The organism is Exiguobacterium sp. s7, assembly GCF_018618195.1.
Taxonomy (GTDB): domain Bacteria; phylum Bacillota; class Bacilli; order Exiguobacteriales; family Exiguobacteriaceae; genus Exiguobacterium; species Exiguobacterium mexicanum_A.
Genome location: NZ_JACSLO010000002.1, coordinates 399582 through 457252 on the forward strand (window position 1 = coordinate 399582; position 57671 = coordinate 457252).

The following is a 57671-nucleotide window of genomic DNA, read 5'->3' on the forward strand; positions in this document are numbered from 1 at the left end:
GTATCGTCCGTCCGGCCAACTATCCGGAAGGCACACCTGGTGTCGGCATGATGGTGTTGAAACAAGGTGGGAAGAAGCTCGCCGTCATCAATGCGATGGGGACGGTGTTCCTGCCATCGCTCGACTGTCCGTTCCGCACGGTCGATGCCCTCGTCGAAGAAATCCGTGGTGAGGTCGATGCCATCTTCGTCGATATGCACGCTGAAGCGACGAGTGAGAAGATTGCGATGGGCTATCATCTCGATGGACGCGTTCAAGCCGTCGTCGGGACCCATACGCACGTCCAGACCGCTGACAACCGCGTATTGAACAACGGCACGGCATACATCACCGACGTCGGGATGACGGGACCGCTCGATGGGGTGCTCGGCATGGATGCCGAGGTCGTCTTGAGAAAATTCATGACACAACTCCCGGTCCGGTTTGAAGTTGCCGAGGGACGGGAACAACTTAATGGAGTTTTAATCACTATCGATGACCAATCGAAACGAGCCACAAAAATCGAACGCATACACCTAGATGATCAGACCGTTTGGTTTGATTGAACAACCTACCCGAGGGGGAAACAAGAATGGACGTACTCAAAGTTTCGGCAAAATCGAATCCTAACTCCGTGGCGGGTGCACTCGCTGGCGTACTTCGTGAAAAAGGAACGTGTGAGATTCAAGCAATCGGCGCCGGGGCGCTCAATCAATCCATTAAAGCGGTCGCGATCGCGCGTGGTTTCGTCGCGCCGAGCGGATTGGATTTGATTTGCATCCCTGCGTTCACCGATATTATGATTGACGGAGAAGAACGAACGGCAATCAAGCTCATCATCGAACCACGATGAGCTTGCGGTCGGGACATAGGTCCTATTCTTGTAAGAGAAGCCATCGGCGCGGATGGCTTCTCTTTTTTGTCTGAAAATATGACGTTCTATCTTCTCAGGTTCGTCATTTTATGACAAGATGAAAGGGAACGTGAAGTTCGATCAAGAGATGAAGAGGGGGACGTTTTCAATGGAACAGCTCGTGTCTATGACAGAGAAGGAAGCAACGACACCTGTGATGAAAGCGATTCAAAAACATACGGCCGGATTCGGGGCGAAGTTGGTCGAAGTGCCAATCCCGACACCAGGAGCCGGGCAAGTGTTGATCAAAGTGAAGGCGACATCGATTTGCGGGACCGATGTCCACATCTATGAGTGGGACGACTGGGCGAAGAGCCGAGTCAAACCGCCATACGTGTTCGGTCACGAGTTCGCGGGGGAAGTCGTGGCGCTCGGGGAAGGTACGAAACGCATCCAAATCGGACAGACCGTATCGGCCGAGACGCATATCGTTTGTCATCAATGCAAACAATGTTTGCGCGGGCAATATCACATCTGTAAGAACACGAAAATCATCGGTGTCGACACGCAAGGCTGTTTCGCCGAGTACGTCGTCATGCCGGAAGAGAACTTGTGGGTCAATCCCGAGTCGATGCCGTCGAAGCTCGCCTCGATTCAAGAACCGCTCGGTAACGCTGTCCATACGGTGCTCGCCAGTGACGTGTCGGCCAAGTCGGTCGCCATCGTCGGTTGTGGACCGATCGGGCTCATGGCCGTCGGTGTCGCCAAAGCAGCGGGCGCGAGCCGGGTCTATGCAATCGATGTCAACCCGTATCGGTTGAAGCTCGCCGAAGACATGGGGGCGGACGTCGTCATCAATAGCCTTGAGCAAAATCCGCTCGAGCTGATCATGGATCAGACGGAGGGGGACGGCATCGATGTCGTCTGTGAGATGAGCGGGCATCCGGTCGCCATCGACCAGGCGTTCAAGATGGTCACGGCCGGCGGCGATGTCAACGTGTTGTCACTCCCGGCAAAACCGGTCGCGATCGACCTGACGCGTGACGTCGTCTTTAAAGGGGTACGTGTCCAAGGCATCACCGGACGCAAGATGTATGAGACGTGGGGCCAAGTGTCGACGCTTCTCGCGACGGGTCAGCTGAACGTCGAACCGATTATCACGCACGTGTTCAAGCTCGAGGAGTTCGAGCAAGGTTTCGAGCTCATGCGGGCCGGGAAATGTGGAAAGGTCGTCTTATTACCATAAACAGGGGGAATCAATATGGCATTTGAACATATTACAGAAGCAGTCAATGAAATGAAACAAGCGGGCACGTTCCGTTCGCTCGTGCCGCTCGAATCAGCACAAGGGAACGAGGTCACGATCGGTGGCAAGTCGCTCGTCCAGCTATCGTCGAACAACTATCTCGGTCTCGCCAACCATCCGCGCTTGAAGCAAGCGGCAATCGAAGCGGTCGAACAGTTCGGTGCCGGCACTGGGTCGGTGCGGACGATCGCCGGGACGTTCGAGATGCATGAGGCGTTCGAACGCGAGCTCGCCGAGTTCAAGCATACGGAAGCGGCGCTCGTGTTCCAGTCGGGCTTCGCGACGAACCTCGGCGTCTTGTCGGCGCTACTCGGCCCAGAGGACGTCGTCATCAGCGACGCGCTCAACCACGCCTCGATCATCGACGGCATCCGGTTGACGAAAGCGGCCCGCCGCATCTATAAACACGTCGATCTCGAGGACTTAGAAGCGGCCTTGAAAGAGACGCAAGATTACCGGACACGTCTCATCGTCACGGACGGCGTCTTCTCGATGGACGGCAATATCGCGCCGCTCCCGGAAATCGTCGAGCTCGCCGAGAAGTATGACGCGGCGGTCATGGTCGACGACGCCCACGCTTCGGGCGTGCTCGGGAAGAATGGTCGCGGTACGGTCAACCACTTCGGTCTCGACGGACGGGTCGCGCTCCAAGTCGGGACGCTATCAAAAGCGATCGGCGTCCTCGGCGGGTACGTCGCCTGCTCGAACGACGTGCGCGACTTCTTGATTCAAAAAGGACGTCCGTTCTTGTTCTCGACGTCACACCCGCCAGCGGTCGTTGCGGCGAACCGTGAAGCGATTCGTGTCATGAAGGAAGAAGAGGAACTGTTCGATAAGTTATGGGCGAACACCGAGTTCTTTAAGACAGGACTTCGCGATCTCGGCTTCGATATCGGGCATGCGACGACACCGATCACGCCGGTCATGCTCGGTGAAGAGACACTCGCACACACGTTCTCGGACAAGCTGAAAGACCACGGCGTGTTCGCACAGAGCATCGCCTTCCCGACGGTCGAGAAAGGCAAGGCCCGGATTCGGACGATCGTGACGGCGGAACATACCCGTGACGACCTCGAACGTGCGCTCGCTGCCTTCAAGGCGGTCGCAGAAGAATTGAACGTCACGCTCCACGCGTAAGGTTGAACTGCAGACGAACCGTCTGCAGTTTTTTTTGGTGGGGTGATGTGGACGTGAGATAAACCATCATGCCCATCCGTTCATTCATTTGAAATTTTTGGTAGGCATATAGGAGGTAGGCTTTAAAATTTGAACAGTTAAGACATGATGAATGGTTATCGTTTATTTCAAACACCGTATTTTGATCAAAAAATCTTAAGAAAGATATTCGGAGTAGGCTAACCTTCTTTTGATTGTCTGAACATATTTTTTTCTTGGCTGGGGTCCGTGTGCATCTGGGGAACAAATATTGTTTCAAGATTTAGAGGAGCCAACGCTGATGGGTGATATAGTTCCCAGTCATTTTCTTTTGGCTATCCACATCAAAAAGCAAGGCCCGTGGCCCTGCTCAAAGAATCAACATCCCGCGGAATCCACGGGCCGCATAATACGAATCGGCACCATTATGATAGAGGAAGATATGGTCGTAGCGGCGGTCGCAGAATAAGGCGCCGCCTTTTTGACGAATCGTTTCTGGAGTGACAATCCAGCTCGATGTTTTCAAATCGAACGAACCGAGCGTCTGTAGATGACGATACGTTGCTTCGTCGAGTAGCTCGATTCCCATCTCCTCAGCCAATGCGACGGCGCTCCCATCCGGTTTGTTCTTCTTCCGTGCCGCCAACGCCGAAGCGTCATAGCATAGGCTGCGTCGACCACTCGGACTTTCTGGAGAGCAGTCGCAAAAAGCTAAGGCGCCATTCGGAAGTCGAATCACATCAGGTTCGCCGCCGGTTCGTTCCATCTCGGCAAGCACGACGAGTTTCTGGTCGTCCTCTTGAAGGCGAGTCAAGACGTCGGGCCAAGTGAGATCAGGATGTCGTTCGGGATGGGCGTTAAATCGTACATGTAGAGTTTGCAATATCTCGTCCTTTTCCTGGTTTGATAACGTGTTCATATTTAGATTCCTCCTAACTAGTATTTTCTTTTAGTATACGTGATGCGGAATGAATCTGTTGTAACCAAAGGAATTGTAAATCATATAAGGGGGCGCCTTTTTGTTATGAAGATTGGACCACATCTCCCATCTGGTCGATTTGTCGACCGACCCAGACGAGCGGAACGGTCAACGCTGCGCCAATCAAATAGACGATGGCAATCGGCAATCCGTCCGCGAGTAGTCCGAACGTCAGGCTGCCGATGCTGAAGGCGAGGGTGTAGGCCGTCTGTTGGACGCTATACACGTACGGAAGTTGCGAGGCAGGTGTCATTTCTTGGAGCACCGTGTTCGTCTGGATGATGCGGAGCTGGGTGGCGTATCCTTGAACCGCGAGCGCGATGAGCGCGAACGCGATATGAGATGTCATGCCGAACAATAGGGCCGCTAAGACAGACAAGATGGAGCTGACGGCGAGCGAGCTGTTGCGCTTTGCGCGATACAGGTAAGCGCTGGCCAGAATCATGCTAATCAAGAAGCTCGCGTTCATCGTTCCCCACCAGCCCGTATCGATGTGGAGGTGGCGTTCCAAATAGACGAGCAAGAGCGCCGAGATCCAGAGTGTGCTGACGAACGACTCGAACGTGACGAACACCGTGATTAACCTGGCGAAAGGAGCAGTGCGCACGAAGGCGAGGCTGTCCTTAAGCGATATGTCTGATTCGCCATCTTCTACCGTCACGTCGCGGTCGAGTGAACGGACGAAGCGAAGCGTGACGAGCGTCGAGAGCATGAACAACATCAACGCGATCATCAGAGCGAGCTCGCTTGAGAAGGAAGCGACGACCATCGTGCCGAGAGGCCACATCGCCAGCTGAATGAACTGGTTCGACCCTTGGACGAGACTGTTCGCTTGTTGGCGATTCGTCGTCAGCCTGGGGATGAACGACGCCTGGACCGGACGGGCGAACCCATCCAAGAAGGCGATGAGCACGACGAGGCCGAGGACGAGAATCGACTCCGACCAAATGACGGCCCCGAGCAAGACTGTCTTCAACAGTTGTGTGACGAGCAACATCTGACCGAAGGTGAACCGAGATAAGATGCGGGCAAAGAACAGACCGCTCACGGTCATGCCGAGCGTGACGGCAATCGGGAAACTGGCCGCAGCCAGGGCGGAACCGGTCTGTTGATATAACAAAGCGATTAAGGCGACGATATAAAGCACGTCACCAATATTGGCCAGCCATTGACTGACCAGCATCAGGTAAAACGACTTCATCATGACTCTCCTCCGGAACTATTCAATTTTGGGTGGATGACATGAGGTCGAATTACATACTTTCACCGCTTTCAAATTATTTACAAATAGTTTACGATGAAATGATGAAGAACACAATAATTGGTAACTTAACGGGGGAAATGACATGTTACGCTATGACATCAATGATCAGCTTCAACTACGAATGTTCACCATTGACGACGCGGAGGCGTTGTTCCAATTGACGATGGCATCGAAGCCATACCTTCGCGAGTGGCTCGGGTGGCTCGATTACACCGAGACGGTCGAAGATTCGCGGCAAAACATCGAAGGACGAATCAAAGGATTGATGGAGACGGGCGGCTATCCGAAATCGTTCGCGATTGTGTATCAGGACGAGCTCGCCGGGACGATCGGCTTCAATGACATCGACCGGGGCATCAAATGCGGGACGGTCGGCTATTGGCTCGGCCAAGACTTTCAAGGCAAGGGCATCATGAGTCAAGCGCTCGAGACGGTCATCGATTATGGGTTCCGTGATTTGAAACTCGATAAAATCGAGATTCGGGTCGCAACTGGGAACGTGAAGAGCCGGGCGCTGCCCGAGCGATTCGGTTTCCTCGAAGAAGGGGTGCTTCGCAATGCGGAGTGGCTCTATGACCGCTACGTCGACCACGTCGTGTACGGGCTGTTGCGAGATGAATGGGCCCATTAACATACAAAACCCCGTCCTGTTACAAGGCGGGGTTTTCGTTTGGGATTTGTTCGCCGTAGAGTTCGCTACCGAACTCCGCGTACGCCTGTTCGTAGCGCCGGAGTGATGACTCTTTATGCATACATGTCACATTCATCCGCTCGAGTGACGTCATGTCGGTCGCGTACGTCTTCAAGACGTGGGCGTTCCGGAGCATCGATGGTGTGACCGAGCGGGTGAGACCGCTCCGTTCGTTCAATTGGCGCATCATCTTCGTGATCATGACGATCGTCAACTGTTTCGGCTGGTTCTTCGCATACACCCAGCGGAATGTCATTCGGGCGAAGTCGAACGAGACGAAGACGGGGTCGTCCGAGTACCAGCGCGGACGGACGGGCGTCGGGATGTCGGCCAAGTAGTTCATGAGGAGCGTTTGGTCTTCTTGACTGAGTTTCAACGTGAACCGGTTGCCGAGCCGGTCATAGACGTCGAACTCATGGCTCGCGAGATGCAGGTCGTTCATCCGGAGACGAATGATATGGTGGACCCGGAGACCGTATTTATAGAACAGCGTGACAATCAACTCGTTTCGGTTGACGAGATATGGGTGCGCCTGGAGCTGATTCTCGCTCAGACCGCTTGTTGAGCGGATCGTCCGGACGAGCTTGTTGAACTCGGCAGGCAAGGCGATCTGGTCGACGGTGAGCGTGTGGGCCGGTTGCGCATACGTCAGCATCTTCTTACGGAGCGGGTTCAAGAAGACGGTCAGGCTATTGATGACGGTGACAATCCGGGCGACCGTCGCCTGTTGATATTGCTTCTCCTCGATGAGGAAGTCGTTGACGAACGTCTTCCACGATTCGAGCGGGACGGCGAGCCACGCCTCCGGGGCATCGAGCTCGACGTTATGGTCATGAAAGTATTTGTGCACATCGATCAAATCGTACCGATAGCGTTTCAGCGTCGACGGTTGACGGCCGCTCGCGCCGAGATGGAACAAGTACGCCTCGATATATTCAGGCAATGGATACTCTTTTCTACGTTTCGTCATGGACGTTCCTCCTTCTCCTCATATCGTACCACAAACGGACGTTCTCCATTCGTCGTTTCGTGGTAAGATGGAGGATGAGACTTATAGGAATGAGGGATTTTTATGCAACGAGAGAAAGTCATTATCGTCGGGTGTCAATTACCGACCGTCGACGATTGGACATATGAACAATCGATGGGGGAACTCGTCGAATTGGTCGATACGGCACGAGGTGAGGTCGTCGCCCGTCTCGATCAGAAACGGCAACAAGTCGACCGCCGCACATTCATCGGGAAAGGGAAGGTCGAGGAGCTCGCGGTGCTCATCGAACAGTTCGAGCCGGACATCGTCATCTTCAACGCCGAGCTGTCGCCGGCCCAATCGAAGAATATCCGCATCTCGCTGAACGACCCGGACGAGATGAAACTGATTGACCGGACGCAATTGATTTTAGACATCTTTGCCGGACGGGCCCAATCGAAAGAAGGGAAGCTCCAAGTCGAGCTCGCTCAGATGAACTACCTGCTCCCACGTTTGATCGGACAAGGCACGCAGTTGTCACGTCTCGGTGGCGGAATCGGGACTCGGGGACCGGGTGAGACGAAACTCGAGTCCGACCGTCGTCACATCAAGCGCCGCATCGATGAAATCAAGAAAAATCTCGAAGGCACGGTCGCGCACCGTGACCGTTACCGGGAGCGTCGGAAAGAAAACCGTGTGTTCCAAGTCGCGCTCGTCGGTTACACGAACGCCGGGAAGTCGACAATCTTTAACCGCTTGACGGATGCGGATACGTACGAACAGGACGAACTGTTCGCGACGCTCGACCCGCTCACGCGCGAGCTCGAGTTGCCGCGGGGCGGTAGAGTGTTGATCACGGACACGGTCGGATTCATCCGGGACTTGCCGACGAAACTCGTCGCCGCGTTCCGCTCGACGCTCGAGGAAGTGCTCGGGGCCGACCTCGTCTTGCACGTCATCGACGCATCGAATCCGCATTACATGAACCAAATCGACACGACGAATTCGGTCTTGTCGGAACTCGGGGCGAGTGAGGTACCGCAGCTCGAGGTATACAATAAGAAAGACCGGTTGACCGAAGACTTCGTCGGCGGACCGCTCGTCATCTCGGCGCTCGATTCGACCGATATCGAGACGCTCATCGGCGCGATTGAAGATAAGATTGCGGATGTGTTGACGAAAGTACACGTCGTCTTGCCGGTCCGCTCGTTCGAGCATTACCATCCGGCCAAAGATTCGATGTATCGTCTCGAGGAGAAGTTCCTCGATGACGGTTCGGTCGAACTCGTCGGATATATGAGAGAAGACACGCGTCTATATGCGACGCTGAAACCATTTGAGGTGTGAAACAATGATGTGGCAAGAAAAGATTGCGTACTATGATGAATTGGCCCCGTTCGTGACCGAGGCGGAAGAACGGGTAAAACCATATTTTGAAACGATCGAGGCGACGGCGGAGTTCAACCAATACCGTGTCCTCGAGTCGTTCAAGAAACACAAAGTGTCGGATTTCCATTTCAATCCGACGACCGGGTACGGCTATGACGATATCGGGCGCGACACGCTCGAGTCGATCTACGCCGACGTGTTCGGGGCGGACCTCGCCCTATGCCGTCCGCAAATCATCTCCGGGACACACGCCATCGGGATTGCCTTGTTCGGTGTGTTGTTGCCAGGAGATGAGCTGCTCTATATCACCGGCAAGCCGTACGATACGCTCGAAGAGATCGTCGGGATTCGGGGAGACGGCCGTGGGTCGCTCAAAGAGCTCGGTGTCGGCTACGACACTGTCGAGCTGAAAGAGGACCGAATCGACGTCGAGACCGTCATCGGACGGATTCGTCCTGAGACAAAGCTCGTCGGCATCCAGCGCTCGAAAGGTTACGCCAATCGTCGCAGCATCCCGGTCCAAGAAATCGGTGAGGCGATCAGGAAGATCAAAGCGGCACATCCGCACGTCTTCATCTTCGTCGACAACTGCTACGGCGAGTTCGTCGAGACGATCGAACCGACCCATGTCGGGGCCGATCTCATGGCCGGCTCGCTCATCAAGAACCCGGGTGGCGGCTTGGCGAAGACGGGCGGCTATATCGCCGGGACGAAAGAACTCGTCGAACGCTGTTCGTTCCGCATGACGACGCCAGGCATCGGGAGCGAGGCCGGTCCGTCACTCTACTCGCTTCAAGAGATGTACCAAGGGTTTTACATGGCGCCACATACAGTCGCCCAAGCGTTGAAAGGGGCACACTTGACGGCGAGCCTGCTCGGATTGCTCGGTTTCGAGACCGACCCGCATTATACGACGCCCCGGACCGATTTGATTCAATCGGTGACGTTCCGCGACCGTGACAAGATGATCGCCTTCTGTCAGAGCATCCAAATGGCGTCACCGGTCAATGCCCACGCGTTGCCGGTACCAGCCTATATGCCGGGCTATGAGGATGACGTCATCATGGCGGCCGGGACGTTCATTCAAGGCTCATCGATTGAACTGTCGGCCGATGGACCACTCCGGGCTCCATACACGGCATACGTCCAAGGCGGATTGACTTACGCCCACGTCAAGGTCGCGCTCATGCTCGCCTTGAGCCAATTGCGGACGAAAGAGCTCGTCACATTTGACCGTGACAATATCTCACAGAAGTTGTAACCGAAATGTCATGTTAACTTTCTTAACATCTATTGACAGGTAAGTTGTCATATATTATTCTCACAGTGTGAGACAGAAAAGGAGGGGTAAGAGATGGCCGATCAATTTCGTCGCTCCAACCCGTTGTTTCCGATTGGAATCGTTCAAGATTTGACACAGCTGACAGGTAGACAGATTCGGTACTATGAAGAACAGGGTCTAATTTCGCCTAGTCGGACGGAATCGAAACGACGGCTCTATTCCTTTAATGATGTCGAACGTCTACTCACGATCAAGGATTTTATCGACCAAGGCTTCAACTTGGCGGCGATTCGTCATATGCTCGACAACACGGACGCCAAAGATGCGGAATCACCAAAGCCGCCGGTCGATGAAGCACCGAAGATCTCTGAACAAGAGTTACACAAATTATTGAAAACACAGCTTCAAGAAGCTGGCCGTTTCAATAAGACGTCGCTCATTCAAGGTGAGCTGTCACGTTTTTATCGATGACGCCAGTACACTAACCATTACACAATGTGAGAGGGGACATTTCACCATGGCCAGAAAAACGTTCACGAAAGAAGACATCAAACGCATCGCACAAGAAGAGGACGTACGCTTTATTCGTCTTCAATTCACGGATATCCTCGGTACGATCAAAAACGTCGAGGTACCGATCAGCCAATTGGACAAAGCACTTGATAACAAGATGATGTTCGATGGCTCTTCAATCGAAGGGTTCGTACGCATCGAGGAATCAGACATGAACCTCTATCCAGACCTTGACACATGGGTTGTCTTCCCGTGGACAGACGGCAGCGGTAAAGTCGCTCGCTTGATTTGTGATATTTATACGCCGGACGGCAAACCGTTCAGCGGTGACCCGCGCGGCAATTTGAAGCGTAACCTCGAGCGCATGCAGAAGCTCGGCTTCACAGCGTTCAACGTCGGACCAGAGCCTGAGTTCTTCCTCTTCAAGAAAGACTTGAACGGCCAACCGACACTCGAACTCAACGACCAAGGCGGTTACTTCGACTTGGCACCGGTCGACCTCGGCGAGAACTGCCGTAAAGAGATCGTCATCGAGCTCGAAAACATGGGCTTCGAAATCGAAGCATCACACCACGAAGTCGCACCAGGTCAGCACGAGATCGACTTCAAATACGCAGATGCGGTCACGACGGCCGATAACATCCAAACGTTCAAACTCGTCGTCAAGACGATCGCAGCGAAATACGGTCTTCACGCGACGTTTATGCCGAAGCCACTCTTCGGTGTCAACGGTTCAGGGATGCACGCCAACATGTCGCTCTTCAAAGGTGACACGAACGTCTTCTACGATCCAAACGGCGAAATGGAACTCTCTGACACGGCTCGCGCCTTCACGGCAGGGATTCTCGAGCACGCTCGTGCGTTCACGGCTGTCTGTAACCCGACTGTCAACTCATACAAGCGCCTCGTTCCTGGTTACGAAGCACCTTGCTACGTAGCATGGAGCGCGCGCAACCGTTCACCACTCGTTCGTGTACCAGCGGCCCGTGGCCTCTCGACACGTATCGAAGTACGTTCGGTCGACCCAGCGGCGAACCCGTACCTCGCTTTGGCCACGCTTTTGGCTGCAGGTCTTGATGGAATCGAGAAAGAAATGGCGGCTCCGAAGCCGATCGATAGCAACATCTACGTCATGGACAAGCCAGAACGTGTTGCTAACGGGATTGACGACCTTCCGGCTACGCTCTTCGACGCGCTCGAAGTACTCCGTACCGACAAAGTCGTCATGGAATCACTCGGTGAACATATCGGTGAGCACTTCCTCGAGTTGAAAGAAATCGAGTGGGATATGTTCCGTACGCAAGTGACAGAGTGGGAACGCGATCAGTACATGACGCTCTACTAAGTCGACTAATAAGGGATATTCCCTTTAAAATCAGAGTCCTGAACGAGTCTTCATATGAAGTGCTCATTCAGGACTCTTTTTCTATAATTCGCTTCAACTAATCAATATAATGAGGGAGAATGTATATCACTATAAATGTAATGGAATGGGATAGGGGGACGAGAAGTGGCAACACCATTAAAAGACGTGTATGATGAGACCTTTTTGTTGGGATTCGGAAGACGTATCCAAACCGTGTATCCGTCATTTGACGTACAGGCTTTTATCGCATCAATCATAGATGAATCGTGGGAAGAGTTGGCACTCAAAGGGCGTACTCGACGTATTTCGATAAAACTCGGTCAGTATTTGCCACAGGATTACGAATCAGCTTTGGACGTATTGGTTGAAATTGCAGATGATTGTATCGGTTTTCCATACTTATTTTTTCCGGACTTTGTAGCGGTGTATGGACAGGCGGAAGAGCATTGGGAGCGCTCGATGTCAGCGCTCGAACGCTTCACACAGAAGTCGTCTTCTGAATTTGCGATCAGGTCTTTTTTATTGCGGGAACCAACGCGTGTGATGCACCAAATGACAGCTTGGGCCGTTCATCCGAACGAACATGTTCGGCGTTTGGCGAGTGAGGGTTGTCGTCCTCGCCTTCCGTGGGCGGAATCGTTACCGATGTTCAAAGAAGACCCAGCTCCAGTGTTGGAGATTTTAGAGTTGTTAAAAGACGATCCATCATTATATGTGAGAAAAAGTGTCGCTAACAACCTCAACGATATCTCGAAAGATCACCCAGAAGCTGTACTCGCAGTCTCGCGACGATGGCAGGGCGAGCATCCTCATACCGATTGGATCATTAGACACGGATGCCGGACACTGATCAAGTCAGCCCATCCTGACGCGTTAACGATGTTCGGTTATACGCAGGAAACAAATTTAACCGTCGACTCATCGATTTCTATACATCCGAACGTGATCCGCATAGGGGAGGCGTGCGAGATTCAGTACGATGTGTCCATTCGTCCAGGGGATGCTGCTTATGTTCGTATCGAATACGCGATTGAGTTTATAAAGGCCAACGGGAAAGCGAGTCGTAAAGCATTCTTGCTAGCGAATAGAACCGTCGCTGGGGGCGCGCGACTTGCAGCGACCAGAGTGCACGACTGGTCAGATTTGACGACCCGTCGGCATTATCCAGGGAAGCATCGTGTCGTCTTGTTGGTAAATGGACGAGAAGTGGCTGAACATCGTGTCATGTTGCATAAAAGTTATTGAACTTCTATATAATAAACGGTTCAAAAAAGGGCAACCCTGTCTATTTAGACGGGTTGCCCTTTTTGGGTGTGTAGCATAACGATCTGGTTAAAACGCACGTTTGAAGAACGTGGACGCATAGTCGAGCGTCGTATGTAGCGTCGTCGCGAAAACGAGTCCGAAGAAGCATGCTGCCCCGTTCAGGTCGAGCCACGATTTGACAGCTTCCTCATACGGCGTGACCGTGAGCAGAAGCGTGAGCGGGAAACCGAGATAGATGACCCGGATCAGATCGCTCAAGAGCGGAAAATGCGAGAATAACGACCGATGGGGCATAATCTTCACATAAGGGAGCCAAAAGCCCCGAAGCGGTCCCCATCGATAATAGGCGTCCGACTTCAAATCGAGATCCGGGGAGAGCCAGAACGTCCCGATGAGGGCGCCAAGCAGGAACACGGTCGGAACATCGATGTCAATAAAAGGCGTGGCAATCGCAAGAGCACCGATTGCCACGAGATTCGTACGGGTATGTGTCTTGCCACTAGCCATTAGTGAATCGTGCGGTATACACCGATGACCTTCCCTAAAATCGACACGTTATCGAAATACATCGCTTCGAGCTCGTCGTTCTCCGGCTGGAGGCGAACTTTCGAAGCTTCTTTATAAATCCGCTTCACGGTCGCTTCACCTTCATCCGTCATGGCGACGACAATCTCTCCATTGTCGGCCGTGTTCTGTTGACGGACGAGGACGCGGTCCCCATCCAAGATCCCCGCGTTAATCATCGAGTCCCCTGAGACAGAGAGCATGTAGACGTTGTCGGAACCGACGACGTGAGCCGGGAGCGGGAAGTGTTCTTCCACGTTCTCGATGGCCGTGATCGGCGTACCGGCTGTGACTTTCCCGATGACCGGCACGTACATGACGGCATCGTGGTCTTCGACGACGGACATCTCTTCATCCAAAATCTCGATGGCGCGTGGCTTCGTCTTATCACGTCGAATCAATCCACGCTTCTCAAGACGGTCCAAGTGACCGTGTACAGTCGAGCTCGATGCGAGCCCGACAGCCTCGCCAATTTCGCGGACCGAAGGGGGATACCCTTTCGCCCGGACCTCGGCTTTTATAAAATCAAGAATCTGTTGTTGTCTTGCTGACATTTTTTTCAATGGATTTCACCTCGATTATGTCGAATAACCTGCGAACGCATCCTATTCTTTATGGGTTTAGTTTAACACAAGAACACATGAGCGCACAAACATTCGTTCGTTTTTTTTCTGCTTGACCGAACAGAAGTTCTTGTTTTATGATGAGAACAGATAAACGAACAGACGTTCTCGAGAACGTGTATTCTTATTCCCAGGAGGCAATGATTATGAGAGACACAATCAATGGAATCATCTTAGTCGGCATGTTGGCACTCGGTATGTTCGTATTTTTCGCGGTCGGAGAGCTTCGTGACAACGAAGCGGTCGTCGTGACCGAACAAAAAGTCGAACACAGTATTGAAGAAGAAGTCGCCTTGAAAGAGGCGGAGACGCTCGAAGCGCACATTCTCGCTAAACGGGATGAGGAAAAAGACGACAAGACGACGTGGTTCGCCGCCGAATAATCGTTTCTGATTGCGAACATCCCTTCATCCTGTGTATCGTAGAGGGCGAATGGAAAGAAAGGAAGTGACGCGATGCGAGTCGTCATTTATTGTCGCGTATCGACGAACAAGTCCACCCAAGAGACGTCGCTCAGTCGTCAGGCGGACGAATTGAAGCAGATGGCGAGACGTCTTGATGCTGAGGTGGTCGATGTGATCAGTGAACAAGAGAGCGGGTATGAGGTCAATCGGGCGGGACTGCTCGATCTATTGGAGCACGTCTCGACGTCCGATCTCGATGCCGTGCTCGTGAGCGATGACAGCCGTCTCGGACGGGGAAATGCAAAAATCGCTATCTTGCATACGCTCATGAAACATAACGTGCGCTTGTTGACGATGCAGTCGTCCGATGAATATATCGTCTCCGACGCCGAGAAGATGGTACTCGAGATCGTCAGTGTCGTCGAAGAGTATCAACGAAAGATCCATAACGCTAAAATTTCACGCGGAATGCGTCGGGCGGTCGCGAACGGATTTAATCCGCATCGGAATATCCAGCACCATGACCAGGGAGGCCGGAGCCGAATCGAAGTTCCGATTGAAGAAATCGTCCAATTGCGTGAACGTGGACTCACGTTCGCTGAAATTGCCGCCACCCTCCGCGGTTTTGGTTATGAGGTATCGAAAGCGACCGTGAACCGGCGCTACTTGGAACACGTGTCGGTACCAGAAACTTGATTCCTGCTCGCTGATTTTGTACAGTAGAAGGACAAATTCAGTAGAGAGGGGGCGAGCCCGATGCTAGCACCTGAACAGTTGGAGCGAATCAATTTCCTCGCCAACAAAGCAAAGACAGATGGTCTGTCACCACAAGAGATGGACGAGCAGCAAGCGCTGCGCCAACAATATTTGCAAGCGTTCCGCCAATCATTCAAATCACAGATGATGGGAATGAAGGTCGTCGATCCGGAAGGAAACGACGTAACGCCAGAAAAATTAAAAGATGAGCAGGAACGTTACCGCTCAGAATGACCATGAATGCACATCCTATTTCATATAGGATGTGCATGTTTGTTATACGCGAACGTTGATCAGGGGGACTCATTGATGCGTTTTCAAACGAAAGGAAGTAAACGATTCCATTTAATGTGTTATACTAATTAATTAGTTGTGACACACGAATGAGTGTGCTAAAATATGACGGGTAGAAACTTTGTTAACAACAGAGAGGATGAAATTAGTGGAAACAACTACTAAAGAATTATTAGCGATTAACTCGATTCGGACGCTCTCAATCGATGCGGTCCAAAAAGCGAACTCAGGTCACCCGGGTATGCCGATGGGTGCGGCTCCGATGGCGTTCACACTTTGGACGGACAAAATGCGTCACAACCCGAAAAACCCGAACTGGTTCAACCGTGATCGGTTCGTCCTTTCAGCGGGACACGGTTCGATGCTCTTGTACTCGCTTCTTCACTTATCTGGTTACGATCTCTCAATGGACGATCTCAAATCGTTCCGCCAAATGGATTCGAAAACGCCTGGGCATCCAGAGTACCGTCACACGGCAGGTGTCGACGCGACGACTGGACCGCTCGGACAAGGGATCGCCATGGCTGTCGGGATGGCAATGGCAGAGAAACATTTGGAAGCGACGTACAACCGCGATGAGTTCAAAGTGGTTGACCACTTCACATACGGGATTTGCGGAGACGGTGACTTGATGGAAGGCGTATCGGCAGAAGCTGCTTCGCTCGCTGGTCACTTGAAACTTGGCAAACTCGTCGTCCTTTACGATTCAAATGATATCTCGCTTGACGGCGACCTTCACAAATCGTTCTCGGAAAGCGTTGAAGATCGTTTCAACGCCTACGGTTGGCAAGTGATCCGTGTCGAAGATGGTACGGATATCGATACAATCGCGAAAGCAATCGACGAAGCGAAAGCAGAAACGTCGAAACCGACCCTCATCGAAGTGAAGACGGTTATCGGCTTCGGTTCACCGAACAAGTCAGGCAAATCGGCATCACACGGTGCACCGCTCGGCGAAGCTGAAATTGAGCTCACGAAGCAGTTCTACAAGTGGGAAGGCGAGAACTTCTACGTACCGAACGAAGTATACGACTTGTTCAACGATAAAGTCGTTGAGCCAGGCGCGAAGCATGAAGCGGACTGGAACGAACTCGTTGAAGCTTACAAGTCAGCACACCCTGAACTTGGTGCCCAGTTCGAGCGTGCGATGAACAACGAGCTCCCAGAAGGTTGGGACAGCGAATTGCCGACGTTCGAAATCGGTTCGAAAAAAGCGACTCGTCAAACGAGCGGTGAAGTATTGAACGCGATCGCCAAAGCGGTTCCGACTCTCTTCGGAGGCTCGGCTGACCTCGCTGGTTCGAACAACACGATGATCAAAGGCGCTGCGGACTTCGATGAAGATCCAGCCGGCCGCAACATCTGGTTCGGAGTCCGTGAATTCGCGATGGCAGCAGCCGTCAACGGGATGGCGCTCCACGGTGGGGTCCTCCCATACGGCGCGACGTTCTTCGTCTTCTCGGATTACCTTCGCCCGGCAGTTCGACTTGCTGCTCTCATGGGAATCCCATCAACGTTCGTCTTGACACACGATTCAATCGCGGTCGGCGAAGACGGCCCGACGCACGAACCGGTCGAGCACTTGATGAGCTTCCGTGCGATGCCAAACTTGTCTGTTCTCCGTCCGGCTGACGGAAAAGAGACGATTGCGGCTTGGAAGCAAGCAATCACGACGAAAACATCACCATCGCTTCTCGTCTTGACGCGTCAAGCGTTGCCAGAACTCGAGGGCACGTCGGTTGAAGACGCAGCTAAAGGTGGCTATGTCGTCGCCGGCAACTCAAGCGAGGCAGACGTCCTCCTTCTCGGTACAGGTTCTGAAGTACACGTCCTCGTCGAAGCTCGCGAAGCACTCGCGGCTGAAGGCGTGAACGCGGCTGTCGTCTCGATGCCTTCGTGGGAATTGTTCGAAGCGCAGTCAGCAGAATACAAAGAGTCGGTCCTTCCGTCGTCGATCACGAAACGTGTCTCGCTCGAAGCGGGCGCGACGCTCGGCTGGTACAAATACGTCGGTTTCGGCGGAAAAGTACTCGGCATCGACAAGTTCGGCGCCTCTGCCCCTGGGGATCTCCTCATGAAAGAATACGGCATGTCTGTCGACAACGTCGTCGCAGCTGTCAAATCACTTTAATCGCATGTTGTCAGTGGTGGCCCGGAGGTTTGGGTCACCACTTTTTTTTCAGACGACTAGCGAATTAGCGTAATATAGTGTATAGTAAAAAACGATGTTTCATATGGTAGAGGAGGTTAAGCCTTGAGTACATTATTCTGGATTCTTCTTATCGTGGCAGCACTAATCGGGGGTATTGCGATCGGTTTCTTTATCGCTCGTAAATACATGATGAACTACCTCGAACAGAACCCACCGATCAACGAAGATATGATTCGTACATTGATGATGCAAATGGGTCAAAAGCCGTCACAGAAGAAAGTCAACCAAGTGATGCGCGCCATGAACGTTCAAATGAAGAACGAAAAGAAATAAACTCGATCGACCGAAGCACTTTGCGCCCGCAAAGTGCTTTTTTCATCCAGTTTTTGTTAGACAATCTAACAAACTTTCGCTAATCTAATAGAATAGTCTGAATTCAAGACAACATAGGGGGTGTTTCCAATTCGTGTATTCAAACAACTAGCTTGGTTCTTCAAGCTCGAGTGGCGGACGTATGCGCTCGGCATCGTCTTACTCATGTTCGTCGCGGCGCTCGAACTTATACCGCCGCGCATCATCGGGCGAATCGTCGATGAAATCAACCGGGGAACGCTTGGAACAGATTTATTATGGATGTTGCTCGGCGGGCTCGCGGCCGTCGGGATCGGGAACTATGTGGCCCGTTTCTTCTGGCGATACTTCATCTTCGGGGCTTCGATTCGCCTCGGTCGGATGTTGCGGAGTCAGCTCTATCGTCATTTCACCGATTTAGATCAACGGTTTTATAAGAAGTCGCGGGTCGGGGATTTGATGGCCCATGCGACAAACGATGTCCAGGCCGTCTCGACGACGGCGGGTGCGGGGATTTTGACACTCGTCGATAGCATCACCATGGGAACGTTCGTCATCATCACCATGGTGACGACCATCAGTTGGAAGTTGACGGTCGTGGCATTGTTGCCGCTGCCGATCATGGTCGCGTTGACGACGCGATACGGCAAACTCTTACATAATCGGTTCGGGGTCGCCCAAGCGGCGTTCTCTGAACTGAACGATAAAGTCCAAGAGAGCGTCAGCGGTGTCCGGGTGTTGAAGTCGACCGGGGAAGTCGGCCGCGACGTTGACTCGTTCGAGAAGCTATCCGACGAAGTCATGGCGAAAAACGTACGTGTCGCGAAAATCGACGCCTTGTACGACCCGACCATCTTCGGGATTGTAGGCCTCTCGTATATCTTGTCGATTGGTTATGGCGCGTATTTGATTGAACAAGGAGAGCTGACCATCGGACAGATCGTTAGTTTCACCGCCTATCTCGGCTTGCTCACATGGCCGATGCTCGCGTTCGGCTGGCTGTTCAATATCGTCGAACGAGGGCGGGCGTCTTACGACCGGATTGAGCGGATGCTCGCCGTCAAACCTGAGATTCAGGATGATCCGATGGCGGCGACGAAACTCGCCCATTCGGAGATTGAAGCGGATATTCGTGCGTTCCGTTATGACGAGACGCCCGTCCTGCAAGACGTCACATTCCGCCTCGAACGCGGACGGACGCTCGGACTCGTCGGCCGTACCGGTTCTGGTAAGACGACGATTGTACGCTTGTTGACACGAGAGTATGACGTACATGATGGGACGATCAAAATCGGTGGTGTCAACATTCGCCAAGTGAAAAAATCACTCCTGCTCGATAAAGTTGCCGTCGTCCCGCAAGATCATTTCTTGTTCAGCGATTCGATTGCGAACAATATCGCATTCGGCAAACCGGAAGCGAAACTCGACGAAATCATGGAGGTGGCAAAAATCGCCGAGGTTCATGATGACATCATGCGGCTGCCGGAAGGATACGCCACGCTCGTCGGGGAACGAGGTGTGACGTTGTCGGGTGGTCAGAAGCAACGGATTTCAATCGCACGTGCCCTCATGATTGAGGCGGACGTGTTGATCCTCGACGATGCCCTCTCGGCTGTCGATGCGAAGACGGAGGAGGCGATCATCGAGCATTTCCGGACCGGGAACCCTGACCAGTCCCGCTTGATCGTGGCGCATCGACTGTCTGCGGTCGAGCATGCCGACGAAATTCTCGTCCTTGAGGACGGTCGAATCATCCAACGCGGGCGTCATCAGGACTTGATTCGCGAGCCCGGTTGGTACAAAGACACGTACGATCGCCAACAACTCGAGGCGATTGTCGAAGGAGGTGGCCACCATGAAGCATGACGTTCAGGAATGGGCGGTCATTAAACGCCTATTGGCCTACACGAACCGCTACGCACGTCCGCTCGTACTCGCTTTTGTGTTCTTGCTGCTCGCCACCGGCGCAAAACTCGCAGGACCGTTCTTAATCAAAGTGTTCATCGATGAGTTCGTGACGCCTGGCGTCTATCCGACAAACTGGGTCGTCACCTTGCTCGTTGTTTATTTGGTCTTGCATGTGTCGGCGATCATCTTCGACTACTTGCAGTCGATCTCGTTCCAAAAGATTGCCTTAAAGATCGTGCAAAACATCCGGATGGATATCTTCCGTCACGTGATGGGGATGCGGCTCGCCTACTTTGACCGAACTCCGGCGGGAGTGCTTGTCTCTCGAATCACGAACGACACCGAGGCCGTCAAGGAACTGTACGTCGGGGTAATGAGCACGTTCGTACAGTCAGCGGTTCAATTGGTCGGGACGTACGTGTTCCTTTATATCCTCGAACCGACGCTCGCGACGATGGGGCTCGTCCTTGTTCCGCTGTTCTGGCTCATCATCTGGGCGTATCGCCGCTATTCGACAAAATATTTTGCCCAAGTGCGTGACTTGTTGTCACAACTGAACGGGCAATTGAATGAATCGATCAACGGGATGGGAATCGTTCAACAGTTCCGACAAGAAGAGCGGCTCGTCCGCCAGTTCGAAGAAACGAACAAGGCCCACCAAGAGGCACGCTATCGAAACTTGAAGCTCGACAGCATGTTGCTGCGACCGATCATCGAGCTGTTGCTCGCCTTCTCCATCATTGGACTGCTCGGCTATTACGGCGTCTTGTCGACGACCGAGCAAGTGCAGGTCGGGGTCGTCTATGCCTTCATCAGCTACATCGAGCGCATCTTCCGTCCGGTGCTCGACATCATGCAACGCTTGAGCGAGTTTCAACAGGCGGTCGTCTCGGCGGACCGTGTCTTCAAAGTCTTGGACACGGATGAACCGGCTCCAGGAAAGAGTCTTGCCGGTCCTGCCGAAATCGGCTCCGGGGAAGTCCGGTTCGAGAACGTCACGTTCAGCTACGATGGGGAAGTCGATGTATTGAAACAGATATCATTCGTCGCCAAACCAGGCGAGACGGTCGCCCTCGTCGGTCACACGGGTAGCGGAAAGAGTTCAATCATCAACCTGTTGACCCGGTTCTATCCGTATCAATCAGGCCAAATCACGATCGACGGGTATCCGATCGAGCAGTTCGAGGAAGCCGAGCTCCGAGCCAAAGTCGGGCTTGTGCTCCAAGATCCATTTTTGTTCACAGGGACGATCGAGGATAACTTGAAACTGTTCAATCCGACGATCGACTCGGACAAAGTCCGGGAAGCGGCCGAGTTCGTGCAAGCTCATACGTTCGTCGAGAAGCTTGAGGCCGGTTACGGACATACGGTCGGTGAGCGCGGCGCGACATTCTCGAGCGGGGAACGGCAACTGCTCGCCTTCGCCCGGACGGTCGCCCGTGACCCGAAGATTTTGATTTTAGATGAGGCGACGAGTTCGATTGACACCGAGACCGAGGAGCGTGTCCAGCTCGCCCTCGATCGGATGAGACGGGGACGGACGACGATTGCCATCGCTCACCGTCTGTCGACGATTCAAGATGCCGACTTGATTCTCGTCCTTCATCGGGGTGAGATCGTCGAACGAGGTAACCATCAGGCGCTTTTAAAACAGGATGGGCTGTACAAAAAGATGTACGAACTTCAATCTGGCCAACGTCTGATGTCATAAATTACAAAAAAGACACCGTCAAGGTGTCTTTTTTCCATGGAAAAAGCCCGCCACTTCAAGGAAGGACGGGCCGTTTGGTTCGATTAATTTATGTGGTCTGAAGCGTGTATGGCTAGGACGTGACGTGTAATCAGCTTGTCCAATTCTTGGCTGACATGAATCACTTCTGGAGACGTCCAACTGTGCTGCGAGGCGATTTCATACAGTTCATCGCGTTTCTGTTCAATGGCATAATGTAAGTTTTCAGCTGTGATGACCGCCACGGTGTTTCCCCCATCGTTGTAAGATCGATACTGACTAATAAGAATATCCAAATCTTAGCATCTAACACTACCGTTTACAAGTTTCATTTCCATTTCAAAGATTACAAATTCAATCATGTAAGGTGCTCGGAAAAAGATGCGAGCATTTTGAAAAGGTTTTCGCTATAATGGGGCTGAAAGGTGGAAGATCGCATGGAAGTCACACTTTGGCTCGCATTTGGGGCGGGCGTCTTATCATTTTTATCGCCGTGCACGCTACCGTTGTATCCAGTCTTTTTATCGTATATCACTGGGGTCTCAGTCTCTGATTTAAAGAGCGAGGGACTGCGACAACGCACGGCCTGGTTTCACACGTTCTCATTCTTGATTGGTTTCTCGATCGTCTTCCTCGTGCTCGGTCTGTCGACCTCGCTCATTGCCGACGTGTTCATTCAATATAAGGATAGTTTGCGCATGTTCGGTGCCATCCTCATCTTCGTATTCGGCGTCTTTTTGGCGGGACTTTGGCAACCTAGTTTCATGATGCGCGAGAAAAAGCTCGCTTTAGGGGAGCGTAAAAGCGGCTACTTTGGAACGGCATTGATTGGAATTGGATTCGCGGCGGGATGGACCCCGTGTACCGGACCGATTCTTGCCGGTGTCATCGCGCTCGCGGCCTCGAACCCGAGTCAAGGGATGGGCTATATGTTGGCGTACGTCATCGGCTTCGCCATCCCATTCCTCATCATGGCGAGATTTGTCGGGAAAATCAAATACTTGGCGCGCAACAGTGCCAAGGTGGCAAAATTCGGAGGTTATTTGATGATGGCCTTCGGCGTCGTATTATATTTTGATGGCATGAATCGCTTCGCTGCTTGGATGAGCGAATTAGTAGGATTCACCGGATTTTAAAAGGGGTTGACCGAATGTCGATATTTTGGGGATCGACCCTCGTCGCACTAATGATGGGCCTGATTGCGAGCTTCGTTCGCGTCAAAGCATCAGCACGTCCGACGAATGCTAAAAAGATCTTGATTCCGCCCTTGGCGATGTCGACCGGGATGTTGCAATTTCTCGTCCCGGCGTTTCGATTGACTTGGCTCGAGGTCGGAGAAGCTTTAATCGTCGGATTGATTTTCAGCGTATTTCTCATCAAGACATCGAACTTCGAGAAACGTGATGGTGAGGTGTACTTATCCCGCTCGAAAGCGTTCTTTATCGTCGTCTTCGTCTTATTGGCGATTCGGACGGTCATGAAGGCGTTTCTCGGAGACGAAGTCAATATTTTCGCGACGGGCGGACTGTTCTATTTGATTGCCTGGGGCATGATCGTCCCATGGCGCATCGCCATGTACCAAAAATATAAACAAATCGCTTCAACATGAACGGCGTCCCTCGCGAGGGACGCCGTTTTGTCGATTATGAAGATTTTTTCGTCATGGCAGCTTCCGTCTCGGCATCGATCCCGGTGTTCGCTTTGACGAGGATGCGTTCGAAGTTTCCGGCGACTTCGTCCGACTTCGTCACGTACGTCCCGACGATGGCGGCCAGGAAGCCGAGCGGGATCGAGACGATTCCCGGGTTCGTGAGCGGGAATAACGCCTCACCGATAAAGATTGCCGAGCCATCCGGTGCCCACACGTTCGGGCTGATGGCGACGAGGAAAAGCGACGAGAATAATCCGACGACCATGCCGAACACGGCTCCGTCCGTATTGAACCGTCTCCAATAAATCGTGAACAAAATGACCGGCAAGTTCGCGCTGGCAGCGACAGCGAATGCGAGAGAGACGAGAAATGCGACGTTCATCGATTGGGCGAAGAAGGCGAGTCCCATCGAGACGAGTGCGACCGCGATTGAAGCGATCCGGGCCGCTGTGACTTGTTCTTTTTCGGTCGCTTCGCCCTTCCGGATGAAATGACCATAAAAGTCGTGGGCGAACGCCGAGGCCGCCGATAAGACGAGTCCTGCGACGACGGCAAGAATCGTGGCGAAGGCGATGGCGGCCACGAAAGCGAACAATAAGTCACCGCCGAGCACTTGGGCGAGGAGAGGCGCGGCCATGTTCCCGGCCGGGTTGGCGGCGACGATGGCGTCCGATCCGACGAACGCGGCGGCCCCAAATCCGAGGAAGATCGTCAGTATGTAGAACGCACCGATGACCCATGTCGCATAGACGACGGATTGTCGTGCCGTCGGTGCATCCTTGACCGTGAAGAAGCGGATGAGAATGTGCGGTAGACCGGCCGTCCCAAGGACGAGTGCCAAATTGAGTGAAATCGTATCGAGCGGGAGCTTGAACTTGTTGCCAGGGTTCAAGAAGCTCTCCCCGAGCGGTGTCGCCTTACTGACCTCGGAAAACATGGTGAAGACGGAGAAGTCAAAGCGGGCGAACACGAGGAATGAAATGATGGCGGTCCCGATCATCAACAAGACGGCTTTTGTGATCTGTACCCATGATGTCGCGGTCATCCCCCCGAAAACGACATAGACGGTCATTAAGATTCCGACGACGATGACGCTCGTCGTGTAGGGGATGCCGAGCAAGAGCTCGATGAGTGCCCCGGCGCCGACGAGTTGGGCGATCATATAAAAGATGGAGATGACGATAGCATTCATGGCGGCAACCCCTCGCACGCGCGGCTTGTTGAAGCGTGCCGCAATCATATCGGCCATCGTATACTTTCCAAGGTTACGGAGCGGCTCGGCGACCAAATATAGGACGACGAGGTAGGCAACGAGGAAACCAATCGAGTAAAAGAACCCATCGAACCCGGCGAGGGCAATCATCCCGGCAATCCCGAGGAATGAAGCGGCCGACATATAATCACCGGCGATGGCCAGACCATTTTGGAATCCGGTCAAACCACCGTCGGCCGTATAAAAGTCGCTTGCGGTCTTTGTCTTTTGGGCGGCGAAAAATGTGATGACGAGCGTGAGTCCAACAATCGCGACGAATAGAAGAATAGCTGTCCAGTTCATCGTCCCTCCTCCTCTTGTTTGATGGCTGCGACGAGCTCGTCGAAGCGGCGGGCCCGGCGGCTATACATGACACAAAACGTCCAGGTCATGAAGAATTGAGCTAAGGCGAGCACCCAGGCCCAAGTGATCTCACCGGCGACAGCGATGTTCAAGAACGTGAAGTAGCTCGTGGAGATTGGTAACGTAAAATAAAAGATGAGTGAGAAGATGATGGACGGAACAATGAACCGGTTCTTTTCTTGCATCAACTTGTGGAATGAAGGGCTCTCGACGATTGTTTCGGCGGAGCGAGTGCTGTCAGTTCGCGTGACGTGCGTGACATCATGCATCGGAAAACCTCCTTTTGGAATCAAGATACGTACATTATAGAAATGTAAATAAAGGAAAAGCTATCCATTTTTATTGCTAAAACCCATGCATGTTATACTAATATTGGTCATACCACTTTATTGTAATCGTTTTTAATATTGTCTATATTATGAACGGTATTTAAGAATAATTAATCCGTCCAAAAAAGGTACTTTGGACTTAGTATTCGTATGGCACAATTTCCGTTTCGTATAACTTAGTTGAACTGGTGAAGACAAAAAAAGATGCCAAGCCCAAGGCCGGCATCTCGTTTCATCATTGTTGGAAATAATGTTGATACATTTTCCAGTCGATTTGTTCTTCTTCAAGCGCCTTTTTTAAAAATTTATGGTCCCGTTTCGGTGTCGCGGCGATATAGCCTTTGACGACGAGCTCAGTCGTCATTTCACGGGCCCGCGTCTCGAGAGCGAACTGTCCGATTTTGCCCGCAATCTTTCGGATGGCGACGTCGCGGAACAGCTCCGGTACCGGTGTGACGAGACGATCAAGCAATGTACGCGTCTCCGGTGTCCATAAGTGGCGTGTCTTGTCGATGTAATCATCCTCGATGTCGAGGAGTGAGCGCCCGTCTTCTTTCGGCATTCGTTTTAAAAATTTGCGGAACATGAAGTAGCCGCCGATCGACATCAACCCGATCATCACGAATCCCCAGAAGACAATGAAATACATCACCAAGTTTTCTGGCATCGTCTTTCCCCCGTTCTGTCATTTCACGATCATTCAAGCTAAGTATACAAAAAAGGGGCGCGATACAAAAGCTACAGCTATCCGTTCCTTACTATAAAGATGGACGAAACGCGCGGGCTTCGTTAGAATAGATAGCGTTGCAATGAGCAAGAGCCAGTGTAAATCGTAATGTTCAGAAAGGAAAGAGCCATACATGAACCAATTAAAACAAGAAGTTGAGAAGCGGCGTATTTTCGGCATCATCTCGCACCCGGATGCCGGTAAGACGACGCTCACCGAGAAATTGCTCCTTCACGGGGGAGCCATCCGTGAAGCGGGGACGGTCAAAGCCCGTAAAAACTCTAAACACGCCAAATCTGACTGGATGGAGATCGAGAAACAACGTGGAATTTCGGTCACGTCATCGGTCATGCAGTTCGTCTATCAAGACAAGGTCGTCTCGATCATGGACACACCAGGACACAACGATTTCGGGGAAGATACGTATCGCGTCTTGACTTCGGTCGACAGTGCCGTCATGGTCATCGATGCGGCCAAAGGGATCGAGACGCAGACGAAGAAATTGTTCCAAGTCTGTCGGATGCGCGGGATTCCGATTTTCACGTTCATGAACAAGCTTGACCGACAAGCGAAAGATCCGCTCGAGCTCATGGAAGAACTTGAAGAAGTGCTCGGCATGCCTTCGGTCGCCGTGACTTGGCCGATCGGGAGCGGAATGCAGTTCGAAGGGGTATACGATCGCTTAAAAAACGAAGTGCACTTGTTCCGTGGTGACAAAGCGACGCTCACGTTGAACGAGGATGGGGTCAATGATCCAATCCTCGCCGATCACTTGACGGAAGAGAACTTGACGAACCTTCGAGATGAAATCGATCTTCTCGACGGTGCCGGCAATGAAATCGACGTCGATGCAATCCAGCACGGGAAATTGACGCCGGTCTTCTTCGGGACGGCGCTCGTCGACTTCGGGGTGACGTCATTCTTGAATCACTACCTTGATATGTCACCGGCGCCTGAGGCACGTAAGTCGAACGTCGGTCCAATCGACCCGACGTCAGAGGACTTCAGCGGCTTCGTCTTCAAGATTCAAGCGAACATGAACCCGGCCCACCGCGACCGCATCGCTTTCGTTCGCATCTGTTCGGGCGTCTTTGAGCGCGGCATGGACGTCACGCTCACACGGACGGGCAAAAAGATCAAGTTGAGCCAGTCGACACAGCTCATGGCCAACGACCGGGAGACGGTCGACAAGGCGTTCGCTGGAGACGTGATCGGGATTTATGATTCGGGCACGTATCAAATCGGTGATACGATCACGACATCGAAACAAAAAATCGCGTTCGAGGCGTTGCCGACGTTCCCACCAGAACTCTTTATGCGCGTCTCGCCGGTCAACTCGCTCAAGTCGAAACATTTCCACAAAGGTGTCGAGCAGCTCGCCCAAGAAGGAGCCATCCAAGTGTACCGTAACGAGTATAACGAGATTTATCTCGGTGCGGTCGGTCAACTCCAATTCGAAGTGTTCGAGTATCGCTTGAACAATGAGTACGGCGTCGACATCCGCATGGAGCCGGTCTCATACAGCGTCGCCCGTTGGGTGAAGGACAAGGAATTGAAGGCGCTCAAGCCGTTCCAGGACTCACGCAACATGCTCGTGACGGACCGCTGGGAGCGTCCCGTGTTCTTGTTCGCCAACGAGTTCACGTTCGATCGCTTCAAAGAACGGTATGAAGATGAGCTCACGCTCGTCGACGCCCTCGACGTCAACGTCGAGATTGGCGCAGAATAATGGATGGACGGCTCTTCATAGGGCCGTCTTTTTTTGTTTCAGTGACTTGGTTGATTTTGATAAGTTTTACTTATGACTAATTTGTGACGGAATGTATTTTACGTCACGCTATAGTTGTATTATGATAAACATGTGATAAGTAAGCGATTACGGCACATGCCGAAGTCGCCGCTTTCAAAAAGGGGGATATCGTATGGAACAGACGAACGTATTAGACGCTTTCAAATCTCGGACGCAGTTCGAGGTCAATGGCAAAGCGTACGATTATTACCGGCTCAAAAAGCTTGAAGAAGAAGGGGTGACGGAACTTAGTCGACTTCCGTACTCGATTCGTGTGTTGCTCGAATCTGTACTTCGCCAGCAGGATGGCCGCGCCATCACGAAAGAACATGTCGAGAACTTGGCTAAATGGGGTACTGCCGAAGTCTCGAAAGACATCGATGTTCCGTTCAAACCGGCTCGCGTCGTCCTTCAGGACTTCACGGGTGTACCGACGGTCGTTGACCTCGCTTCACTTCGTAAAGCGATGGCCGACCTCGGCGGAGACCCGAACAAGATCAACCCGGAAATCCCGGTCGACCTCGTCGTCGACCACTCGGTCCAAGTCGATGCGTACGGTTTCGCCGGCGCACTCATGAAAAACATGGACATCGAGTTCGAGCGTAACGAAGAGCGCTACAAGTTCTTACGTTGGGCCCAGACGGCGTTCGACAACTATCGTGCCGTCCCGCCAGCAACAGGGATCGTCCACCAAGTCAACTTGGAATACTTGGCTTCGGTCGTGCTCGAAAAGAACGATGGAACGGGCAATGTCGCCTATCCAGACTCGCTCGTCGGAACGGACTCGCACACGACGATGATCAACGGACTCGGTGTCCTCGGCTGGGGTGTCGGTGGAATCGAAGCTGAAGCGAGCATGCTCGGACAACCGTCTTACTTCCCGGTACCAGACGTCGTCGGCGTCAAAATCGTCGGTGAAGTCAACCCGGGTGTCACAGCGACTGACGTCGCGCTCGTCGTCACAGAGATGCTCCGTAACGAGAAAGTCGTCGGCAAGTTCGTCGAGTTCTTCGGACCGTCGCTTCACACGATGCCGCTCTCGGACCGGGCGACAATCGCCAACATGGCACCTGAATATGGTGCGACATGTGGCTTCTTCCCAGTCGATACAGAGACGCTCAACTACATGCGCACGACAGGTCGCCCAGAAGAATTGATCGACCTCGTCGAAGCCTACTCGAAAGCGAACGACTTGTTCTATACGCCAGACCAGGCCGACCCGTCGTTCACGAAAACGCTCACGCTCGACTTGTCGAAAGTAGAGCCGTCGCTCGCTGGACCGAAACGTCCACAAGACCGGATCAACTTGTCAGACCTTCAGACGGCGTTCGTCGACAGCGTGACAGCACCAGCCGGACACAGCGGTTTTGGTCTTGAAAAAGCCGAGCTTGAGAAGACGGCAGCTGTCAACTACACGGACGGCGCTGTCGACATGCGTACAGGTGACGTGGCAATCGCAGCGATCACAAGTTGTACGAACACGTCGAACCCATACGTCATGGTCGGAGCAGGACTTGTCGCGAAGAAAGCCGTCGAACGCGGTCTCACGGTTCCGAAATTCGTGAAGACGTCGCTCGCACCAGGCTCGAAAGTCGTTACCGATTACCTCGATAAAGCCGGTCTCACGCCGTATCTCGACCAACTCGGTTTCAACACCGTCGGTTACGGATGTACGACTTGTATCGGAAACTCGGGTCCACTCGACCGAGAAGTCGAAGAAGCGATCACATCGAACGATTTGCTCGTCTCGTCGGTCCTCTCGGGGAACCGTAACTTCGAAGGCCGTGTCCACCCGCTCGTGAAAGCGAACTTCTTGGCGTCACCGCCACTCGTCGTCGCGTACGCGCTCGCCGGATCGGTCAACTTCGACATCATGAACGAGTCGTTCGGAACGGACAAAGATGGCAACGAGGTCTTCTTCAAAGACATCTGGCCATCAAACGATGAAATCAAGATGGTCGTTCAAGACGTCGTCTCACCGGAAGCGTTCCGTAAAGAGTACGACACGGTGTTCACAGGGAACGAGCGTTGGAACGCCCTCGACGTGCCAGAAGGCAACTTGTATGACTTCTCGGACGATTCAACGTATATCCAAAACCCGCCATTCTTCGAAAACCTCGAGCCGGAAGCGGGCGTCGTCCATGCGTTGAACGGACTCCGCGTCATCGGGAAGTTTGCTGATTCGGTCACGACCGACCACATCTCACCAGCCGGAGCATTCTCGAAAACGACACCAGCTGGCCAATACCTTCAATCAAAAGGTGTCGCACCGCTCGACTTCAACTCGTACGGCTCACGCCGCGGAAACCACGAAGTCATGATGCGCGGTACGTTCGCGAACATCCGTATTCGTAACCAAGTCGCACCAGGCACTGAAGGCGGCTTCACGACGTACTGGCCGACGGGCGAAATCATGCCGATGTACGATGCGGCCATGAAGTATAAAGAGCAGGGCACAGGCCTCGTCGTCTTCGCTGGGAATGACTACGGAATGGGCTCGTCACGTGACTGGGCAGCCAAAGGAACGAACTTGCTCGGCATCCGTGCCGTCATCGCGCAAAGCTTCGAACGGATTCACCGCTCGAACCTCGTCATGATGGGCGTCTTGCCGCTCCAGTTCATGGACGGAGAGTCAGCGGACTCACTCGGACTCACAGGCGAAGAGGCGATCGACATCCAAGTCGACGAATCGGTCCGCCCACGTGATATCCTGAACGTCAAAGCGACTCATGAGAACGGTACGGTGACTGAATTCAAAGTTGTCGCCCGCTTCGATTCTGAAGTCGAGATCGATTACTACCGTCACGGTGGAATCTTGCAAATGGTCCTCCGTAACAAATTGAAATAAGCCAACTGACCTTCCTTTGAAAAAAGGAAGGTTTTTTTAGTGAATGTGCGAATATAAGGTGAGACGGTGCACGATATCGGGAAGAGAATGGGGAGAGGGGGGAGTGTATGGAGCGACAAACGAAATCAGGCAAAAACTGGTGGCAACGGCTGACGCAAAAAGAGGAAGTGACGGAACAGGAAGTCGACATCACGCTTCCTCAGTTGCGAGAGGCGATCCACGAGTATGAGCAGACGTTGCCGAAAGGCGTCAATCGGACGGTGCTCCTCGATGAAGCACAGGAGATCGACCTTGCGCGTTTGAAGAAACATTTACCCGGCAAACCGAGGCAGCGATTTTACATGTCCAAAGAGACGTTTCACATCGTTCCCGAAACTGAACGGGAAGTGGTCTATGAGATGGATCAAGTCCAGCGGGCGCTCGATTTATATTTCGAACAAGAAAAAAAATTACCGCTCCGAAAATTCCAACAGACGTTACAACTTGATTTGACACGATTACGTGAAGGCGGGTATTTAAAAGTGTTGCCGAAACGGCCTTATTACGTCGTGGACGAGACATTGATCGTCTCGCTAGAACCGAAGCCGCAAGAGTGACGAAACCGAATCGTCACTCTTTTTGTCAGCGGCGCGATTACACGCCGAGGGGTTGAGTCGGGTTTATAAACTATGTTACGGTGGAAAACGTATATGAAAATAAGAAAATTGAATAGGAGTGAGATTATGGAAAGAAAAAGCCAAGTGACGACCGTTTTCCTCGTTTCAGCCATCATTACGGTCTTGTTCACGATTTGGGGTATCTTCCCTGAGCGCCTCCTCGGTAACGCGAGTCTCTTGAACGTGACGACGAAGTTACAAGGTTGGCTCTCGAACGGGATGGGTTGGTTTTATTTGCTCAGCGCGACTGGGATTTTACTCGTCGCCGTCTTTCTAATTTTTTCGAGATTTGGTTCGATTCGACTCGGCAAAGATACGGACCGACCAGAATTCAGCTATTTGACATGGTTCGCCATGTTGTTCAGTGCCGGAATGGGGATTGGCCTCATCTTCTGGGGGGCAGCAGAACCGTTGTCGCATTTCCATGCACCACCGTTTGAGTCGCCGACGCCGGAAGGCGATGCGCGCACTGCGATGCGTTATTCATTCTTCCATTGGGGCTTCCACCCGTGGGCGATTTATGCGATGATCGCGCTCGCCATCGCTTACTCGACGTTCCGCAAAGGTCGTCCGGCGACGATCGGAGAGACGATCGGATCGCTCGTCAATGACCGCTATGAACGTCCGGTCAAACAGACCGTTGATATTTTGGCCGTCATTGCGACCGCTTTCGGTGTCGCTACTTCGCTCGGATTCGGGGCCCAGCAAATCGCTGGTGGTCTGCATTACTTGATTCCAGGAGTGCCGAACGCGTTCTCGACACAATTTATCATCATCGCTGTCGTGACAGTGCTATACATGATTAGCGCTTCGACGGGTCTCGAGAAAGGGATTCGGATTTTAAGTAACACGAACATCTTCCTTGCCATCGTCTTGCTTGGAGCAACACTGGTGGCCGGACCGAGCGCGTTCATTCTCGATTTGTTCACACAGACGATCGGGACATATTTGCAACAGTTGCCGTCGATGAGTTTCCGTACGGGTGCATTTGAGCCTGTCGAACGGGAATGGATCAACGGTTGGACGATTTTCTATTGGGCATGGTGGATCTCTTGGTCACCATTCGTCGGAACCTTTATCGCCCGCGTCTCAAAAGGACGTACAATTCGTGAGTTCATCATCGGGATTCTACTCGTTCCGACATCGTTCGGTCTACTTTGGTTCTCTGTCTTCGGTGGATCGGCGATCTGGGCTGACTTGTTCGGCGGCGCAGCACTGATCGACCAAGTCAACGAAATCGGGACGGAAGTCGGGTTGTTCGCCTTGTTCGAGACGTTCGGCGGATTTGGGACGGTACTCAGTATCGTGGCCATTTTCTTAATCTCGACGTTCTTCATTACGTCGGCGGATTCGGCCACCTACGTGCTCGGAATGCTGACGACAAACGGTAAACTGATCCCGCCGATGCGCATCAAGTTGATTTGGGGCTTTATCCAATCTTCAATCGCTGCCGTCCTCTTATATGCAGGTGGGCTCGGAGCGCTGCAAGCGGTCGCGATTCTCGTCGCCTTCCCGTTCATCTTTGTCTTGATTCTGATGATCGTCGCCTTGTTCAAGGACTTGGCCGACGAACCGGACGAGCGGGACAAGTGGATTGAAGCGTATAAAGACGAAGAAGATAAACTCGGATAAGTTGAAAGGTCTCCATACGGAGGCCTTTTTTAGTGGTTAATGTTTTGCAGGACCCTCTCGCTAGTGTAGGATAGTAAGTGAAGAAGATTGGGAGGGCATTCTATGAAACAACACGTAAAGAAGCGATTGAGTTGGGTGATTTTTGCCGGTATTCTCATTGTCGGCGCCCTGCTCGCCTATAACTTTTATTTGGTCACCAATTTAAATGACGACGACGGCCGCACCAATCGGGCCGAGCCTTTCTATACGTCTGTGGTCATCGGCTATGAAGAAAAAAAGTTGCCTGAGGACGGGGAGACGCTAGAAGTTCGTGAATATAAAGTGACATATGACGAAGACGGGCACTTCGTGTCCGAGGTCGTAGAGGGACCGAACGTCGGCGCCCGTGCTGAGTGGGATGGGACCGTCTATCGTGAGTTCAATCCGGACGGCGATGAGACGAACAGCCAAGAGACAAGTTCAGGCGCGGTCGCCCCGCACCCGTTCTTGTCGAGGGCGACGAACGAACAGATTCGTAAATGGCTAGACGACGGAACACTTGGCTCGAGCGAAGGCGATGTCGATATCATCGGTCGTACGGCACAAGCGTTCGTCAAGAAAGAAACACCGGAAGCCGTCCCAGCGGAATGGGTCGAGAAGTATCCATCGATTTTCAGTGAAGATGAGAATGAAGAAGCGGTGACCTATTACGTCGATGCGAACGAGCGAATCCTGCTCGCCGCCGAGTCGCGTAACAACGGAAAGTTGTTCCATTCGATTCGCATGACTTCTTTTGAATCACGATAATCCGGCGAGGAGCAGACTGAGACGTCGGCTCCTTTGTCGTCTAAAAAGGAGAATATTATGAAACAGATCACCTTGGAGCAAGTCCAAACCGATTTGACGGCTTGGGAAGAAGGTGGGCGCGTCGATGAAGCGGCTCTCCTGTCTTACGCCCATTGGTCACGCGCGACCGGGCATCGCCAAGAATTGATTCGCACACTGACACTACTCGCGACGAGACGGTTACAGCACCGTCAGTCGATCGACCCGCTGTTAACTCGTTGGGTGAAAGAGTTGGAGTCGCTCGGTGCTTTGCCGCCAGCCCTTCGTGTCAGTCAATTGTATGATCTTTTGCGGCGCCACAAGCAACAGCTGCATGTCGAGTGGCCGAAGCTGCGTGAGACGGATTACGCGTCGATGAAAGTTCAAATATTGACCGAATATGAGTCGAAGACATCCGAGTTGCTCGAACATCTCGAGCAGCTTCACGATGAGATTGACCGCGCCAAATCTGATTTACGGGACTCGGAGTTTAAAGGGCAACTCGAACGTCTGTTCATCGTCGTCATCGAAGCGATGCAAGAAGTGGCCGCGCTCGAAGACGACACAGCCTCACTCTTGGCGTCGATGCAAGGGAATTATTTCAGCCGCGAGGCGTTTCACCGCTTCGGCCAACGAGTCGGTCTCGTCAAGGAACGACTCGACGCGATTGTTGCATTGTTACCAGAACAAACTGAAGCGACACGGTCGAGTGCGATTGAGTCGCTTGAGTCGATGATTGGCTTGTCTGACGTGAAGCAACGTGTCAAAGCATGGTATCGGTTCTTGTTGTTCCAGAAAGAGCGTGAGAAAGCGGGGTTCTCGTCCAAACACCAACCTTCACTCCATCTCGTGTTCACCGGCAATCCAGGGACCGGCAAGACGACGCTCGCGCGTCTCATGGCCGAGATTTATTTCGAGCTCGGTCTGCTCGCACGTCCCGATGTCGTCGAGGCGGACCGGTCGAGTCTCGTCGGTGCGTTCGTCGGTCAAACGGAAGAACAAGTCATGAACAAGGTGAAGGAAGCCGAGGGCGGTGTCTTATTCATCGACGAGGCGTATGCCTTGAAACGTCAAGATGCGAGTGGGAGTGACTATGGACAAGCAGCCATCGACACGCTCGTCGCCGCGATGACGAGCGGGGAGTATGCGGGAAAATTTGTCGTGATTCTCGCCGGTTACCCGGAAGAAATGCGTCATTTTCTGCTTGCGAACCCAGGACTTCGTTCCCGCTTCCCGGAATCCAACCATTACGAGCTCCCGAATTACAGTGATGACGAACTCGTCGCCATCGGTGAAAAAGTGGCGGCGGAGAACAACTACGTCCTGACGGTCGAAGCGAAGCGCGCCTTGATTGCGCGAATCGACCGGGAACGGGTCGACGCGACGTTCGGCAACGCGCGGACGGTGCACAACATTCTACTCGACGCCATGTTCAAGAAAGGGTCGCGATTTGGTGCCGATGCCCCACTCGACGAGATGGCCCTCCTGACAGAAGTCGATTTTGATATGGATGCGACCGAGGATACGTCCGGTCCGACACTCGACGATTTGGTCGGGATGGATGAGGCGAAACGTCAACTGCGCGAGATCGAGGCACTCGTCACGATTCAGAAGCGTCGGCGTGAACTCGGGTTGAAGACGGCACCCGTCCAGCTCCATGCCGCCCTCGTCGGGAACAGCGGGACCGGAAAAACGACGTTCGCCCACCTGTACGCCCAGCTTTTGAAGAAGACAGGATATTTAAAACGCGGACATTTGAAAGTCGTCAGCCGGGCCGATCTCGTCAGCGGCTATGTCGGGCAAACGGCACAAAAAACGAAAGCCGCGATTCGCGATGCACTCGGTGGCGTGTTGTTGATCGATGAGGCATACAGCCTGAATGGAGGGCCGAACGACTACGGGCGCGAAGCGATTGATACGCTCGTTGACGAGATGCCAAAGCATGGAGACAACCTCGTCGTCGTGATGGCGGGCTATGAGGCGCCGATGCGTCGCCTGATCAACTCAAACCCAGGGCTCAACAGCCGGATCAAGCGGACGATTCACTTCGAGGACTACTCGCTTGAACAGATCGTCGATATCGCCAAGAAGTATGCCGCAAAATTCGGCTATACGTGTGATGAAGATGTCAGTCAGGCACTCCTTGACCGTCTAAAAGAAATCGACCGACCGAATGCACGGACGGCCCTATCGTTGATCGATGAAGCGATTGCGAGACAATCGTATCGTTTGATCGAAGCATCGTCACAAGACAGTGAATTGAATCAGATTTTAGAAGTAGATATTAAGACCAAGTTATAATATAATCAAGTTGAAAGTGAGGACGATTCAATGCATACGATTCAGATTCCGGTCCGCTATCAGGAGACCGACATGATGGGCATCGTCTATCATGCAAACTATTTAGTATATCTTGAAATGGCACGCACCGAATTGTTGCGCCAGCTCGGGGTCGAATATAAAGACATGGAGGAAGCTGGATTTGTTTCCCCAGTGACGAACGTCTCGGTCGATTATAAGAAGAGCGTGACGTACGGAGATACAGTCCACGTACGAGTTTGGGTCGATAGTTATTCGAAGGTCCGGACGGTCTATGGTTATGAGTTGACTGATCAAAACGGTCATCTCGTCGGTTCGGCGAAGACGACACATGTCGTCGTCAAACGCGGTGACTTCAAACCGATTCGACTCGATCGTGAGTTTCCTGAGTGGCATGACATGTATATGCGCGTCATGAGTCCCGTCTTATAACAGTGGTTCTTTTGTACCGTCAGTATGGTATCATATCTTGACGGTATTTTTTGTACAATGAAAGGGGAAGATCGCATGCGAAAACCATCTATGCTGATGGTGTGCTGCGCCTTGACGCTCACATTAGTGGGCTGTACCACAAGCGACCAAAGCAAAACGGAAGAAGCCGAGAACAAACCGGCCGAAACCGAACAACAAACAGAAACTCCGGCCGAAACGCCGACGGATAAAGAAGACGAGCAAGCAGAACAACCGACTCCGGAAACGGAGGAACCGACAGCGGAAGAGCCTTCCGAGGATCAGCCTGAAGAAGAAGTGCCGGTTGCCGAGGCGCCTCCTGTAGAGGAGCCGACTGAAGCGCCGAGCGAACCGCTTGAACAGAATGGGACGGCGAATTTGAAGCTCGACACACTCATCCTTGTCAATAAGCAAATCGCCTTGCCAGCGGGCTATAAACCAGCCGATCTCGTGACGGCGAATATCGATTTCGTCGAATCGGCGACCGGGGAGCGGAAGATGCTTCGTAAAGAAGCGGCACAGGCCATCGAGAAGCTCATGACGGGCGCGAAAGCGGCCGACATTGAGTTAAAAGGGACGAGTGCGTTCCGTTCCTACGATTATCAAGTGCAACTGTTCAATAACTATGTCGCTCGGGACGGGAAAGAACAGGCGATGAAATATTCGGCACCACCAGGACACTCGGAACATCAGACCGGGCTCGCCATCGATGTTTCGAGCGCCTCGGTCGGCTATCAATTGACACAAAGTCTAGAACAGACGAAAGAGGGCAAGTGGTTGGCCGACAATGCCCACACGTACGGATTCATCGTCCGTTATCAACGTGCATATGAGGCCGAAACCGGTTATATGTACGAACCGTGGCACTTACGCTATATCGGGGTAGAGCATGCGACTGACGTCCACAAGGCGAACGTCCCGCTTGAGCACTATCTCGAGCAATTAATGGATTAAGGGGAATTGCGATGCCTTACATGACAGAAATCATCATCATTTTAATCAGCTATTTACTCGGTGCGATTCCGTTTGCTCTTATCGTCGGAAAACTCGGCTATAAGGTCGACGTCCGGGAGCATGGGAGTGGGAATTTGGGCACGACGAACACGTTCCGTGTGCTCGGCAAAAAAGCCGGCACGCTCGTTCTGCTCGGGGATATGGGTAAAGGGTTGGTCGCAGCGCTATTACCGCTCCTCTTCGGGAGCGAGATGAGCTTGCTCCTCGCCGGGATCCCGGCCATCATCGGTCATTCGTATCCGGTGTTTGCCAAGTTCAAAGGCGGAAAATCGGTGGCGACGAGTGCGGGCGTTCTGCTCGCGGCGTTCCCATGGTTTTTCGTCGTCGTCGTCGGGACGTTCCTCGTGACGCTGTTCGTCTCGAAGATGGTATCGCTATCTTCGATGGCTGCCGCAGCCGTGGGGCTCGTGACCGTCGTCACGTATGGTGTCATCGCGAAAGATTGGCTACCGCTCATCGTCATCGTTCCGCTCGCCTTGTTCATCATCATCAAACACCGCACGAACTGGCAGCGGATTCGCTCCGGCACTGAACCGAAAGTACCACTGTTCCAAAAACGAAAATGAATGTTTCGATGACCGGCAAGATCTCGGAGGATACGGAGAGAAGGTCGGTCATTTTCATGAGATGCGCTCGGGATTGAAAGCAAGACGTCAACATTCGACTGTCTTTTTTTGTGGATTTCTGTTGATTTTCGTCGAAATGAGCGAAAAATCTGTTGGATTTGCCCGTTCTTTACTTTCTGTTTACGTTAAATTTACATCCGTTCGCTACACTGAGAAAGGAAGCGATATTTGCGGAGGAGGCAGGGAAGTGTCTTTAATTGGAGAAGAACGTAAGCAAAAGATTGTGGAATGGATTGAACGAGAAGGCAAAGTGAAGACGAGTGAGTTGATTGAACGGTTGAACGTCTCTGGGGAGTCGATCCGCCGCTACTTAGAAGAACTTGAAAAAGAACATCGCATCAAACGGGTGTATGGCGGGGCGGTGCTGCATCAAAGCGTATCGTTCCAACCGATGATGATTTCAAACATGGACGGGATTCGTCGCATCGCCTATACGGCGTTTCAGCTCGTCGAGGATGATACCCTCCTTTACATCGGTCATGGGGTCGCCCCGGAACAAGTCGCCGCGAGACTTCGCGGACGAAATTTGACGGTCGTCACACCGTCACTCATGGCGGCAAAGGCGCTCTTCGAGCAACGGGCCAAAGGCGTCTTCACGGGGGACATCCAACTGCTCGGCGGCACGATTGATCCGAAGCATCTCGTCACCGTCGGCGAACACGTCTTGCAGCAGTTAAAGACGTACATGTTTGACATGGCGATTTTCTCCGTCGAGGGGGTCGATCCCTCGCTCGGTTTGACGTGTGATGCTCACGGTCTCTCGACCGTGACGCAAGCGGTACTCGACCAAAGTAGACAATGTTTTCTACTGGCCGACCATACCCAGTTCAACCAACAAAAGCGGTATCGGGTCTCCGATTTTTCCAAGGTGACGACAATCATCTCGGATTTCCCGGAGCCCGCAGATTGGAAACGTGCGTTAGCGGAGCACGAGGTCGAATGGCGCTTCGCACCTTAATAAGGAGGCAGAAGACATGATTGAAGTGATCGTGACCACATTGAAAGAAGCGAAACAGGCAGAGCGTTACGGGGCGGACCGTCTCGAATTGATTGCGGATATGCGAGCTGGCGGGACGACACCGAGTTTCGGTACGATTCGAAACGTGCTCGAACAAGCGACGATTCCGGTCCACGTCATGATTCGTCCGCATGCAGACTCATTCGTCTATGATGAAGCGGACGCGGAGACGATTTTGGCAGACGTCGGTCTGTGTCGTGAGCTCGGAGCCGATGGCATCGTGTTCGGTGCTTTGACGAATGACGGACGCATCGATGAGGCACTGCTCGGGGAAGTGATTAAACATAAGGGCGAGATGGCATTGACGTTCCATCGGGCCATTGATGACGCGGTCGATTTGATGGACGCTATCACCGTGTTGAATGATTTCCCTGAAGTGGACCATGTGCTGACATCTGGCGGTCAAGCGACGGCATTAGAGGGCTTAGAGCGGTTGAGCGCGATGCACGACGTCGCGGAAATGAACATCCTTCCAGGCGCTGGGATCACGGCGGACAACGTGTCCCAACTCGTCGACCGATTAGGCATTGACTTTGTCCATGTCGGTAGTGGTGTAAGGACCGATGGACAGCTAGATGAGCAGAAGTTCAACGCCATCAAGGAAACGATGACACGCTAAAAACAGTCGGATGACTGTTTTTTTGCTATAATGAAAAAAACGATACAGTAGGTGAAGTCATGCAATCATCAGTCTATAAACAATTTGCCCTTCGGATGTTGTCCGGGAACTGGGGCATCTCGCTCCTTGCGGTCGTGGCAACGATGCTCGTTCAAGCGGTCATCACGACGCAGCTCGATTTAGAATCGACCGACCCGAGCATCCTGTTCGTCTCGATCGGTTTACTATACACCGCGACCGTCTTGCTCGCTCCGCTAGAACTTGGCCGCAACTGGGTATTCCTCGACATCGCGAAAGCCGAGAAACCGTCGTTCGGTCTGCTGTTCGAAGCGTTCGGTTCGCTCAAAGATTACATGCGTGCCGTCACGTATTATGCCGTCTTTTATCTCGGCTTGAACGTGCTCATGCTGTTCTTGATCGTGCCGGGAATCTGGTTCTATTTGACGTATCGGATCGTCCCGTTCGTCCTACGGGACCGCCCGGAACTATCCGCTTTCGGCGCGATGCGTGAAAGCCGCCGTCTCATGTTTGGGCACAAGCGCACGATGCTTCGTCTATATGCGAGTTTCATCGGTTGGTATGTGCTCGTCTTGTTCACCGGCGGATTGGCCTATATCTTCGTGCAACCTTATATCAACACGGCGCTCGCCGGACTGTACGTCGAAATCAAGGCAGAAACAGAAGCAAACGAACAACCGGTCGGCTGAATGAGCCGACCGGTTGTTTTTATGTCCCGTGCCGATCCGACTTTTGTGGGTCGGGAGCGTCACGGAACTCGTCTTTCTCTTCTTTTGAGGCATGTTCATGCCATTTTTTCGCTTGTTCCGTGGCGATCGGAATCGCCTTTTGATCGGAGTAGCCTTGGGCGAGCAAGGCGTTGGCGATATCAATGGCTTTCTTTTTGACGAGCGGGTCGAAGTTTTTCAGTGATTCCGGATAATCTTTCATATTCCATGGCATCTGTCATCGCTCCCTTCTGTACTACTAATTCCACGAGCGAGCCGATTCAAACGTCTTGGTGCATGTAGTATTCGATGAGCGCCTGCGTCCCGTTCTCGCCGTAGCCGTTCTCTTCGAGGATCGAGTACAGTTTATACGCCAACTCGAGGCTCGGCAGTTTGATGTTCAACTGGTCTGCGCTCTCGAGGGCAAGTTTCATATCTTTGATGAAATGTTTGATGAAGAAACCGGGAGCGTAGTCCTCGATGATCATCCGCGGGACAAGGTTCTCGAGCGTCCAGCTGCCGGCTGCGCCGCCTCGGATCGTCTGGCGCAGTTGATCGGGATTGAGCCCGGCTTGTTTCGCAAAGGCGAGCATCTCGGCGTTGCCCATCATGATGCCGGCGATTGCGATTTGATTGGCGAGCTTTCCATATTGGCCACTCCCGGCATAGCCCATCCGTTCGATCGATTGGCCCATCGCCTCGAACAGCGGTCGCGCCTTCGTGAAGGCGTATTCGCCGCCCCCGACGAGAATCGACAACGTCCCGTTCTTCGCACCGACATCGCCACCCGTGACCGGTGCGTCGAGCGGGAGTAAGCTGCGATCGATTGCTGCCTCAGCGATACGTTCGGCGAGCGTCGGCGAAGACGTCGTCATATCGATCACGAGCGTTCCCGGCTCGGCCGACTGCAAAATCATACCGTCCCCGAAATAAAGGCTCTCGACGTCAGACGGGTAGCCGACGATGGTGATGACGGCATCGGCGTTTTGACAGACGGCTTCGACCGAATCACACCAGCGGACACCTTCCGCCAATAAATCAGCCGCCTTCTCTTTCGTCCGCGTATACGCTTGGACTTCGAATCCCGCCTTCATTAAGTTTCTGACCATCGATTGACCCATCACACCGAGTCCGATAAATCCGATTGTCTTCATAATTGATTGCCTCCTAAAAGTTGTTGTTTCACGAGTCGTTCATAGAGTTTGTTGTCCCGAAGCAACTCTTTGTGCGTCCCGAGCCCGCTGATGCCGCCGTCCTCGAGCACGACGATTTGGTCGGCATGTTGGACGGTCGAAAGGCGGTGGGCGATGACGAGCGTCGTCCGGCCTTTCATGAGCCGGTCGAGCGCTTCTTGGACGACACGCTCAGATTCCGAGTCGAGACTTGATGTCGCCTCGTCGAGCAATAAGATTTGCGGGTCGCGTAACAGCGCCCGGGCAATGGCGAGTCGTTGTCGTTGACCACCCGACAAGCGGACGCCGCGCTCACCGATCTCTGTATCGAGTCCGTCCGGCATCGACTCGATGAACGACCAGGCGTTGGCCATGTCGCAGGCTCGTCGAATCTCGTCCTCGGTCGCTGTCCGGGTCAAGCCGTACAAGATATTTTGCCGCACCGTCCCGGATAGGACGGGCGAATCTTGGGCGACGTAGCCGATGACTTGCCGCCATTCGTTGCGGCCGTAGGTTGAGATATCCCGGTCCCCGTAATAGATGTGACCGCTCGACGGAAGGTAGAACTGCTCGACGAGGGCAAACAGTGTCGTCTTGCCGGCACCGCTGCGTCCGACGATGGCTGTCGTGGCACCGAACGGGACAATGAGGGACACGTCGTCAATCACAGGTTGGTCGCCATAACGGAACGTCAGGCCCTCGAACGAGAGCGACGACTGTCGAATCGTCGACGGCTCAGCCGTGTATGGTTCCGGCTCGATGGCGAGCAGTTCCGAGATTCTTTCGGTCGCCCCGCGTGCTTTTTGAAGCCGGGTGATAAACTCCGTCATCGTGATGAGCGGCGTGATGATTTGGAACAAGTACAGCATGAACGCGAGCAACGAACCGGTCGACAGGGCACCGGTCGAGACGCGATAAGCCCCGAAGCCGAGAATGGCGATCAGCATCGCCGTCAACGTGACGTTCAAGAGCGGAATCAAGATTGCTTGAATCCGTCCCTCGCGCACACCGAGACCGAAGAGCCGCTCGATGCGGCGTTTTCCTTCTGCGACCTCGACGGATTCGGTCGCCTGTGATTTCACGAGCCGAATCTCCCCGAGCAGTTCGGCGAAAAACCCGGACAAGTCACCGAGTTCATGTTGGGTCGCCTTGGCGATTTTCCGAAGTTTACGCCCGAGCGGGATGACAATCAAGAGTGTCGTCGGCACCGAGAACAAGATGACGAGCGTCATCTGCCAATCGAGTGTGAATAAGATGCCGACGGCGCCGATGACCGAGACGAACGACGTCAACAAGCGGACGCTCTGTTCGGACAAGAGCTGCTGCAACGTCGTCGTGTCATTGTTGAGCCGCGAGACGAGATCCCCCGATTTGACGCCGTCATAGAACGGAATCGGAAGCGCGACGAGATGCTCCCATAACGTCGTCCGCAGGTTGGCGACGACGCGTTGTCCGACGATATGTAACCAATAGATCGAAATCGCGCTCGAGACGACTTGAATCAGAAACGCGATGACGAAGATGGCGACGAGACGGGCGTCAAGCGCGGCCTCGCTCCAATTGTCGACGACGCGTTGCAAGATGAGCGGGATGGCGAGTGACGCCATCGCTTGGAGCAACGAAATCAATACAGCGCCGATGAACAGACCTTTCGGTGGTCGAGCGACGCGGAACAAGCGCAAAAAAGCTTGCCATGTGGATGTGGACTCCATGATACGTCCCCCTTTCCTTTTAACTTTCGCTGTTTCGAAAACAAGTGTCAAGACGTCGAATCGTACACCGGAATAATGCTAGAATGGAATCAGAGGTGAAGTCGCATGAAATGGATACATACGGCCGATTGGCATTTAGGTAAAATCGTCCACGGTCGCCACATGACAGAAGAACAACAACATATATTATTTGAATCATTTTTACACATCGTCGACGAGGAGAAGCCTGATGCCATCGTCGTCGCCGGTGATTTGTATGACCGGGCCGTGCCGCCCGTCGAGGCCGTCGATCTGCTCGATGAGATGTGGCGTGCGCTCGTCCTCGAGCGGGGCATCCCCGTGCTCGCCATCGCCGGCAATCACGATTCGGCCGAGCGGCTCCAATACAGCTCCAAACTGTTGACGAAAGTCGGTCTCCATATCGTCGGGAAATATGATCCGGGAACAGGGCCGATTGTCGTGAACGACATCCCGTTTTATTTGATGCCGTTCCTCGAGCCGGCACGCATCCGTTACGCGTTCGGCGACGAGTCGATTCGGACTCACCATGACGCGCTCGCCGCAGTCGTCGATTCTTACGGGGCGATCGACGTACGAGCGGTCGCCGTCGGCCACAGTTTCGTCGCCGGCGGACTCGAGACCGACTCCGAACGGCAACTGTCCGTCGGGACGGCCGGGCAAGTCGCCAAAGGACTATACGCGCCGTTCGGCTATACGGCGCTCGGACACCTGCATAACCGTGACGCCATTCGCGACGACCGGATCGCGTACAGCGGGTCGCTCATGAAATATTCGTTCTCCGAGGCGACGCATGTGAAATCGGTCGACGTCATCGAATGGGGCGGGACGTGGACACGTCGACGTCGTCCACTTCAGGCGCGCCGTGACTTGCGCATCTTGACCGGGACGTTGAACGAGCTGCTCGACCCGTCGTTTTATCAAGACGAGGCCGTCGACGACTATTTAAAAATCGTCTTGACCGATGAACGTGCGTTATTCGACCCGATGGCGAAGTTGCGGACCGTCTATCCGAACATCTTACACCTCGAACTTGAGTTGTTGCGTCGCCAAGACCAGACGTCCCGCTTTGAACGGGAGAAGCTCGAACGGCAATCGGTCGAGGATGTATATATGGACTTCTTTAAAGCCGTCCACGGCCGCGATGCCGATGCGACGGTGCAACGCTTCTTAGAAGGGGAGGAATCGATTTGAGACCGGAACAATTGACCATTACCGCCTTCGGTCCTTACGCCGAGACAGAACAAATCGATTTTACGCAGCTTGAAGGCCGTTCGATGTTCGTCATCAGCGGCCGGACCGGTGCCGGGAAGACGACGATTTTTGACGCGATGACGTTCGCGCTGTACGGACGGGCGAGTGGGACGCTCCGAAACGCGAGTGATTTTAGAAGCCAATATGCGGACCCGGAGCGAAAGACCGAGATCGACTTTTCGTTCACGATCCGCGACGAACGGTATCGGATCGTCCGCCAACCACAACAGCCGCACCCGAAAAATAAGACGCCGATCCCGCACGAGGCGGTGCTCTACGAATGGAAAGACGCTTGGAAACCGATTGCGACGAAAGTGAACGACGTCGAACAGACGATTGAATCGTTGTTGCAACTGAGCTATGAGCAGTTCAGCCAAATCTTGTTGTTGCCGCAGAACCAGTTCCGTCAGCTCCTCGATTCCGATTCGACGAAGAAGCAACAAATTCTGCAATCGATCTTCAAGACGGAGGCGTACCGTGCCTTTCAGGAAGATTGGATCGAACGTTACGGCAAATACCGCAAACGAGTCGAATGGGCGGTCGAGACGACGCGCTTAAAACTGTTGGAACTCGAAGACGATGCCGTCGAGGACATGTCGACCCGAAACTTGCCTGAAATCGTGACGTGGCTCGACGCCCGGGAGGAGCGGCTCTTGGCGGCGAGGGACTCGCTACAGGCACAACGCCGGACTGGTGAGGAACGGCTCGAGGCGCTGCGTCGAGAAGTGAATCAGGCGACCGTGCTCGCCGAGTTGATGGAAGAGCGGGACGTGCGCGCGACCGCGCTCCAAGCATTCCGCGAAGCGGCACAGGAGCGCGAAGAACGCCAGGCGCTCATCCAACGACTTGAACAAGTGGCAAGCGTCAGCCCGCTCTATCAACGTACCGAAACGGTGCGTCACGACATCGAACGGTTGACCCGTGAACGCGATGTATCCCGTCAACGAGACGAAGGCTACACGAGACAGCTGGAAGAGTTGAAGGCAGAAGCAGAAGCCATCACGACCATGCGCCAGGAGGCAGATCAAGCCACAAGTCGCGTCAATGCGATTGACGAGATGTTGCCCTACGTCGACGAATGGCACCGGGCCACGAGACGTCGGGATGACTTGAAACGCCAGTTGGAGCCGCTCAGCCTGTTCTCAGAAGAAGCGCGTCTCAAGGAGCTCCAAGCGACTGAAGGCGAACTTGCGGCTAAGCTGGAACACGCACCGGCCCCAGACCAACTCGTCGAGGCCGAACGGCTGTATAGTCAGCTCCAACATCAGGTTCGGCTCGAGGAGAAAGTGGCAGAGGTCACGGAACGACTCGGTGCCTGTGAACGCAACGGGAAGGAAGTCCAGCGACAATTCACTGCCCAGACGAAACAAGTCGACCAATTCGTCGAGGCCGAGCATGCGCTCATGGCCGACACGCTGCGCGAGCAACTCGAAGCGGGGGAACCTTGTCCGGTCTGCGGTTCATTGACCCACGGACACGCCGAGCGAACGGGGACGTCCATCGACCAAGCCGGTCATCGCTCAGCCATCGAGACACTGAAACGGATCGAGGCCGACCTCCATGAAGCTCGGGCGGATTATCGGGCGCTCAAACGCCAGCTCGATGAGCTGATACGTGAACGTGATCTCGCTCGACTCGAATTGAAGCTCGATGGTGCGGCTGACGCTGCGATGCAACACCAAGACGCCCGCGTCCGGCAGTTGCGTCAAGAAGCCGAAGAACGACAACGGATGGAGCGTCTCTTGCGCGCGACCACGACCGAATTGAAGCAACTCGAGACGGCGAAGCGTGTGCAGGCAGATGAACGACAGAAGTTGTTCGAACAGCTCCAGACCGTCCAAGAGCAGCTTCAGTCGATGCGTCAACCGGATGGGACGACGTTAGAAATGTTGCAGACCGAGCGGAATCAGCTCGCGACGCGACTCACTCACATCGAACGAAACGTGGGGACGTATGAACGTCGGCTTGAAGAATTGAATCGATTGAAGTGGGGGGAAGCGGAGCGACTCCGTCTCCTTGGTGAACAACTCGAGTTCGAGCATGTTCGTCTTTCCGAAGCGACGGCTGAACTGGAGGCTGCTCTCGAGAAGATTGAGTTGACTGTAGTTGTGTTCAAGGAGTATCGCGCGCGCGTCGAGCAACTGCCCGAGCTGCGCGAACGCCAAGCGACCGAGCTGGAGGAAGGTGTCCGGCTCGAACACGCCGTCAAGGCGCTGAACGATAAAATCGGGGACCGTCCGCGACCAGACCTTGAACGGCTCCAGGAGAAGTTGCACGAGGAGAACCGTTCGTTCGAAGCGCTGTCCGAACAACTCGTGACGGCGGACGGGCAATTGAAACGTCATCGTCACATCGTAGCCGAATGGAACGCGCTCCGGGAGAAGACGGATGAGGATCAACGGAATCTGGAGACGGTCAAATTGATCGCCGACACCGGTCGAGGACTGAATCCGCAAAAGTTAACGTTCGAGACGTACGTGCAGACGGCGTTCTTCGATCAAATTCTCCATGCGGCCAACGTCCATCTCGATCAAATGACGAGCGGACAGTTCCAATTGGAGCGGAAAATCGAGACGGCGAGAGGAAATGCCAAGTCCGGTCTCGAACTATTAGTCTTTGACGCCTATACGGGTCAGTCACGCCGCGTCCAAAACCTGTCGGGTGGGGAAGGGTTCAAAGCATCATTGTCGCTCGCCCTTGGACTCGCCGAAGTCGTCCAGCAACTGAGTGGCGGGGTCAGCCTTGAGACGATGCTCATCGATGAGGGGTTCGGGACACTCGACGCTGAATCGCTCGACCAAGCGATCGAGCTTCTCATGTCGCTCCAATCGAGCGGGCGGCTCGTCGGGGTCATCAGTCACGTTCAGGAATTGAAGGACCGGGTCGACGCCCGGATTGAAGTCAAAAAATCAAGGAGCGGGTCGACGATCCAGCTCATCGTGGAGTGAATCCGATGAAACATATCGAAACGAAAACAAGTTTAGTTGCCCACTTACAGGGTGCCGGCGTCAAGCCGGGGGACACCCTATTCGTCCACACGTCCTTATCAAAGCTCGGATGGGTATGTGGCGGGGCTCAGACCGTCATCGAGGCGCTCCAAGATACGGTCGGTCCGGACGGGCTGATCATGATGGCGACCCAGAGCAGTGATAATTCAGACCCGGCTGAATGGGAAGCCCCACCCGTCCCAGTCGAGTGGTGGCCAACGATCCGGGAGGAAATGCCGGCGTATGACCAGGAAAAGACACCGACTCGAGGCATGGGCCGTGTCCCGGAACTGTTCCGTACGTATCCGAACGTGTTTCGGAGCGATCATCCGATGTGGTCGGTCGCTGCGTGGGGGAATGGTGCCGAGGAGATTGTGGCTGGACATACACTTGAGGTCGGTTTTGGGCCGGGTTCGCCAATCGAACGCATGATCGAGCGTAATGCAAAAATCCTACATCTCGGTTCACCGCTCGATGCGACGACGTTATGGCATTATGCCGAGTATGGAATTGACGGACCGGTGAAGTCGTTTGGGTGCGCGCTTTATGAGGACGGGGCGCGGGTGTGGAAGACATTCGACCATACGGATGTCAACAGTGACCCGTTCGGTCCAATCGGTGAAAATATCGTCCGACGTGCCGATGTGACGACGTTTCAAATTGAGGAAGCGACGTGTTACGTCATTCCGTCTGAGACATGGGAACCGGTGCAACATGCGTTAATCGCTTTACGGAGTTGGCTCCGATGAGTCAACTGAAAGCAAGTGGACAATGGAGAGGGGCAGTGCGATGAATCGTTGGGTTAAATATATAGGGGTGGCGACCGGTGTGTTGCTTCTCATCGTGTTTCTCGCCGTCGTGGGCATCTCGGCCCACATCGGCGATCAGTTGACGTCGCCCGAACGGGAGACGTTGACGTATACGCCGAAGACGTTAGGTGTCAAATACGAGAATGTGACCATCGAAGCCGAGGATGGTCACGATTTGTACGGGTGGTGGATCCCGCACCCGACACCGCGCGCAACGATCGTGTTCGCACATGGTTATGGGAAGAACCGCGAGCAGTCCGATTTGCCGCTCAAAGAATTGATTCCGGAGTTTCATGAACAAGGATATCAGTTCCTGACGTTCGATTTTCGGGGGTCAGGCATCTCGGAAGGTGACCGTGTGACGGTCGGGGCGAAAGAACAAGCGGATCTCGCCTCCGCGATCGCCTATGCGAAAGAACGCTCGGACGGTCCAATCGTCTTATACGGGGTGTCGATGGGCGCGGCGACGGCGTTGTCTGCGGCTGATGAGACCGACGTGGCCGCTGTGATCGCCGATAGTCCGTTCAGTGACCTCCGGGGCTACCTCGAGACAAACTTGCCTGTATGGAGCGATTTACCGAACTTTCCGTTCACACCGGTCATCATGACGGTGACGCCGTGGTTCACAGGTCTCGATGCGGATATGGTCAAGCCGATTGACGATATCGCTCAAATCGAGGCACCGGTGTTGTTGATTCATAGTGAGGGCGATGATGCCATCCCTGTGAGCGAGAGTGAACAATTGGCCGAGGCCGGGGAGGAAGTCGAACTGTGGGTGACCGAGAATGATGGGCACGTGCAGTCGCATCGCTCGTTCCAAACCGAGTATCGTCAAAAAGTATTCGGATTTTTAGAGAAGGTATTATAAACGAGGGGCGCCATAAAGCGCTCCTTTTTTGTTATGATTAGTTATGAAAAGGAAAGAAAGAAGGTTTATTCATGGATGTCACAGCATTACTATCGTTTCTACTGCTCGGAACGCTCATCGGGATTTTGAGCGGATTCTTCGGCATCGGGGGCGGGATCTTACTCACGCCGCTGCTGCTCGTCTTCGGATACGAGGCGAGTGCGGCCATCGCGCTCAGTCTGATGCTCACGCTCGGGTCGACCACGGCCGGTACGATCTCCCATCTTAAATTAAAGAACGTCAATCCGAAACATGCCCTCATGATTGGCGCCTTCGGTGTCGTCGGGACGTGGGTGGCGACGCCGCTCGTGTTCTACCTTGAGACGCTCGACGGTGCGAAGCCGGTCATCTCGCTCGCCTACATCGCGCTACTGACGTACTTTGCCGTCTCGTTCTTCCGGTCGAAGCAACATGAAGAAGGAAGTGTCGGCTCGGAGTCGGTCCCACGCCTCGGTTTTATCGGGTTGTTCGGCGGGTTCATCTCGTCACTCATGGGTGTCAGCGGCGGATTCGTATTGACACCGCTTCAAGTCAAACTGCTCAATACCGAGATGAAACGAGCCGTCGGGACGAGTATCGCCGCGGCGTTCCTTATCGTCGTCTCGGGCGTCATCAACTATGCCGTCGCCGGGGCCGATGCAAACTATTGGCATGGTCTCGCGCTCATCGCCGGGGCGATGATTGGCTCACCGATCGGGGCGAAGCAGTTGCAACGGTTCAGTTCGCAACTCGTCAAAAAGGCGCTCGGTGGCTTCTATGTCGCTGTCGCCATCAGCGTCGGACTCAACTTGCTCGGCTTCAACGACATCTCGCTCGGACTACTCGTCGTCCTCGCGCTCTCATTCATTGTCGCGCTGTTTATCCGGCCGCGTTCGAAGTGATGATCGACCCTCGTCTACAGACGAGGGTCTTTCTTATAGGGATAGTCGGAGCATGATATATCCTACATATGAACATCACCATCGGTATAACGTGTGCTGAAGCGCATCAAAAAACCCTGTCCGAGGACAGGGTGTTAACGTCTGGCGATATGGTCAATGTTCTCTTGAATCTCTCCGACTTTGCTCTTCGCTTCACGCAACCGTCGTTCGAACGCCTCGGTGTCGCGTTTTTCACGTTGCGGCTCGTCTTTCCCGCGACGCTGTCCTTTCGGGGAGCGATGGATATGGGTCGCTTTCATCAAGCGCTTTTTAAACGTTGAATCGCTCATCAGGACACCCCCTTCCATACTATATACGTTCCACCTCTTCTTTCCGATGAAACGTTTGAACCTTCACGAGGCGAGGGTTCTGCGCATTTGCGGGTTCGTTGAGACTTTGTAGGCGATGCCCGCAGCTAACACTGCTTTGATCAAGTCACCGAGGATGAACGGGATATTCACTTTGAGTGCATCGATGAACGTCAGTCCGAACACGGCTTGGAGACCGAGACTGCCGACTACATAGACGAAGCCGAGTCCGATTAGGATGTTATAAGCGACGAGGGCGGGGAACGTACGATGCCGTTCCGATAACCAACCGATCAAAAAGGCAGCGATCGGGAAGGCGATCAAGTAACCGACCGTCGGACCGACAAACGGGGCGAGCCCGCCCGATCCACTTAAGACGGGTAGACCGATCAAGCCGAGCAATAAGTAGACGACGACGGCAAGACCACCTTTTTTGGCGCCGAGCACGGAAGCGACCGTCATGATGCCGAGCATTTGAAGGGTGATCGGAACGGGACCGATCGGGATGGCAATGGAGCCGATGCTCGCAAGCAAGGCGGCACCGATGGCAACTTGTGTCAAATCATGAATTTTCAATATGTAAACCCCTTTTCTGTTAACGTTGACTAAAGTTAGGTTAACATCATTTTTTTCGTCTGACAAGTAGAAAAATGAGGACCTGGTCGCAAATTGACCAGGTCCTCATCGTTTACGCATGTGTCGGTAGGTTCTCTTTCGCTTCTGTCAGTTGAATCCGAACTGAGTCAAAGCCCGTCCCGCCGTAACTGTTGCGGCGTTTGACGGCCGTCACCGGCGAGAGTGCCTCGTACACATCCGCTTCAATCAATTCAGAGTGGGCTTGGTACGTCTCGATCGGTAATTCTGATAAATACAGACGCTGGTCGATACAATACCGGACGAGCGTGCCCGTCACTTCATGGGCCTCACGGAACGGCATCCCTTTTGCCGTCAAATAATCGGCGAGTTCGGTCGCGTTCGAGAAATCGCGTTCGGTCGCTTGCTTCATCGTTTCCGTGTGGAACGTCATGTCTTGAATCATACCGGCCATGATGCTGAGACTGCCCTGAACCGTCTTGACGGTGTCGAACATGCCTTCCTTATCTTCTTGCAGGTCCTTGTTATAGGCGAGTGGGAGTCCCTTCATAATCGTCAAAAGTCCCATCAGATTGCCGACGACGCGACCTGACTTTCCGCGGACGAGTTCGGCCATGTCCGGGTTCTTCTTCTGAGGCATCATGCTCGATCCCGTAGAGAACACGTCAGAGATCGTGATGAACCGATACTCTTCGCTGCTCCAAAGGATCAACTCCTCGCAGAACCGTGACAAGTGCATCATGAGCAGCGACGCATTCGACAAGAACTCTAAGATGAAGTCACGGTCGCTGACGGCGTCCAGACTGTTCGGATAGACTTGGGCGAAACCGAGCAACTCGGCCGAGCGATGACGATCGATCGGGAATGTCGTCCCAGCGAGAGCACCCGCTCCGAGCGGGCTCATGTCAATCCGTTTCAAGCTGTCACTGAAGCGCTCCTTGTCGCGCTCGAGCATCCAGAAGTACGCGAGCAAGTGGTGGGCGAGCGAGACCGGCTGGGCCCGTTGCAAGTGTGTATAACCCGGCATGATCGACTCGACGTTTTGAGCGGCGTGGTCATAGAGCGCCGTCTGCACGGCCTCGATTCCGTCAATCGTCTCGAGGACGCGGCGTTTCAAATACAGGTGCATATCCGTCGCGACTTGGTCGTTCCGGCTCCGCGCCGTGTGCATCTTGCCAGCGACCGGGCCGATTTCTTCATGCAAGAGGGCCTCGAGGTTCATATGGATGTCTTCATGGAAGACGTTGAACGTCAATTCGTCCGCTTGTGCCTTCTTGGCTAGCGTCTTCAACCCCGCGACGATTTGCGCGACTTCGTCCGCCGTCAAAATGTGCTGCTCCCCGAGCATCGTCACGTGGGCGATGCTCCCTTCAATATCTTCTAACACGAGCTGGGCGTCGAAATGAATCGAGGCCCCGAACTCGTCGACCCATTCACTGGCCGTCTGTTCGAACCGGCCGCCCCATAGTTTACTCATGCACCATCGTTCCTTTCTCCGCTAGCACTTCCGCTTGCACTTTCGTCGGCAGTCCCCATAACTTGATGAAACCGACGGCGGCTTGTTGGTCGAACGTGTCGGCCGACGTGTACGTCGCGAGATGTTCGTCATAGAGCGAGATCGGCGACTTCCGTCCGTCGACGATGGCTTGTCCTTTGAACAGTTTCATCCGGACCGTACCGGTCACGGTCTGTTGCGTCTCATCGATGAAGGCGAGAAGCGCTTTCGTCAGTGGCGAGTACCAGAGACCGTTGTAGATCGTCTCCGTCAATTTCTGTTCGACGATTGGTTTGAAGTGGGCGACTTCCCGAACGAGTGTGAGCGCCTCGAGCGCTTGGTGTGCCGTGATGAGCGTCATCGCACCCGGTGCTTCGTACACTTCCCGCGATTTGATCCCGACGACCCGGTTTTCGATATGGTCGATTTTCCCGATACCGTGAGCCCCGGCGACGATATTCAACTGCTCGAGAATGGCTGTGAACGTCGCTGCTTGTCCATTGATGGCGACTGGTACGCCGGCGTTGAACTCGATTTCGACATACGTCGGTTCGTTCGGAGTGTCTTCGAGCTGTGCCGTCAATTCATAAGCGCTCGCCGGTGGAGCGGCCCATGGGTCCTCAAGAATGCCGCATTCGACGGCCCGGCCCCAAATGTTTTGGTCGATCGAGAACGGCTCTTCTTGGACGATCGGAATCGGGATACCGTGCTCGGCCGCATAGGCGATTTCTTCTTCCCGTGACCATTTCCACTCCCGGACCGGCGCGATGATTTCAAGCGACGGGTCGAGCGCATGAATCGACACCTCGAACCGGACTTGGTCATTCCCTTTCCCCGTGCACCCGTGAGCGACGGCGATGGCACCTTCGGCTTGCGCGACCTCGACTAGCTTCTTCGAGATGAGCGGCCGCGATAGGGCAGAGACGAGTGGATAGACGCCTTCATACATTGTATGTGCCTGCATCGAGTAACGGGCGAAATCGTTGACGAATTCATCGACCGCATCGATGATGACCGATTTGACGGCCCCGACTTTGAGTGCCTTCTGTTGAATGCGCTCCAGGTCTTTCCCTTCTCCCACGTTCAAACAGCAGGCGATGACGTCATATCCCTGTTCATCCAACCATTTGATTGCGACCGATGTGTCAAGTCCACCTGAATAAGCTAATACGAGTTTTTGTTTCATTTCCTTACACCCCTTATACATAATTATTCATCTGTATTTATAAATATACGACTTAGTCTAACGGATGATTTCATGTAAAGCAACCTTTTTTGGCAAAAAAAAAGAATCACTTGTGAAAGTGATCCTTCATTGAACGATTTCGAGTTCTGGCATCCATTGCGACATATGTTCGCTCGTGGCATCGAACAACTCGGGTTTTGCCGTCTGTAACGGCACGACCTCGAACGGTCCGTCCGCACTAGAGCGCCGGGTGAACGTCGGATAGAACATCGGATTGGCGAGTTCGAACGTCGTCTCATCCGCTTCGACGGTCTTGACGACATCGATGCCGACGATGCCACCCGTATTACGATCGTCCCCTTGTTGGCCGGACAGGAAGTTGCCGAGCGAGTAGGCGACGAACGTTCGGTTGCCTTCAGCGCCGTCCACCCAAGCGACCGGTTGGAGGACGTGGGGGTGATGGCCGATGATGAGATCGACCCCGAGGTCAGACAGCTCTTGGACGAGTGTCTGTTGTGCCTCGTTCGGGAGTATCTCATATTCATTCCCGAAATGGAGCGAGACGACGGTGAGGTCGGCTGCTTGTTCGGCCGCTTCAATCTCAGGCTTCATTGCCTCGAGATCGATGTAGTTGACATGGTACGGTTGTTTCGGAACGACCCCGTTCGTGCCGTACGTGTAGGCGAGAAACGCGAACGAGATATCATTCTTCGTCAACGTCCGAATCTCAGCCTTGTCCGCTTCCGATAAGAACGAACCAGTATACGGCATACCGATCTCGTTCCAGTGGGCAATCGAATTCTCGATGGCCGTGACACCTCGATCGAGCGTATGGTTGTTCGCCGTCGTCACCAGGTCGATGCCAGCGTCTTGGAGCGCATCACCGACCTCATACGGACTGTTGAAGGCCGGGTAGCTCGATAAGCCGATCTCACTGCCACCAATCATGCTCTCTTGGTTGGCGATGGCAATATCGGCCTCGGTCAAAATCGGGGCGATCGGTTCGAAGGCGGCAGTGAAGTCATAGCCGTCCCCGCTCTTGGCGGCATTATATACGCTGTCGTGTAACAAGATATCGCCAATCGCATAGACGGACGTCGTCGTCACGACTGATTCTGGCTCTTCCGGAACAGGTGCCGGCTCCTCCGCCTCGGTCTCTGGTGCCGGGGTCTCCGTTTGCTCCGTAGACGTCTCGACGTCGGCGGTCGCACAGCCGAACAGAAAGAGGAGGGGCAAGGTCAATATGGCTTGTTTATACGGGATTACTCGTTTCAAGGGACGAGTCACTTCCTTTCTTATGATACAAATTGATCTATATATACCTTTCGCTATAGACTGTCAATTTCCTTGTTAGGCGACAAAAAAAAGTGCCAGGCTATAGTAGCATGGCACTTCGATCGTTAAATCCGTTCTGTCTTCAAGATGTGTTCCATTTCCTCGAACTCGTTCGTGATCGTCGAGCTCGGTGGTGGTGTCATCAGACTGACGACATAAATGGCGAGGCTCGACAAGAAGAACGCTGGAATCATCTCATAGAGCTCACCGACGGTCCCGAACCAATCGGCGGCAAAGTTTTTCCAGAGGATGACGATGAATGCCCCGACGAGCATACCGGCGAGCGCCCCTTGTCGCGTCGTCCGTTTCCAGAACAGGCTGAACAGGATGAGTGGCCCGAACGACGAGCCGAAGCCGGCCCAGGCGTAACCGACCAAGTTCAAGATCGTATCATCCGCCCCGAACGCGAGCCAAATCGAGATGAGCGACACGAGTATGACCGTGATCCGGCCGACCATGACGAGTTCACGGTCGCTGGCGTCTCTTCGGAAGAACTTCTGATAGAAGTCGGTCGTCGCAGCACTCGACGAGACGAGGAGCTGTGACGAGATCGTCGACATGATGGCAGCGAGCAACGCCGCAAGCAAGACGCCGGTGATGAGATCGACGAATAATAAATCAGATAAATTAATAAAAATGTTTTCTGGGTTATCGATCTCAAGTCCACGCTGCGTATAATAGGCGAGTCCGAACAGCCCGGTCGCCATCGCGCCGACGACGGTGAACAGCATCCATGAGATGCCGATCCGTCGTGCCTTCTTGATGTCCTGTAACTTCTCGATGGCCATAAAACGGACGATGATGTGCGGTTGCCCGAAGTAACCGAGCCCCCAGGCGAATAGCGAGACGATGCCGATGAGCGACTGACCAGTCAGCGGATCAAGCAGCGCCTCATCGATGTCACCGATCGTCTGGAAGGCGGCGCTCACGCCGTCGGTCGCCGTGATGGCGATGGCCGGGACGAGGATGAGGGCGAACAACATGATCAACCCTTGAACGAAATCCGTCCAACTGACCGCCAAAAATCCTCCGATGAACGTATAGATGATAATGATAGAAGCCAAAATCAAGACGCCCGTCCCGAACTCAATTCCGAAGACGGCATTGAATAACCGGCCGCCGGCCACGAATCCGCTCGTGGCATAGAGGGTGAAAAAGATGAGTGTCACAGCCGCCGAGAACGATCGCAACGTGCCGCGTGAATCTTTAAAACGTTTCTCGAAAAAATCTGGAATCGTGATGGCATCCTCGGACAAATACGAGTACGTCCGCAAGCGAGGTGCGACGAGCAACCAGTTCAAGTACGCGCCGATCGTCAACCCGATGACGATCCATCCGCTCGAGAGTCCGGTCGCGAACATCGCACCCGGTAGTCCCATCAACAGCCAACCACTCATGTCGGAAGCACCTGCCGACAAAGCCGCGACGGCGGGACCGAGTCCGCGCCCTCCGAGCATATAGTCGCCGATGCTCTCCGTCCGCCGATAGGCGATGACGCCGAGTAGTACCATGAGCGCCATGTAAACGGTGATGGATATTAAAATCCCGTTCATAAAACATCCCCCTCAATCATAATGAAAACGCTTTCAATGTTTATGGTATGCACCATGTCAAAATTTTGTCACAAAACTGAATCAAGTGCACGATTTTATTGAAGGATTGACCAAATAATCAAATTATTTAGCGAAGCAAGAGGTCAGGTGGTCATTGACGAGTCCCGTCGCCTGCAGATGGGCATAGACGGTCGTCGGTCCTAAAAATTTGAATCCACGCCGTTTCAAATCCTTGCTGATCTGATGAGACAGTTCGGTCGTGGCGGGGATGTCGTCATTGGCCGCCCATTGGTTGTTGATCACCGTATTGTCGACGAACGACCAGATGTAGGCATCGAACGTGCCGAACTCTTGTTGAATCTCGATGAAGCGCTTGGCATTATTGATTGACGCCTCGATTTTCCGGCGGTTTCGGACGATACCGGGATTGCCCAGCAACCGTTCAACATCCGTCTCGTCGAACGAGGCGACCGTTTCGACGTCGAAGTTGGCGTAGGCTTCCCGGTAATTGTCGCGCTTTCGTAAAATGGTGATCCAACTGAGGCCGGCCTGGGCGCTCTCAAGGATCAAACATTCGAAGTGCTTCTGATCGTCGTGGACGGGTTTGCCCCATTCCTCGTCGTGATGACGGACGTACATGGGGTCCGTGCCGCACCAAGGGCAACGTGTCGGTTCGGTCATTGTCGTTTCCTCGCTTTCGTTCAAGTACTTCATTTTAGCACGTCGGGACGGTTTTTGATGGGTGGTGACGGGTATAATAGGGGATATTGGAGGGTGAACGATATGAGAGAGTGGATGATCCAGG

56 protein-coding genes (2 of these 56 cut by a window edge) are annotated in these 57671 nt (G+C 53.6%); 37 read left to right on the forward strand and 19 right to left on the reverse strand.

What is annotated here, in order from left to right; all coding sequences use genetic code 11:
• From KNP79_RS04620 to KNP79_RS04635, 4 genes are all read left to right on the forward strand, one after another.
• Nucleotides 1–545 carry the 3' portion of a TIGR00282 family metallophosphoesterase gene (locus KNP79_RS04620; protein ID WP_034777819.1) on the forward strand. It extends 250 nt beyond the left edge of the window, so only the last 545 of its 795 coding nucleotides appear in the window; the start codon falls outside the window, past its left edge; it ends in the stop codon at nt 543–545.
• 26 nt (nt 546–571) lie between these two features.
• A complete protein-coding gene (locus tag KNP79_RS04625; protein ID WP_012726477.1) occupies nt 572–832 on the forward strand; it encodes a stage V sporulation protein S in 261 nt (86 codons plus the stop codon).
• Between the two features lie 169 nt (nt 833–1001).
• The gene (gene tdh / locus KNP79_RS04630; protein ID WP_138859327.1) at nt 1002–2078 is read left to right on the forward strand and encodes an L-threonine 3-dehydrogenase; all 1077 of its coding nucleotides are present in this window, start codon (nt 1002–1004) and stop codon (nt 2076–2078) included.
• A gap of 15 nt (nt 2079–2093) precedes the next feature.
• Complete coding sequence (locus tag KNP79_RS04635; RefSeq protein ID WP_214707601.1) at nt 2094–3275, forward strand: glycine C-acetyltransferase; 1182 nt, start codon at nt 2094–2096, stop codon at nt 3273–3275.
• 388 nt (nt 3276–3663) lie between these two features.
• Here KNP79_RS04635 and KNP79_RS04640 read toward each other — a convergent pair whose 3' ends face one another.
• Both KNP79_RS04640 and KNP79_RS04645 read right to left on the reverse strand, forming a co-directional pair.
• Nucleotides 3664–4212 carry a DUF4256 domain-containing protein gene (locus tag KNP79_RS04640; RefSeq protein ID WP_138859329.1) on the reverse strand — a complete coding sequence of 183 codons (549 nt, stop codon included), beginning with the start codon at nt 4210–4212 and terminating at the stop codon, nt 3664–3666.
• Nucleotides 4213–4315: 103 nt separating this feature from the next.
• Nucleotides 4316–5473: an MFS transporter gene (locus KNP79_RS04645; RefSeq protein WP_138859330.1), complete on the reverse strand. Its 1158-nt coding sequence runs from the start codon at nt 5471–5473 to the stop codon at nt 4316–4318.
• 145 nt (nt 5474–5618) lie between these two features.
• On the opposite strand from KNP79_RS04645, the gene KNP79_RS04650 reads away from it, so the two are divergent.
• Complete coding sequence (locus KNP79_RS04650) at nt 5619–6167, forward strand: GNAT family N-acetyltransferase (protein ID WP_138859331.1); 549 nt, start codon at nt 5619–5621, stop codon at nt 6165–6167.
• A 19-nt stretch (nt 6168–6186) separates the two neighbouring features.
• On the opposite strand, the gene KNP79_RS04655 is transcribed toward KNP79_RS04650, so the two are convergent.
• Nucleotides 6187–7197 carry a site-specific integrase gene (locus KNP79_RS04655; protein WP_214753197.1) on the reverse strand — a complete coding sequence of 337 codons (1011 nt, stop codon included), beginning with the start codon at nt 7195–7197 and terminating at the stop codon, nt 6187–6189.
• 102 nt (nt 7198–7299) lie between these two features.
• Between KNP79_RS04655 and hflX the strand changes: the two genes are divergently transcribed.
• From hflX to KNP79_RS04680, 5 genes are all read left to right on the forward strand, one after another.
• Nucleotides 7300–8544, forward strand: coding sequence for a GTPase HflX (gene hflX, locus KNP79_RS04660; RefSeq protein WP_214753199.1), 1245 nt, complete (start codon nt 7300–7302; stop codon nt 8542–8544).
• A gap of 7 nt (nt 8545–8551) precedes the next feature.
• The gene (locus KNP79_RS04665) at nt 8552–9847 is read left to right on the forward strand and encodes a methionine gamma-lyase family protein (protein WP_138860295.1); all 1296 of its coding nucleotides are present in this window, start codon (nt 8552–8554) and stop codon (nt 9845–9847) included.
• A gap of 93 nt (nt 9848–9940) precedes the next feature.
• A complete protein-coding gene (locus tag KNP79_RS04670; RefSeq protein ID WP_214797554.1) occupies nt 9941–10339 on the forward strand; it encodes a MerR family transcriptional regulator in 399 nt (132 codons plus the stop codon).
• Between the two features lie 46 nt (nt 10340–10385).
• The gene (gene glnA, locus KNP79_RS04675) at nt 10386–11726 is read left to right on the forward strand and encodes a type I glutamate--ammonia ligase (protein ID WP_034777799.1); all 1341 of its coding nucleotides are present in this window, start codon (nt 10386–10388) and stop codon (nt 11724–11726) included.
• Between the two features lie 165 nt (nt 11727–11891).
• Nucleotides 11892–12992 (forward strand): DNA alkylation repair protein, encoded by a 1101-nt coding sequence (locus KNP79_RS04680; protein WP_215191401.1) that lies wholly within the window; start codon nt 11892–11894, stop codon nt 12990–12992.
• A gap of 87 nt (nt 12993–13079) precedes the next feature.
• Here KNP79_RS04680 and KNP79_RS04685 read toward each other — a convergent pair whose 3' ends face one another.
• Nucleotides 13080–13520: a metal-binding protein gene (locus KNP79_RS04685; RefSeq protein WP_215191403.1), complete on the reverse strand. Its 441-nt coding sequence runs from the start codon at nt 13518–13520 to the stop codon at nt 13080–13082.
• Complete coding sequence (gene lexA / locus KNP79_RS04690) at nt 13520–14140, reverse strand: transcriptional repressor LexA (RefSeq protein WP_021067589.1); 621 nt, start codon at nt 14138–14140, stop codon at nt 13520–13522. The genes KNP79_RS04685 and lexA overlap by 1 nt, the downstream gene beginning before the upstream one ends.
• A gap of 206 nt (nt 14141–14346) precedes the next feature.
• Here lexA and KNP79_RS04695 point away from each other — a divergent pair, with 206 nt between their 5' ends.
• From KNP79_RS04695 to KNP79_RS04725, 7 genes are all read left to right on the forward strand, one after another.
• On the forward strand, nt 14347–14583 hold the full coding sequence (locus KNP79_RS04695) for a hypothetical protein (protein WP_214711305.1): 237 nt from the start codon (nt 14347–14349) through the stop codon (nt 14581–14583).
• 72 nt (nt 14584–14655) lie between these two features.
• Entirely contained in the window at nt 14656–15300 is a 645-nt protein-coding gene (locus tag KNP79_RS04700) for a YneB family resolvase-like protein (RefSeq protein WP_034777790.1), read from the forward strand.
• A 60-nt stretch (nt 15301–15360) separates the two neighbouring features.
• Complete coding sequence (locus KNP79_RS04705) at nt 15361–15594, forward strand: DUF896 domain-containing protein (protein ID WP_034777788.1); 234 nt, start codon at nt 15361–15363, stop codon at nt 15592–15594.
• Between the two features lie 199 nt (nt 15595–15793).
• On the forward strand, nt 15794–17785 hold the full coding sequence (tkt, locus tag KNP79_RS04710; protein ID WP_214763195.1) for a transketolase: 1992 nt from the start codon (nt 15794–15796) through the stop codon (nt 17783–17785).
• A gap of 123 nt (nt 17786–17908) precedes the next feature.
• Nucleotides 17909–18139, forward strand: a complete 231-nt coding sequence (locus KNP79_RS04715) for a YneF family protein (protein WP_021067584.1) — start codon at nt 17909–17911, stop codon at nt 18137–18139.
• Between the two features lie 129 nt (nt 18140–18268).
• Complete coding sequence (locus KNP79_RS04720) at nt 18269–20023, forward strand: ABC transporter transmembrane domain-containing protein (RefSeq protein WP_214763582.1); 1755 nt, start codon at nt 18269–18271, stop codon at nt 20021–20023.
• Entirely contained in the window at nt 20013–21776 is a 1764-nt protein-coding gene (locus KNP79_RS04725; protein ID WP_214763194.1) for an ABC transporter ATP-binding protein, read from the forward strand. Before KNP79_RS04720 ends, KNP79_RS04725 begins: the two co-directional genes overlap by 11 nt.
• 83 nt (nt 21777–21859) lie before the next feature.
• Here KNP79_RS04725 and KNP79_RS04730 read toward each other — a convergent pair whose 3' ends face one another.
• Entirely contained in the window at nt 21860–22039 is a 180-nt protein-coding gene (locus KNP79_RS04730; protein ID WP_034777785.1) for an aspartyl-phosphate phosphatase Spo0E family protein, read from the reverse strand.
• A 192-nt stretch (nt 22040–22231) separates the two neighbouring features.
• Between KNP79_RS04730 and KNP79_RS04735 the strand changes: the two genes are divergently transcribed.
• Together KNP79_RS04735 and KNP79_RS04740 are read left to right on the forward strand one after the other, a co-directional pair.
• Complete coding sequence (locus tag KNP79_RS04735; RefSeq protein ID WP_114166290.1) at nt 22232–22930, forward strand: cytochrome c biogenesis CcdA family protein; 699 nt, start codon at nt 22232–22234, stop codon at nt 22928–22930.
• Nucleotides 22931–22950: 20 nt separating this feature from the next.
• The gene (locus KNP79_RS04740) at nt 22951–23403 is read left to right on the forward strand and encodes a CcdC family protein (protein WP_034779932.1); all 453 of its coding nucleotides are present in this window, start codon (nt 22951–22953) and stop codon (nt 23401–23403) included.
• Nucleotides 23404–23437: 34 nt separating this feature from the next.
• Here the strand turns inward: KNP79_RS04740 and KNP79_RS04745 are convergent, their stop codons facing one another.
• From KNP79_RS04745 to KNP79_RS04755, 3 genes are all read right to left on the reverse strand, one after another.
• Nucleotides 23438–25000 (reverse strand): solute symporter family protein, encoded by a 1563-nt coding sequence (locus KNP79_RS04745; protein ID WP_138859341.1) that lies wholly within the window; start codon nt 24998–25000, stop codon nt 23438–23440.
• Nucleotides 24997–25329 carry a DUF485 domain-containing protein gene (locus KNP79_RS04750; protein WP_215191404.1) on the reverse strand — a complete coding sequence of 111 codons (333 nt, stop codon included), beginning with the start codon at nt 25327–25329 and terminating at the stop codon, nt 24997–24999. Before KNP79_RS04750 ends, KNP79_RS04745 begins: the two co-directional genes overlap by 4 nt.
• Before the next feature lie 295 nt (nt 25330–25624).
• Complete coding sequence (locus KNP79_RS04755) at nt 25625–26056, reverse strand: DUF2621 family protein (RefSeq protein ID WP_034777781.1); 432 nt, start codon at nt 26054–26056, stop codon at nt 25625–25627.
• Between the two features lie 193 nt (nt 26057–26249).
• Here KNP79_RS04755 and KNP79_RS04760 point away from each other — a divergent pair, with 193 nt between their 5' ends.
• From KNP79_RS04760 to KNP79_RS04815, 12 genes are all read left to right on the forward strand, one after another.
• Nucleotides 26250–27845: a peptide chain release factor 3 gene (locus KNP79_RS04760; RefSeq protein WP_034777779.1), complete on the forward strand. Its 1596-nt coding sequence runs from the start codon at nt 26250–26252 to the stop codon at nt 27843–27845.
• A 193-nt stretch (nt 27846–28038) separates the two neighbouring features.
• A complete protein-coding gene (gene acnA, locus KNP79_RS04765; RefSeq protein ID WP_214797549.1) occupies nt 28039–30753 on the forward strand; it encodes an aconitate hydratase AcnA in 2715 nt (904 codons plus the stop codon).
• A 107-nt stretch (nt 30754–30860) separates the two neighbouring features.
• Nucleotides 30861–31349, forward strand: coding sequence for a DUF3939 domain-containing protein (locus tag KNP79_RS04770; protein ID WP_084592824.1), 489 nt, complete (start codon nt 30861–30863; stop codon nt 31347–31349).
• A 126-nt stretch (nt 31350–31475) separates the two neighbouring features.
• Nucleotides 31476–33041: a BCCT family transporter gene (locus KNP79_RS04775; protein ID WP_214797548.1), complete on the forward strand. Its 1566-nt coding sequence runs from the start codon at nt 31476–31478 to the stop codon at nt 33039–33041.
• Nucleotides 33042–33143: 102 nt separating this feature from the next.
• Nucleotides 33144–33827, forward strand: coding sequence for a hypothetical protein (locus tag KNP79_RS04780; protein ID WP_034777768.1), 684 nt, complete (start codon nt 33144–33146; stop codon nt 33825–33827).
• Between the two features lie 57 nt (nt 33828–33884).
• Nucleotides 33885–36146, forward strand: coding sequence for an AAA family ATPase (locus tag KNP79_RS04785; protein WP_214753213.1), 2262 nt, complete (start codon nt 33885–33887; stop codon nt 36144–36146).
• Between the two features lie 30 nt (nt 36147–36176).
• Entirely contained in the window at nt 36177–36596 is a 420-nt protein-coding gene (locus KNP79_RS04790) for an acyl-CoA thioesterase (protein ID WP_034777763.1), read from the forward strand.
• 75 nt (nt 36597–36671) lie between these two features.
• Complete coding sequence (locus KNP79_RS04795; RefSeq protein ID WP_214753215.1) at nt 36672–37568, forward strand: M15 family metallopeptidase; 897 nt, start codon at nt 36672–36674, stop codon at nt 37566–37568.
• Nucleotides 37569–37579: 11 nt separating this feature from the next.
• Nucleotides 37580–38194, forward strand: coding sequence for a glycerol-3-phosphate 1-O-acyltransferase PlsY (gene plsY, locus KNP79_RS04800; protein WP_371743412.1), 615 nt, complete (start codon nt 37580–37582; stop codon nt 38192–38194).
• 247 nt (nt 38195–38441) lie between these two features.
• Nucleotides 38442–39212, forward strand: a complete 771-nt coding sequence (locus KNP79_RS04805) for a DeoR/GlpR family DNA-binding transcription regulator (protein WP_034777760.1) — start codon at nt 38442–38444, stop codon at nt 39210–39212.
• 16 nt (nt 39213–39228) lie between these two features.
• Nucleotides 39229–39891: a copper homeostasis protein CutC gene (locus KNP79_RS04810; RefSeq protein ID WP_214711314.1), complete on the forward strand. Its 663-nt coding sequence runs from the start codon at nt 39229–39231 to the stop codon at nt 39889–39891.
• 59 nt (nt 39892–39950) lie between these two features.
• Nucleotides 39951–40598 (forward strand): DUF975 family protein, encoded by a 648-nt coding sequence (locus KNP79_RS04815; protein ID WP_034777756.1) that lies wholly within the window; start codon nt 39951–39953, stop codon nt 40596–40598.
• A gap of 19 nt (nt 40599–40617) precedes the next feature.
• Here KNP79_RS04815 and KNP79_RS04820 read toward each other — a convergent pair whose 3' ends face one another.
• From KNP79_RS04820 to KNP79_RS04830, 3 genes are read right to left on the reverse strand one after another with little or no spacing between them, the layout of a single operon-like run.
• The gene (locus KNP79_RS04820) at nt 40618–40839 is read right to left on the reverse strand and encodes a DUF2188 domain-containing protein (RefSeq protein WP_251132871.1); all 222 of its coding nucleotides are present in this window, start codon (nt 40837–40839) and stop codon (nt 40618–40620) included.
• 58 nt (nt 40840–40897) lie between these two features.
• Entirely contained in the window at nt 40898–41770 is an 873-nt protein-coding gene (locus KNP79_RS04825; RefSeq protein WP_215191406.1) for an NAD(P)-dependent oxidoreductase, read from the reverse strand.
• A complete protein-coding gene (locus tag KNP79_RS04830) occupies nt 41767–43500 on the reverse strand; it encodes an ABC transporter ATP-binding protein (protein WP_214753217.1) in 1734 nt (577 codons plus the stop codon). The genes KNP79_RS04825 and KNP79_RS04830 overlap by 4 nt, the downstream gene beginning before the upstream one ends.
• Nucleotides 43501–43605: 105 nt before the next feature.
• On the opposite strand from KNP79_RS04830, the gene KNP79_RS04835 reads away from it, so the two are divergent.
• The 5 genes from KNP79_RS04835 (at nt 43606) to KNP79_RS04855 (ending at nt 50356) form a co-directional block, all read left to right on the forward strand.
• Nucleotides 43606–44712: an exonuclease SbcCD subunit D gene (locus tag KNP79_RS04835; RefSeq protein WP_214753219.1), complete on the forward strand. Its 1107-nt coding sequence runs from the start codon at nt 43606–43608 to the stop codon at nt 44710–44712.
• Nucleotides 44709–47720, forward strand: a complete 3012-nt coding sequence (locus tag KNP79_RS04840; RefSeq protein ID WP_214753220.1) for an AAA family ATPase — start codon at nt 44709–44711, stop codon at nt 47718–47720. The genes KNP79_RS04835 and KNP79_RS04840 overlap by 4 nt, the downstream gene beginning before the upstream one ends.
• Nucleotides 47721–47725: 5 nt before the next feature.
• Nucleotides 47726–48508 (forward strand): AAC(3) family N-acetyltransferase, encoded by a 783-nt coding sequence (locus tag KNP79_RS04845; protein WP_215190036.1) that lies wholly within the window; start codon nt 47726–47728, stop codon nt 48506–48508.
• Between the two features lie 40 nt (nt 48509–48548).
• A complete protein-coding gene (locus KNP79_RS04850; protein WP_215191408.1) occupies nt 48549–49436 on the forward strand; it encodes an alpha/beta hydrolase in 888 nt (295 codons plus the stop codon).
• Nucleotides 49437–49507: 71 nt separating this feature from the next.
• Entirely contained in the window at nt 49508–50356 is an 849-nt protein-coding gene (locus KNP79_RS04855; RefSeq protein WP_131435199.1) for a sulfite exporter TauE/SafE family protein, read from the forward strand.
• Nucleotides 50357–50490: 134 nt separating this feature from the next.
• Here KNP79_RS04855 and KNP79_RS04860 read toward each other — a convergent pair whose 3' ends face one another.
• The 7 genes from KNP79_RS04860 to KNP79_RS04890 form a co-directional block, all read right to left on the reverse strand.
• The gene (locus KNP79_RS04860) at nt 50491–50685 is read right to left on the reverse strand and encodes a hypothetical protein (protein WP_034777742.1); all 195 of its coding nucleotides are present in this window, start codon (nt 50683–50685) and stop codon (nt 50491–50493) included.
• A gap of 63 nt (nt 50686–50748) precedes the next feature.
• Entirely contained in the window at nt 50749–51279 is a 531-nt protein-coding gene (locus tag KNP79_RS04865; RefSeq protein ID WP_034777741.1) for a biotin transporter BioY, read from the reverse strand.
• 112 nt (nt 51280–51391) lie between these two features.
• Nucleotides 51392–52774 (reverse strand): argininosuccinate lyase, encoded by a 1383-nt coding sequence (argH, locus tag KNP79_RS04870; protein ID WP_034777740.1) that lies wholly within the window; start codon nt 52772–52774, stop codon nt 51392–51394.
• Nucleotides 52767–53978 (reverse strand): argininosuccinate synthase, encoded by a 1212-nt coding sequence (locus tag KNP79_RS04875; protein ID WP_034777739.1) that lies wholly within the window; start codon nt 53976–53978, stop codon nt 52767–52769. Before KNP79_RS04875 ends, argH begins: the two co-directional genes overlap by 8 nt.
• Before the next feature lie 126 nt (nt 53979–54104).
• Nucleotides 54105–55253, reverse strand: coding sequence for a CapA family protein (locus tag KNP79_RS04880; protein WP_235420198.1), 1149 nt, complete (start codon nt 55251–55253; stop codon nt 54105–54107).
• Nucleotides 55254–55378: 125 nt separating this feature from the next.
• Complete coding sequence (putP, locus tag KNP79_RS04885) at nt 55379–56866, reverse strand: sodium/proline symporter PutP (protein WP_034777738.1); 1488 nt, start codon at nt 56864–56866, stop codon at nt 55379–55381.
• A gap of 123 nt (nt 56867–56989) precedes the next feature.
• Nucleotides 56990–57547 carry a DNA-3-methyladenine glycosylase I gene (locus tag KNP79_RS04890; RefSeq protein WP_215191410.1) on the reverse strand — a complete coding sequence of 186 codons (558 nt, stop codon included), beginning with the start codon at nt 57545–57547 and terminating at the stop codon, nt 56990–56992.
• A 102-nt stretch (nt 57548–57649) separates the two neighbouring features.
• On the opposite strand from KNP79_RS04890, the gene KNP79_RS04895 reads away from it, so the two are divergent.
• Nucleotides 57650–57671 carry the 5' end (the start) of a DedA family protein gene (locus KNP79_RS04895; protein WP_034777733.1) on the forward strand. The gene runs 608 nt beyond the window's last position, so only the first 22 of its 630 coding nucleotides appear in the window; the start codon lies at nt 57650–57652; its stop codon lies beyond the right edge, outside the window.

Coding starts and splice junctions, on each gene's coding strand:
- KNP79_RS04625 (WP_012726477.1), top strand. CDS start 572: ATGGACGTACTCAAAGTTTCGGCAAAATCGAATCCTAACTCCGTGGCG.
- tdh (WP_138859327.1), top strand. CDS start 1,002: ATGGAACAGCTCGTGTCTATGACAGAGAAGGAAGCAACGACACCTGTG.
- KNP79_RS04635 (WP_214707601.1), top strand. CDS start 2,094: ATGGCATTTGAACATATTACAGAAGCAGTCAATGAAATGAAACAAGCG.
- KNP79_RS04640 (WP_138859329.1), bottom strand. CDS start 4,212: ATGAACACGTTATCAAACCAGGAAAAGGACGAGATATTGCAAACTCTA.
- KNP79_RS04645 (WP_138859330.1), bottom strand. CDS start 5,473: ATGAAGTCGTTTTACCTGATGCTGGTCAGTCAATGGCTGGCCAATATT.
- KNP79_RS04650 (WP_138859331.1), top strand. CDS start 5,619: ATGTTACGCTATGACATCAATGATCAGCTTCAACTACGAATGTTCACC.
- KNP79_RS04655 (WP_214753197.1), bottom strand. CDS start 7,197: ATGACGAAACGTAGAAAAGAGTATCCATTGCCTGAATATATCGAGGCG.
- hflX (WP_214753199.1), top strand. CDS start 7,300: ATGCAACGAGAGAAAGTCATTATCGTCGGGTGTCAATTACCGACCGTC.
- KNP79_RS04665 (WP_138860295.1), top strand. CDS start 8,552: ATGTGGCAAGAAAAGATTGCGTACTATGATGAATTGGCCCCGTTCGTG.
- KNP79_RS04670 (WP_214797554.1), top strand. CDS start 9,941: ATGGCCGATCAATTTCGTCGCTCCAACCCGTTGTTTCCGATTGGAATC.
- glnA (WP_034777799.1), top strand. CDS start 10,386: ATGGCCAGAAAAACGTTCACGAAAGAAGACATCAAACGCATCGCACAA.
- KNP79_RS04685 (WP_215191403.1), bottom strand. CDS start 13,520: ATGGCTAGTGGCAAGACACATACCCGTACGAATCTCGTGGCAATCGGT.
- KNP79_RS04695 (WP_214711305.1), top strand. CDS start 14,347: ATGAGAGACACAATCAATGGAATCATCTTAGTCGGCATGTTGGCACTC.
- KNP79_RS04700 (WP_034777790.1), top strand. CDS start 14,656: ATGCGAGTCGTCATTTATTGTCGCGTATCGACGAACAAGTCCACCCAA.
- KNP79_RS04705 (WP_034777788.1), top strand. CDS start 15,361: ATGCTAGCACCTGAACAGTTGGAGCGAATCAATTTCCTCGCCAACAAA.
- tkt (WP_214763195.1), top strand. CDS start 15,794: ATGAAATTAGTGGAAACAACTACTAAAGAATTATTAGCGATTAACTCG.
- KNP79_RS04725 (WP_214763194.1), top strand. CDS start 20,013: ATGAAGCATGACGTTCAGGAATGGGCGGTCATTAAACGCCTATTGGCC.
- KNP79_RS04735 (WP_114166290.1), top strand. CDS start 22,232: ATGGAAGTCACACTTTGGCTCGCATTTGGGGCGGGCGTCTTATCATTT.
- KNP79_RS04745 (WP_138859341.1), bottom strand. CDS start 25,000: ATGAACTGGACAGCTATTCTTCTATTCGTCGCGATTGTTGGACTCACG.
- KNP79_RS04750 (WP_215191404.1), bottom strand. CDS start 25,329: ATGCATGATGTCACGCACGTCACGCGAACTGACAGCACTCGCTCCGCC.
- KNP79_RS04755 (WP_034777781.1), bottom strand. CDS start 26,056: ATGCCAGAAAACTTGGTGATGTATTTCATTGTCTTCTGGGGATTCGTG.
- KNP79_RS04760 (WP_034777779.1), top strand. CDS start 26,250: ATGAACCAATTAAAACAAGAAGTTGAGAAGCGGCGTATTTTCGGCATC.
- acnA (WP_214797549.1), top strand. CDS start 28,039: ATGGAACAGACGAACGTATTAGACGCTTTCAAATCTCGGACGCAGTTC.
- KNP79_RS04770 (WP_084592824.1), top strand. CDS start 30,861: ATGGAGCGACAAACGAAATCAGGCAAAAACTGGTGGCAACGGCTGACG.
- KNP79_RS04775 (WP_214797548.1), top strand. CDS start 31,476: ATGGAAAGAAAAAGCCAAGTGACGACCGTTTTCCTCGTTTCAGCCATC.
- KNP79_RS04780 (WP_034777768.1), top strand. CDS start 33,144: ATGAAACAACACGTAAAGAAGCGATTGAGTTGGGTGATTTTTGCCGGT.
- KNP79_RS04785 (WP_214753213.1), top strand. CDS start 33,885: ATGAAACAGATCACCTTGGAGCAAGTCCAAACCGATTTGACGGCTTGG.
- KNP79_RS04790 (WP_034777763.1), top strand. CDS start 36,177: ATGCATACGATTCAGATTCCGGTCCGCTATCAGGAGACCGACATGATG.
- KNP79_RS04795 (WP_214753215.1), top strand. CDS start 36,672: ATGCGAAAACCATCTATGCTGATGGTGTGCTGCGCCTTGACGCTCACA.
- plsY (WP_371743412.1), top strand. CDS start 37,580: ATGCCTTACATGACAGAAATCATCATCATTTTAATCAGCTATTTACTC.
- KNP79_RS04810 (WP_214711314.1), top strand. CDS start 39,229: ATGATTGAAGTGATCGTGACCACATTGAAAGAAGCGAAACAGGCAGAG.
- KNP79_RS04815 (WP_034777756.1), top strand. CDS start 39,951: ATGCAATCATCAGTCTATAAACAATTTGCCCTTCGGATGTTGTCCGGG.
- KNP79_RS04820 (WP_251132871.1), bottom strand. CDS start 40,839: ATGAAAGATTATCCGGAATCACTGAAAAACTTCGACCCGCTCGTCAAA.
- KNP79_RS04825 (WP_215191406.1), bottom strand. CDS start 41,770: ATGAAGACAATCGGATTTATCGGACTCGGTGTGATGGGTCAATCGATG.
- KNP79_RS04830 (WP_214753217.1), bottom strand. CDS start 43,500: ATGGAGTCCACATCCACATGGCAAGCTTTTTTGCGCTTGTTCCGCGTC.
- KNP79_RS04835 (WP_214753219.1), top strand. CDS start 43,606: ATGAAATGGATACATACGGCCGATTGGCATTTAGGTAAAATCGTCCAC.
- KNP79_RS04845 (WP_215190036.1), top strand. CDS start 47,726: ATGAAACATATCGAAACGAAAACAAGTTTAGTTGCCCACTTACAGGGT.
- KNP79_RS04850 (WP_215191408.1), top strand. CDS start 48,549: ATGAATCGTTGGGTTAAATATATAGGGGTGGCGACCGGTGTGTTGCTT.
- KNP79_RS04855 (WP_131435199.1), top strand. CDS start 49,508: ATGGATGTCACAGCATTACTATCGTTTCTACTGCTCGGAACGCTCATC.
- KNP79_RS04860 (WP_034777742.1), bottom strand. CDS start 50,685: ATGAGCGATTCAACGTTTAAAAAGCGCTTGATGAAAGCGACCCATATC.
- argH (WP_034777740.1), bottom strand. CDS start 52,774: ATGAGTAAACTATGGGGCGGCCGGTTCGAACAGACGGCCAGTGAATGG.
- KNP79_RS04875 (WP_034777739.1), bottom strand. CDS start 53,978: ATGAAACAAAAACTCGTATTAGCTTATTCAGGTGGACTTGACACATCG.
- putP (WP_034777738.1), bottom strand. CDS start 56,866: ATGAACGGGATTTTAATATCCATCACCGTTTACATGGCGCTCATGGTA.
- KNP79_RS04890 (WP_215191410.1), bottom strand. CDS start 57,547: ATGACCGAACCGACACGTTGCCCTTGGTGCGGCACGGACCCCATGTAC.